The sequence below is a fragment of the Cupriavidus basilensis genome (assembly GCF_008801925.2).
Taxonomy (GTDB): domain Bacteria; phylum Pseudomonadota; class Gammaproteobacteria; order Burkholderiales; family Burkholderiaceae; genus Cupriavidus; species Cupriavidus basilensis.
This window is the reverse complement of sequence record NZ_CP062803.1, coordinates 393,621-451,166: the sequence shown is the minus strand read 5'-3', so window position 1 is coordinate 451,166 and position 57,546 is coordinate 393,621. Positions and strand designations below refer to the sequence as shown.

Annotated in this window: 47 protein-coding genes and 1 pseudogene (2 of these 48 running past the window's edge); 16 read left to right on the top strand and 32 right to left on the bottom strand. The window is 66.5% G+C overall.

What is annotated here, in order from left to right; genetic code table 11:
- Positions 1 to 80, bottom strand: the 5' portion of a protein-coding gene (locus F7R26_RS01980) for a P-II family nitrogen regulator (protein WP_006159494.1). 259 nt of this gene lie to the left of the window's left edge; 80 of the gene's 339 nt are visible here — the first part of the coding sequence; its start codon is at positions 78 to 80; its stop codon lies off the left edge, out of view.
- Between the two features lie 65 nt (positions 81 to 145).
- On the bottom strand, positions 146 to 955 hold the full coding sequence (locus F7R26_RS01975) for a TorF family putative porin (RefSeq protein ID WP_150989651.1): 810 nt from the start codon (positions 953 to 955) through the stop codon (positions 146 to 148).
- A gap of 378 nt (positions 956 to 1,333) precedes the next feature.
- On the opposite strand from F7R26_RS01975, the gene F7R26_RS01970 reads away from it, so the two are divergent.
- Entirely contained in the window at positions 1,334 to 1,597 is a 264-nt protein-coding gene (locus F7R26_RS01970; RefSeq protein ID WP_043343307.1) for an accessory factor UbiK family protein, read from the top strand.
- Positions 1,598 to 1,726: 129 nt separating this feature from the next.
- Positions 1,727 to 3,271 (top strand): YifB family Mg chelatase-like AAA ATPase, encoded by a 1,545-nt coding sequence (locus F7R26_RS01965; RefSeq protein ID WP_150989648.1) that lies wholly within the window; start codon positions 1,727 to 1,729, stop codon positions 3,269 to 3,271.
- Positions 3,272 to 3,562: 291 nt separating this feature from the next.
- On the opposite strand, the gene F7R26_RS01960 is transcribed toward F7R26_RS01965, so the two are convergent.
- Entirely contained in the window at positions 3,563 to 4,213 is a 651-nt protein-coding gene (locus F7R26_RS01960; protein ID WP_150989645.1) for a LysE family transporter, read from the bottom strand.
- A 59-nt stretch (positions 4,214 to 4,272) separates the two neighbouring features.
- Positions 4,273 to 4,881 (bottom strand): hypothetical protein, encoded by a 609-nt coding sequence (locus tag F7R26_RS01955; RefSeq protein ID WP_150989642.1) that lies wholly within the window; start codon positions 4,879 to 4,881, stop codon positions 4,273 to 4,275.
- A 156-nt stretch (positions 4,882 to 5,037) separates the two neighbouring features.
- Here F7R26_RS01955 and F7R26_RS01950 point away from each other — a divergent pair, with 156 nt between their 5' ends.
- From F7R26_RS01950 to F7R26_RS01940, 3 genes are all read left to right on the top strand, one after another.
- Positions 5,038 to 5,487 carry a thioredoxin domain-containing protein gene (locus tag F7R26_RS01950; RefSeq protein WP_241754486.1) on the top strand — a complete coding sequence of 150 codons (450 nt, stop codon included), beginning with the start codon at positions 5,038 to 5,040 and terminating at the stop codon, positions 5,485 to 5,487.
- 123 nt (positions 5,488 to 5,610) lie between these two features.
- Positions 5,611 to 6,165 carry a TlpA disulfide reductase family protein gene (locus F7R26_RS01945; protein WP_150989635.1) on the top strand — a complete coding sequence of 185 codons (555 nt, stop codon included), beginning with the start codon at positions 5,611 to 5,613 and terminating at the stop codon, positions 6,163 to 6,165.
- Between the two features lie 213 nt (positions 6,166 to 6,378).
- A complete protein-coding gene (locus F7R26_RS01940) occupies positions 6,379 to 8,487 on the top strand; it encodes an ATP-dependent helicase (protein ID WP_150989747.1) in 2,109 nt (702 codons plus the stop codon).
- Positions 8,488 to 8,509: 22 nt separating this feature from the next.
- On the opposite strand, the gene cmdF is transcribed toward F7R26_RS01940, so the two are convergent.
- From cmdF to F7R26_RS01920, 4 genes are all read right to left on the bottom strand, one after another.
- Positions 8,510 to 10,144: a tyrosine 2,3-aminomutase gene (gene cmdF, locus F7R26_RS01935; protein ID WP_150989632.1), complete on the bottom strand. Its 1,635-nt coding sequence runs from the start codon at positions 10,142 to 10,144 to the stop codon at positions 8,510 to 8,512.
- A 114-nt stretch (positions 10,145 to 10,258) separates the two neighbouring features.
- Positions 10,259 to 11,575 (bottom strand): sigma-54-dependent transcriptional regulator, encoded by a 1,317-nt coding sequence (locus F7R26_RS01930; RefSeq protein ID WP_043343292.1) that lies wholly within the window; start codon positions 11,573 to 11,575, stop codon positions 10,259 to 10,261.
- Between the two features lie 8 nt (positions 11,576 to 11,583).
- Positions 11,584 to 13,569, bottom strand: a complete 1,986-nt coding sequence (locus F7R26_RS01925) for a sensor histidine kinase (RefSeq protein ID WP_150989629.1) — start codon at positions 13,567 to 13,569, stop codon at positions 11,584 to 11,586.
- A gap of 82 nt (positions 13,570 to 13,651) precedes the next feature.
- Positions 13,652 to 14,953 (bottom strand): dicarboxylate/amino acid:cation symporter, encoded by a 1,302-nt coding sequence (locus F7R26_RS01920; protein WP_277820358.1) that lies wholly within the window; start codon positions 14,951 to 14,953, stop codon positions 13,652 to 13,654.
- A 409-nt stretch (positions 14,954 to 15,362) separates the two neighbouring features.
- Here F7R26_RS01920 and F7R26_RS01915 point away from each other — a divergent pair, with 409 nt between their 5' ends.
- The 5 genes from F7R26_RS01915 (at position 15,363) to F7R26_RS01895 (ending at position 19,378) form a co-directional block, all read left to right on the top strand.
- The gene (locus tag F7R26_RS01915) at positions 15,363 to 15,683 is read left to right on the top strand and encodes a (2Fe-2S) ferredoxin domain-containing protein (protein WP_043343288.1); all 321 of its coding nucleotides are present in this window, start codon (positions 15,363 to 15,365) and stop codon (positions 15,681 to 15,683) included.
- A gap of 92 nt (positions 15,684 to 15,775) precedes the next feature.
- Entirely contained in the window at positions 15,776 to 16,420 is a 645-nt protein-coding gene (locus F7R26_RS01910) for an alpha/beta hydrolase (RefSeq protein ID WP_150989624.1), read from the top strand.
- A gap of 71 nt (positions 16,421 to 16,491) precedes the next feature.
- On the top strand, positions 16,492 to 17,700 hold the full coding sequence (locus tag F7R26_RS01905) for a D-alanyl-D-alanine carboxypeptidase family protein (RefSeq protein WP_150989621.1): 1,209 nt from the start codon (positions 16,492 to 16,494) through the stop codon (positions 17,698 to 17,700).
- Positions 17,701 to 17,713: 13 nt separating this feature from the next.
- Positions 17,714 to 18,019 carry a YbeD family protein gene (locus F7R26_RS01900; protein WP_150989618.1) on the top strand — a complete coding sequence of 102 codons (306 nt, stop codon included), beginning with the start codon at positions 17,714 to 17,716 and terminating at the stop codon, positions 18,017 to 18,019.
- Between the two features lie 165 nt (positions 18,020 to 18,184).
- Positions 18,185 to 19,378 carry a class I SAM-dependent rRNA methyltransferase gene (locus F7R26_RS01895; RefSeq protein WP_150989615.1) on the top strand — a complete coding sequence of 398 codons (1,194 nt, stop codon included), beginning with the start codon at positions 18,185 to 18,187 and terminating at the stop codon, positions 19,376 to 19,378.
- 324 nt (positions 19,379 to 19,702) lie between these two features.
- Here the strand turns inward: F7R26_RS01895 and F7R26_RS01890 are convergent.
- Positions 19,703 to 19,895, bottom strand: a pseudogene (locus F7R26_RS01890) (carboxymuconolactone decarboxylase family protein); the annotation flags it as partial.
- A 216-nt stretch (positions 19,896 to 20,111) separates the two neighbouring features.
- Between F7R26_RS01890 and F7R26_RS01885 the strand changes: the two are divergent.
- Both F7R26_RS01885 and F7R26_RS01880 read left to right on the top strand, forming a co-directional pair.
- Positions 20,112 to 21,089, top strand: a complete 978-nt coding sequence (locus F7R26_RS01885) for an NAD(P)H-dependent flavin oxidoreductase (protein ID WP_150989612.1) — start codon at positions 20,112 to 20,114, stop codon at positions 21,087 to 21,089.
- 5 nt (positions 21,090 to 21,094) lie between these two features.
- Positions 21,095 to 21,574, top strand: coding sequence for a YbaN family protein (locus F7R26_RS01880; RefSeq protein WP_241754402.1), 480 nt, complete (start codon positions 21,095 to 21,097; stop codon positions 21,572 to 21,574).
- Here F7R26_RS01880 and F7R26_RS01875 read toward each other — a convergent pair.
- From F7R26_RS01875 to F7R26_RS01845, 7 genes are all read right to left on the bottom strand, one after another.
- Positions 21,565 to 22,815, bottom strand: coding sequence for a phenylacetate--CoA ligase family protein (locus F7R26_RS01875; protein ID WP_150989607.1), 1,251 nt, complete (start codon positions 22,813 to 22,815; stop codon positions 21,565 to 21,567). The two genes, F7R26_RS01880 and F7R26_RS01875, sit on opposite strands and share 10 nt — an antisense overlap.
- 177 nt (positions 22,816 to 22,992) lie before the next feature.
- Positions 22,993 to 23,808, bottom strand: a complete 816-nt coding sequence (locus tag F7R26_RS01870; protein WP_035875783.1) for an ABC transporter ATP-binding protein — start codon at positions 23,806 to 23,808, stop codon at positions 22,993 to 22,995.
- Between the two features lie 102 nt (positions 23,809 to 23,910).
- Complete coding sequence (locus F7R26_RS01865) at positions 23,911 to 25,245, bottom strand: ABC transporter substrate-binding protein (RefSeq protein WP_150989604.1); 1,335 nt, start codon at positions 25,243 to 25,245, stop codon at positions 23,911 to 23,913.
- An 87-nt stretch (positions 25,246 to 25,332) separates the two neighbouring features.
- Positions 25,333 to 26,409, bottom strand: coding sequence for a branched-chain amino acid ABC transporter permease (locus F7R26_RS01860; protein WP_150989601.1), 1,077 nt, complete (start codon positions 26,407 to 26,409; stop codon positions 25,333 to 25,335).
- 26 nt (positions 26,410 to 26,435) lie between these two features.
- Positions 26,436 to 27,350 carry a branched-chain amino acid ABC transporter permease gene (locus F7R26_RS01855; RefSeq protein ID WP_150989598.1) on the bottom strand — a complete coding sequence of 305 codons (915 nt, stop codon included), beginning with the start codon at positions 27,348 to 27,350 and terminating at the stop codon, positions 26,436 to 26,438.
- A 24-nt stretch (positions 27,351 to 27,374) separates the two neighbouring features.
- The gene (locus tag F7R26_RS01850) at positions 27,375 to 28,286 is read right to left on the bottom strand and encodes an ABC transporter ATP-binding protein (protein ID WP_150989595.1); all 912 of its coding nucleotides are present in this window, start codon (positions 28,284 to 28,286) and stop codon (positions 27,375 to 27,377) included.
- 14 nt (positions 28,287 to 28,300) lie between these two features.
- Positions 28,301 to 30,271 carry an AMP-dependent synthetase/ligase gene (locus tag F7R26_RS01845; protein WP_150989592.1) on the bottom strand — a complete coding sequence of 657 codons (1,971 nt, stop codon included), beginning with the start codon at positions 30,269 to 30,271 and terminating at the stop codon, positions 28,301 to 28,303.
- A 238-nt stretch (positions 30,272 to 30,509) separates the two neighbouring features.
- Here F7R26_RS01845 and F7R26_RS01840 point away from each other — a divergent pair, with 238 nt between their 5' ends.
- A complete protein-coding gene (locus tag F7R26_RS01840; RefSeq protein WP_150989589.1) occupies positions 30,510 to 31,178 on the top strand; it encodes a Crp/Fnr family transcriptional regulator in 669 nt (222 codons plus the stop codon).
- Positions 31,179 to 31,236: 58 nt separating this feature from the next.
- On the opposite strand, the gene F7R26_RS01835 is transcribed toward F7R26_RS01840, so the two are convergent.
- From F7R26_RS01835 to F7R26_RS01815, 5 genes are all read right to left on the bottom strand, one after another.
- A complete protein-coding gene (locus tag F7R26_RS01835) occupies positions 31,237 to 32,781 on the bottom strand; it encodes a methyl-accepting chemotaxis protein (RefSeq protein ID WP_150989586.1) in 1,545 nt (514 codons plus the stop codon).
- A gap of 446 nt (positions 32,782 to 33,227) precedes the next feature.
- Complete coding sequence (locus F7R26_RS01830; protein ID WP_150989583.1) at positions 33,228 to 34,082, bottom strand: 3-hydroxybutyryl-CoA dehydrogenase; 855 nt, start codon at positions 34,080 to 34,082, stop codon at positions 33,228 to 33,230.
- A gap of 72 nt (positions 34,083 to 34,154) precedes the next feature.
- Complete coding sequence (locus F7R26_RS01825; RefSeq protein ID WP_150989580.1) at positions 34,155 to 34,577, bottom strand: HIT family protein; 423 nt, start codon at positions 34,575 to 34,577, stop codon at positions 34,155 to 34,157.
- A 123-nt stretch (positions 34,578 to 34,700) separates the two neighbouring features.
- Positions 34,701 to 37,997 (bottom strand): fused isobutyryl-CoA mutase/GTPase IcmF, encoded by a 3,297-nt coding sequence (gene icmF / locus F7R26_RS01820; protein ID WP_150989577.1) that lies wholly within the window; start codon positions 37,995 to 37,997, stop codon positions 34,701 to 34,703.
- 363 nt (positions 37,998 to 38,360) lie between these two features.
- Complete coding sequence (locus F7R26_RS01815; RefSeq protein WP_150989574.1) at positions 38,361 to 38,699, bottom strand: DUF2917 domain-containing protein; 339 nt, start codon at positions 38,697 to 38,699, stop codon at positions 38,361 to 38,363.
- Positions 38,700 to 38,898: 199 nt separating this feature from the next.
- On the opposite strand from F7R26_RS01815, the gene F7R26_RS01810 reads away from it, so the two are divergent.
- Positions 38,899 to 40,305 (top strand): aminotransferase-like domain-containing protein, encoded by a 1,407-nt coding sequence (locus tag F7R26_RS01810; RefSeq protein ID WP_150989571.1) that lies wholly within the window; start codon positions 38,899 to 38,901, stop codon positions 40,303 to 40,305.
- A gap of 12 nt (positions 40,306 to 40,317) precedes the next feature.
- On the opposite strand, the gene F7R26_RS01805 is transcribed toward F7R26_RS01810, so the two are convergent.
- The gene (locus F7R26_RS01805; protein ID WP_150989568.1) at positions 40,318 to 41,712 is read right to left on the bottom strand and encodes an amino acid permease; all 1,395 of its coding nucleotides are present in this window, start codon (positions 41,710 to 41,712) and stop codon (positions 40,318 to 40,320) included.
- A gap of 261 nt (positions 41,713 to 41,973) precedes the next feature.
- On the opposite strand from F7R26_RS01805, the gene F7R26_RS01800 reads away from it, so the two are divergent.
- On the top strand, positions 41,974 to 43,119 hold the full coding sequence (locus tag F7R26_RS01800; protein ID WP_193692081.1) for an IS481 family transposase: 1,146 nt from the start codon (positions 41,974 to 41,976) through the stop codon (positions 43,117 to 43,119).
- Between the two features lie 712 nt (positions 43,120 to 43,831).
- On the opposite strand, the gene F7R26_RS01795 is transcribed toward F7R26_RS01800, so the two are convergent.
- Positions 43,832 to 45,349: a CoA-acylating methylmalonate-semialdehyde dehydrogenase gene (locus F7R26_RS01795; protein WP_150992070.1), complete on the bottom strand. Its 1,518-nt coding sequence runs from the start codon at positions 45,347 to 45,349 to the stop codon at positions 43,832 to 43,834.
- A 55-nt stretch (positions 45,350 to 45,404) separates the two neighbouring features.
- The gene (aptA, locus tag F7R26_RS01790; protein ID WP_150992068.1) at positions 45,405 to 46,736 is read right to left on the bottom strand and encodes an omega-aminotransferase AptA; all 1,332 of its coding nucleotides are present in this window, start codon (positions 46,734 to 46,736) and stop codon (positions 45,405 to 45,407) included.
- 355 nt (positions 46,737 to 47,091) lie between these two features.
- On the opposite strand from aptA, the gene F7R26_RS01785 reads away from it, so the two are divergent.
- The gene (locus F7R26_RS01785; RefSeq protein WP_150992078.1) at positions 47,092 to 48,597 is read left to right on the top strand and encodes an aminotransferase-like domain-containing protein; all 1,506 of its coding nucleotides are present in this window, start codon (positions 47,092 to 47,094) and stop codon (positions 48,595 to 48,597) included.
- A gap of 39 nt (positions 48,598 to 48,636) precedes the next feature.
- Here F7R26_RS01785 and F7R26_RS01780 read toward each other — a convergent pair whose 3' ends face one another.
- The 8 genes from F7R26_RS01780 to leuC all read right to left on the bottom strand — a co-directional run.
- Positions 48,637 to 49,215, bottom strand: a complete 579-nt coding sequence (locus tag F7R26_RS01780; RefSeq protein ID WP_150992066.1) for an acyloxyacyl hydrolase — start codon at positions 49,213 to 49,215, stop codon at positions 48,637 to 48,639.
- 355 nt (positions 49,216 to 49,570) lie between these two features.
- Entirely contained in the window at positions 49,571 to 51,361 is a 1,791-nt protein-coding gene (locus F7R26_RS01775) for a sensor domain-containing protein (RefSeq protein WP_150992064.1), read from the bottom strand.
- A 229-nt stretch (positions 51,362 to 51,590) separates the two neighbouring features.
- Positions 51,591 to 52,781, bottom strand: a complete 1,191-nt coding sequence (locus tag F7R26_RS01770) for a M24 family metallopeptidase (RefSeq protein WP_150992062.1) — start codon at positions 52,779 to 52,781, stop codon at positions 51,591 to 51,593.
- A gap of 77 nt (positions 52,782 to 52,858) precedes the next feature.
- Positions 52,859 to 53,827: a Bug family tripartite tricarboxylate transporter substrate binding protein gene (locus tag F7R26_RS01765; RefSeq protein ID WP_150992060.1), complete on the bottom strand. Its 969-nt coding sequence runs from the start codon at positions 53,825 to 53,827 to the stop codon at positions 52,859 to 52,861.
- A gap of 131 nt (positions 53,828 to 53,958) precedes the next feature.
- On the bottom strand, positions 53,959 to 54,621 hold the full coding sequence (locus tag F7R26_RS01760; protein WP_150992058.1) for a TetR family transcriptional regulator: 663 nt from the start codon (positions 54,619 to 54,621) through the stop codon (positions 53,959 to 53,961).
- Between the two features lie 88 nt (positions 54,622 to 54,709).
- On the bottom strand, positions 54,710 to 55,594 hold the full coding sequence (locus tag F7R26_RS01755; protein WP_150992056.1) for an alpha/beta fold hydrolase: 885 nt from the start codon (positions 55,592 to 55,594) through the stop codon (positions 54,710 to 54,712).
- 13 nt (positions 55,595 to 55,607) lie between these two features.
- Complete coding sequence (leuD, locus tag F7R26_RS01750) at positions 55,608 to 56,267, bottom strand: 3-isopropylmalate dehydratase small subunit (protein WP_241754401.1); 660 nt, start codon at positions 56,265 to 56,267, stop codon at positions 55,608 to 55,610.
- Positions 56,260 to 57,546, bottom strand: the 3' portion of a protein-coding gene (gene leuC / locus F7R26_RS01745; protein WP_150992054.1) for a 3-isopropylmalate dehydratase large subunit. The gene runs 132 nt beyond the window's last position; 1,287 of the gene's 1,419 nt are visible here — the last part of the coding sequence; its start codon lies beyond the right edge, outside the window — the gene reads right to left on this strand; the stop codon is at positions 56,260 to 56,262. The genes leuD and leuC overlap by 8 nt, the downstream gene beginning before the upstream one ends.

Sequence of the window (57,546 nt, the reverse complement as noted above, 5' to 3'; positions counted from 1 at the left end):
CCGGACACGCCCACGTCCGAGAGCGCTTCGCGCACCTCGTCGAGCTTGAACGGCTTGATGACGGCGATGATCAGTTTCATCCGATTTCTCCTCTGAGCGGGACGGCCCGGCCTCGCGTCCGGCGCCCGCTCGACCTGATGCGTGTTTAGAAAGTCTTGGTGATCGAAGCCCAGGCGGTAGCCTTGCCGACGTAGCGGCCCGGTACATTGGTATAGGCCGATTTGTGCGCATTGGTGTCGATATAAGCGATCGCCAGCGCGAAGCCCTTGCCCAGGTCCTTGGTCAGCCCGAGCTTCCAGTCGGTGTAGGAGGCGCTGTTCACGTGCTTCACGTTCTGGTAGCCGACGTGGGCATTGAGCGTCAGGTCCCAGAAGTTCAGCGGCACATTGGCCGACAGGTCGGCGTAGTAGCTGTACTTGCTGTCAGCGAAGCCGAACAGGTTGGTCAGCGCCTGCGAGTACTTGAAGAACACCGGGCCAGCGCCGGCGCCGACATACAGCTCCGTGGTGTACGGGCGGGTGAAGCCGTTCGGGTAGTCGCCCGGGTAGTAGTACTGCAGCACGCCTGCGTCATAGTTCCACTCCAGGCCGGCCAGCGTCACCGTGTTCTTGAAGCCGCCATAGAAGTCCATCTCGATCGGTGCCGAGACTTTCGGATTGCTGTCGCCGAGCCAGCTGATGCTCGAGTTCCAGTTACCCACGTAGAAGCCGCTCGAATGCGAGTAGTCGAACCCGCCCTGGATGGCCGGGCGGCGGTTGGTCTGCATCAAGCCGCGATAGCGATACTCACTGGCCAGGGTCACGTTGGCGGTGAAGGTGTGCGGCGAGGCCTCGGCGGCGGCAGTGGCGTCGGTAGGTGCACCGCCCTCCTGCGCATTGCTCTGGGCGAAGGCGGCGGGGGCGAGCCCGCAAAGCACAACTGCACTGGCGCTGACTGCAAGGGCCAACTTCTTCATGGGTTTGTTCTCCTTTTCCTCTGGCTCGGTACTCGTGTGTTTGAAAGTAGTTTGTAAAACGAGGCTCCTGTCTCCATTACTGCAACTGCCGTGCCAGGATGGAACCGTGGCAAGAGAAAGTCATTTTGTGCGCAAAGAGACATCAAAATGGACGAGGCCGACTGTCTCCCAGCGAACTTACTGACGTTAAAAGGTGTTACCAGCCCGCGCTGGCGCTTTCCCGGGGACGCTTGAAGCGTGATAATCGGCCCATGCCGGCGGCAAGTGCCGTGCACGCACCGCGTTTGCCCGCACCCTGTTTCGGTGCACCGCGATGCAGCATGCCGAATGCCGCCCACCCAGTTATACGCACCAGGACGGTGCAAAAGGAGAACCAGTATGAAACCCACCGATCTCTTCAACGATTTCCAGGCCAAGATCAGCGAAGCCCTGCGCAATTCGCCGGCCAAGGACATCGAAAAAAACGTTCGCAGCATGATGACGCAGGGGTTTTCCAAGCTCGACCTGGTCACCCGCGAGGAATTCGACGTCCAGTCGCAGGTGCTGGCGCGCACCCGCGCGCGCCTGGAGGAACTGGAAGCCCGCGTGCAGGCGCTAGAAAGCCGCTCGGCAGGCGGCTCCGACACGCCTGTTTCGGGCTGAAACCCTTGCCGCGTCCCGAGCTTGCCCCAGGCGTCCGATGACCCCGGGCGCAGCCCTCGACCGCCAGAATGGCCGCCGTGTTCCGGCGGCCATTTTCGTTAACACTTCCTTGATGCTTTTCGGAGTGAGATGAGCCTCGCCCTCCTGCGTAGCCGGGCGCTGACCGGACTCGAGGCACCGCTGGTGTCGGTCGAGGTGCACCTGGCCAACGGCCTGCCCGCCTTCAATATCGTCGGGTTGGCCGATACCGAAGTGCGCGAGAGCCGCGAGCGGGTACGCGCGGCGATCCTCAACAGCCAGCTCGAGTTTCCCAGCCGGCGCATCACGGTGAATCTGGCGCCGGCCGACCTGCCCAAGGAGTCCGGGCGCTTCGACCTGCCGATCGCGCTTGGCATCCTGGCCGCAAGCGGGCAAGTCCCGCTGGATGGCCTGGATGCCAGCGAATTCGCCGGCGAGCTGTCGCTGTCTGGCGAATTGCGCCCCGTGCGCGGAGCACTGGCCATGGCCATGGGCCTGGGGCGCGACAACGCGGCACGGCAAGCCGCCGGCGAAGGCCCGCCGCGCAGCTTCGTGGTGGCGGCGGAAAACGCGCCCGAGGCGGCCCTGATCGACGGCGTCACAGTCTATGCGGCGCGCTCCCTGCTGGAAGTCTGTGCTCACCTTGGCCCCCTGCCCGCGGACCGCCTGGCGCGCGCGCAGCCGCTGGTGGAGATCGCGGAAGGCGACCCGGCCGGCCCGGACATGCGTGACGTGCGGGGCCAGGCGCAAGCGCGCCGCGCCATGGAGATCGCGGCGGCGGGCCAGCATTCGGCACTGCTCGTCGGTCCGCCCGGCACCGGCAAGTCCATGCTGGCGCAACGCTTTGCCGGCCTGTTGCCACCCATGACCCTGGACGAAGCGCTGGAATCCGCCGCGGTGCAGAGCCTGACCGCCGCCGGCTTCCATCCCGCCCGCTGGCGTGAGCGGCCCTACCGCTCGCCGCACCACACCGCGTCGGCGGCTGCGCTGGTGGGCGGTGGCAGCAATCCCCGGCCAGGCGAGATCTCGCTGGCCCACCAAGGTGTGCTGTTCCTGGACGAGTTGCCTGAATTTGACCGCAAGGTGCTGGAAGTGCTGCGCGAACCCCTGGAATCCGGCCGCGTCACCATCTCGCGCGCCATGCGGCAAGCCGACTTCCCGGCGCGCTTCCAGTTCATCGCCGCGATGAACCCCTGCCCATGCGGTTATCAGGGGCACCCTTCCCGTCCTTGCCGTTGCACGCCGGACCAGGTGCTGCGCTACCAGTCCAGGCTATCGGGACCGTTGCTCGACCGGATCGACCTGCAGGTGGAAGTGCCGGCGCAGGATCATCAGGAGATGTTCGACGGCCCGCCCGGAGAGCCCAGCGCCGACGTGCGCCAGCGCGTGCTGGCCGCCCGGGCCGTTCAGCAGGCCCGGCAGGGCAAGCCCAATGCCGCGCTGTCCGGTCGCGAGATCGACGAGCACTGCCCGCTTACGCCAGAGGCGCAGGCATTGCTGCGCGGCGCCATGGCCAAGCTGGCCTGGTCGGCGCGCGCCTATTTCCGCGTATTGAAGATCGCCCGCACCATTGCCGACCTGGCGGGCGCCGAGCCATTGCAGCCGAGCCATGTGGGCGAGGCTATCCAGTACCGGCGCGCCTTGCGCACACCGTAGCCATTCACGCCCGGCGCGGCGGCACGGCCACAGGAGGCTCCGACGGCGGCGGAGGCTCCTCGATCGGCGGAAGGTCGGGCGGCACGCCCGGCGGCAGTGGATCTTCGACCGGCGGCACGGTGTGGACCGGCCGCGCACGCAGTGGAGCCTGCTGGGGGGAAGAGCTTCGCATTGCTTGCCTCCGCTTGGATCGTCTTCGTCTTACCTTATTGAAGCAAACGCACTCTTGGGAAGCCAGCGATAGATAGACAAATGGACGGATCGGGCCGGGGCGGAGCCGGCCCCGAGTCCTCAAGCCGGATGGCGCCTGACGAAGAACAATGCCGCGCCCACGGCCACCAGCACGCTGCCGAAGATCCGGTTCTGCCAGCGCACCGCGCGCGCATTGCGGAACAGGCCGCGCATGCGCGAGGCCAGCAGCGCGTAGCCGTGCATCACCACCAGGTCCACGCCGCACATGGTCGCGGCCAGGATGGCAAGCTGGGGCCCGAGCGCATGGGCGGGATCGATGAACTGCGGCAACACCGCCACCATGAAGATAATGCCCTTGGGGTTGGTCACATTGGTCAGCAAGCCTGTGGCAAAGCGCCGGCGCGGGCTCAGCGCGGCGACGCGCGGCGCTTGCGCACCCGGCACGGCATCGTCATGGCCGCCATCCACCCGCGCGCGCCATTGCTGCACGCCGATGTAGATCAGGTAGAGCGCACCGATCGTCTTGACCACGGCAAAGGCATGCTCGGAGGCCACCAGCAGCGCGCCCAGGCCACCGCCGGCCACCAGCAGGATGATGACCAGCCCGGTCTGCAAGCCGAAGATCGTGGTGGTGGTCTTGCGCAGGCCGTAAGACAGGCCATGGCTCATCGACAGCACCGCGCCGGAACCCGGCGATACGGCAATCACCCAACAGGCCGCGAAATAGGCCAGCCAAACATCCCAACGCATTGCGTTACTCCTTGAAAATAAACTGTCTTGAATCTGCCTGGAAGCCTGGAGTGCCCAGGTCAGAACGGATGGAAGCCCGTCAGGAACTGGTCTATCTGTTCCGCCTGGCGCTGGTCGCGCGCGGCCTCTCCCGCCTCCAGCACGACCGCCTGGTAGACGTGCACGCCCGACGCCACCAGCCGTGCCGTCAGCCTGCGTGGCGACTGGTCCTGCGGCGATACCGCGGCCACCTGCACCTCCACGCCCTCCAGCGCCACGGCCGGCGATGCGGCCGACATCACCGTCACCTTGCGGGTCTTGACCGCTTCGGCGGGATGCGGCCCGAGGTTGCCGAGCAAGCCCTTTTGCATGGAATCCAGCGCCGCCTGCCGCAACCCGGCGTCATCGGCGGGCAAGGTCACCACGCCCACGGCGAACAAGGTCTCGTCGACCCGGGCCGCGTCCATCGTCATGGGCAGCTTGCGCCCGGCAATCGCCACCTCGCGCGCGGCGCCGGATGGCTTGCCGGGATAGAGCGCCGCGTAGGCGCCTTCGTTGGACTGGATGGTGCGCCAGTCATAGCGGGGCGAACAGGCGATCAGCCCGGCGCCGAGCGCGCCCAGGACGATGGCTTTGGCAAGCAGGGACTGCGGCAGGCGGAAAAACCGTGGAAACCAGGCGTGGGGCATCAGCGCGACGAATGCGGAAATAAGCCGCTATTATCGTAGAACCCGCGTGCCAGCGCTCATCCACATTGCCCGTCAATGCAAACCCAGCCATCGATCCAGCCAATGCAGCCATCCCCCCGGGGTGTCTTTGGCACCGCACGCCGTACCGGCGCGGCGATGCTCGGCGCCATGCTGGTCGCGGCGAGCACGAGCGCCCTGGCCGCTGCGGCCCACCTGCCCCCTGTCAACGATCTCGCCGCCCAGGCTTCTGCTGCAGCCAGCCGGGGCGAGCCCCTGGTGGTACTGGTGACACTGCCCGGCTGCGTGTACTGCGAAACAGTGCGCCGCAACTATCTCGGCCCGCAAGCCGCGGCGGGCGAAATCGAGGCGCGCGAGCTCGACATGACCGCCGACACGCCGCTGCGCAACGCCGACGGCAGCATGACCACCGCACGGGAATGGGCGCGCAGCCGCAATGTGGCGGTAGCGCCTACGGTGCTGTTCCTCGACGCGCGCGGCCGCTCCCTGGCCACGCCGCTGCGCGGCATGCAGCCCGATTTCTATGGCGCCTACCTTGAACAGGCGCTGGACCAGGCCCGCTCGGCCTTGGCCAGCAAGGCGCATTGAAGCGCATGATGAAGCACGCGGCTGCGGCCAATCGTCGCATCCGCGGCAGCTCGATGCATGCAGCCGGCAGCGCCACGGCAGCGGCAGTAGAATAGTGGCTTGTCTGACCTGTCGGCGAGCATCATGACGACCTCCGCTTCCTCCACCGCACCCACCCCGGCAAGCACCGCCACGCGCAAGCTGTGGCCTGTGATCGCCGCCGTGCTGCTGGTTGCCGTGCTGGGCTGGTTTGGCTATCGCGCCATCGCGCCCGCCAATGCGGCGCCGCCCGCCACGTTCACGCTGCTGTCCGGCGAAAAAATCAGCACCGCCGATCTCAAGGGCAAGGTCTACCTGGTCAACTTCTGGGCCACCAGCTGCGTCACCTGCGTCAAGGAAATGCCGGACATGGTCCGCACCTATGACAAGTTCAAGGACAAGGGCCTGGAGTTCGTCGCCGTGGCAATGAGCTATGACCCGCCCATGTACGTGATGAACTATGCGCAAACGCGCAAGCTGCCGTTCAAGGTGGCGATGGATTCCGACGGCGCGGCCGCCAAGGCATTCGGCGAAGTGCAGCTGACCCCGACCACCTTCGTGATCGACAAGGACGGCCATATCCTCAAGCGCTATGTGGGCGAGCCCGAGTGGGACGCACTGCACAAGCTGCTCGATGGCGCGCTCGCCAAGGCGGCCTGAGCCACTGCCTGGCCCACCGCCTCCGCCCGCAAAGGTGCCTTCCATGGCACCTTTTTTATTGCCGGGCGCCGTCGCGCAATGCCCGGCTTGCGCAGCCCGGCTGTATGGATATACAGTTGCCAGCAGCATTCCCCGCCCATGCTGGCCAGCGCACTTGCGCCCGGCATCCCCTAAGGCCCCCGCTCCGTGTTACTCGATCCCGATTCCAGCGCCGTGCTTTGCGACGCACCCGCCGCCAAGCAGCCCGATACTGTGGATGCCGCCGCCCCCGACACGCCGGCCTACCTGTCCACCCTGAACCCGGAACAGCGCGCGGCCGTGACGCACGAGCCCGCCGCGCCGCTGCTGATCATCGCCGGTGCCGGCTCGGGCAAGACCAACACGCTGGCGCACCGCGTTGCCCATCTGGTGCTGGGCGGCGCAGACCCGCGCCGCATCCTGCTGCTGACGTTCTCGCGCCGCGCGGCGTCGGAGATGGGGCGGCGGGTCGAGCGCATCGTCGACCAGGCGCTGGGCATGCAAGCCTGCGGGGCGGGGCGCGCGGCACTCACATGGTCCGGCACCTTCCACGCCATCGGCGCGCGCCTGCTGCGCGAGTACGCGGAAACGCTTGGCCTGTCGCCCAGCTTCACCATCTGCGACCGCGGCGACGCCGCCGACCTGATGAACGTGGTGCGGCACGACCTGGGCCTGTCGGCCCAGGCTTCGCGGTTCCCGCGCAAGGAAACCTGCCTGTCGATCTACTCGCGCGTGGTCAACACCCAGGCGCCGCTTGAAGACGTGCTCAAGCAATGGTTCCCGCGCTATGCCATGTGGACGGATGCGCTGCGCGGACTATTTGCCGGCTATGTGCAAGCCAAGCAAAAGCAGCAGGTGCTCGACTACGACGACCTGCTGCTCTACTGGGCGCAGGCACTGGCCGAGCCCGCGCTGGCGCAGGACATGGGCGCGCGCTTCGATCACGTGCTGGTGGACGAATACCAGGACACCAATGCGCTGCAGGCTGCCATCCTGCTCGCGCTCAAGCCCGACGGGCGCGGCCTGACGGTGGTGGGCGACGATGCCCAGTCGATCTACGCCTTCCGTGGCGCCACGGTGCGCAATATCCTCGATTTCCCCGCGCAGTTCACGCCGGCCGCGGACATGGTCACGCTGTCGCAGAACTACCGCTCCACCCAGCCCATCCTGGCCGCCGCCAACGCGGTGATCGGGCTGGCGGCCGAGCGCTATACCAAGGACCTGTGGTCGGAGCGCGGCTCGGCCGAGAAGCCGGAGATCGTGGTGGTCAACGACGAGGCGGACCAGGCCCGCTATGTGGTCGAGCAGATCCTCTCTCGGCGCGAGGCCGGGCTGGCGCTGCTGTCGCAGGCGGTGCTGTTCCGCGCCGCCGACCACAGCGCGCAGCTGGAGATCGAGCTGGTCCGGCGCAATATCCCGTTCGTGAAGTTCGGCGGCTTGAAGTTCCTGGAATCCACGCACGTGAAGGATGTGCTGGCGGTGGTGCGCTGGCTGGAAAATCCGCGCGACCGCATGGCAGGCTTCCGCAGCCTGCAGCTATTGCCGGGCGTGGGGCCCAAGACTGCCGCTCGCGTGCTCGATGCGGTGGAAATTGCCACCGAGCCGCTATTTGCCCTGGAGTCCTTTGAGGCGCCGCCGGCCGCCGCCGAGGCCTGGCCCGACCTGCTGGCGCTGGCGCGCAGCCTGATGGCCCCGGCCGCGCCGTGGCCCTCCGCCTTCGAGCAGGTGGTGGCGTGGTACCAGCCGCACCTTGAGCGCCTGCACGACGACGCGCCCGCGCGCGCCGCCGACCTGCAGCAACTGGAGCGTATCGCCGCCACCTACGCGTCGCGCGAGCGCTTCCTGACGGAACTCACGCTCGACCCGCCGGACGCATCGAGCGACGAATCCGGCGTGCCGCTGCGCGACGAGGATTACCTGATCCTGTCCACCATCCACTCGGCCAAGGGCCAGGAATGGAAGGCCGTCTATGTGCTCAATGCCGTCGATGGCTGCATGCCTTCGGACCTGGCCACCGGCACCACCGAGGAAATCGAGGAAGAGCGCCGGCTGCTATACGTCGCCATGACCCGCGCCCGCGACCACCTCGACATCGTGGTGCCGCAGCGGTTCTATGTGCACCAGCAGACCGCTTATGGCGACCGCCATGTCTACGCCTCGCGCACGCGCTTTCTGCCTAACCGCGTGATGCCGCTGTTCCACAGCCGGTCCTGGCCGCCGCCCCCGCCGGTAGCGGACGCGCCGGCCAAGGCGCCGCTGCCCAGGCTCGACCTGGCCGGGCGCATGCGCGATATGTGGAAATGAGGCTGCGCGGCCAAGGCGCGTGTCAGTTGACCGCCGCGCCAGCCGCGCGCACCACCTCCACCAGCGCGCCGGCGCGCAGTTGCGCGGCAATGGCTTCGATGTCGTCGGTCATGTAGCGATCCATCGCCAGGAATGGCACGCGTTCGCGCACAAAGGCGAAGACCGCGCGGCCCGCCGGCGACAGGCTTTGCACCGCGCCGGCCAGCTCGGCGGCCTGGCAGGCTGCGAGCAGTTCCACGGCAAGGATGTACTGGTTGTTGTCGATGATGCGGCGTGCATTGCGCGCGCCGATCAGGCCCATGCTCACCACGTCCTGGTTGTCGCCGTTGGACGGCACGCTCTGGATGCTGGCCGGGCTGCAGATGGTGCGGTTCTCGGCGATCAGCGCCGTGGCCGGATACTGTGCGCCGGCAAACCCGCAGCTCAGGCCCTCGTTGGCGGCCGCCAGGAAAGCCGGCAAGCCGTTATTCAGGTGCGGGCTGAGCAGGCGGTTGAGGCGGCGCTCCGACACTACGCCAAGCTGCGTGGCCGCGATGGCCAGGAAGTCCATGGCGAACGCGACTTGCTGGCCGTGGAAATTGCCGCCGTGGAACAGCTCGCCGTCGTCAAAGAACAGCGGATTGTCGTTGGACGAATTCAGTTCGCGCTCGACCACGGTGGCGCAGTGGCCCAGCGTGTCGCGCACCGCGCCCAGCACCTGCGGAATGCAGCGCAGCGTGTAGGCCTTCTGGATAAACACGCCGGTGCCGGTGTTTTTCTCGTCGCCGGCGCGGGTCTTCATTTCCCCCGCCAGCTGGCCATGCCCCGAGAGGCGCGTGGAACCCGCCAGCAGCGCGCGCAGGTTGGCCGCCGATTGCACCTGGCCCGGATGCGGCTTGGCAATGTCGTGGCCGTGGGTCATGAAGGCGTCGGCCGAGGCGTTGAGCCCTTCCAGCGCCAGCGCCGCGATGATCTCGGCCTGCGTCACCTGGGCGCGCATGGTTTCCAGCAGCAGGCACGCCATGCCGGTCATGGCCGAGGTGCCGTTGATCAGGGCCAGCCCTTCCTTGTGGGACAGCTTGATCGGCTCGATGCCATGCTCGCGCAATACCTGCGCGGTGGGCGCGGTGGTGCCGTCGGCCAGCAGCACCTTGCCTTCGCCGATCAGTGTGATGGCAATATGCGACAGCGGCGCGAGGTCGCCGCTGGCGCCGAGCGAGCCCACCTGCGGCACGGCGGGCGTGATGCCCGCCTCGACATAACGCAGCAATTGCTCGATCACCAGCGGGCGTACCGCCGAATAGCCCCGCGCCAGCGCATTGGCGCGCGCAACCATCATCGCGCGCACCTCTTCGCGCCCGAACAGCGGGCCCACACCAGCGCAGTGGCTGCGCAACAGGTTTTCCTGCAGGGCGCCGGCATGCTCGATATCCACCCAGTTATGCACCAGCTCGCCAAAGCCGGTGGACACGCCGTAGATGGGGATATTGGACGAGGCTAGTTCCTCGAAACGCGCACGCGCATCCGCCACATGAGCACGCGTAGCCTGGTCGAGGCTGGCCGGGCGACGGCCTTGCGCCACCTGCGCCAGCGCGGCGGCGGTGAGTTGCCGGCCATCGACCTCGACGGCCGTGCCGCCCAGGCGGCTGGATGCGTGCTGGCTGGATACCTCGTTCATTGCGTGTTCCGGGTGAGCTGTTCGGGCCCGCGAGTGTATCAAGAGATGTTGACACGAAGCGCGCAGCGGCCGGTTCGCCCGGAAACGCAGGAAACGCAGAAAACGCCGGAAGCGCTACAGCCCGTAGCGCTTGATCTTGTCGTACAGCGTGGCCTTGCCCACCTGCAGCAGATCCGCCGCCTGGCTGACCGCGCCGCCGGTACGCGCCAGCGTATCGGCGATGACGGCTCGCTCGTAGTGCTCCATGCGCTCCTTGAGCGGCGTAGAGTCGTCAAGCGCATCGGCGCGCGTGCCGCCCTCGGGCACGCCCAGCACCAGGCGGTCGGCGGCGTTGCGCAGCTCGCGCACGTTGCCGGGCCACGCGCGCTGCATCAGCGCCTGGCGCTGCAGCTCGGAGAGGATGGGCACAGGGCGCTGGTAGCGCACCGCCGCCACCAGCATGAAATGCTCGAACAGCGCAACGATGTCCTCGCGCCGCTCACGCAGCGGGGGCAACGGGATGGTGACCACGTTGAGCCGGTAATACAAATCCTCGCGGAACGTGCCTTGCGCCACCAGCGTCTCCATATCGCCCTTGGCCGCGGCCACGATGCGCACGTCGATGGCAATGGATGCATTGGAGCCGAGCCGCTCCAGCGTGCCCTCCTGCAGCACGCGCAGCAGCTTGACCTGCAGCGCCAGCGGCATGCTCTCGATCTCGTCGAGGAACAGCGTGCCGCCCGAGGCGTGCTCGAGCTTGCCCACGCGGCGCTTGCCGGCGCCGGTAAACGCGCCGGCCTCGTGGCCGAACATCTCGCTCTCGAAGATGGCCTCGGGCACCGCGCCGCAGTTCAGCGCGACGAAGGGCGCCTGGTGGCGCGGCGACAAAGCATGCAGGCTGCGCGCCACCAACTCCTTGCCGGTGCCGGTCTCGCCGTTGATCATCACGGGGACATCCGTGGCGGCCACGTTGGCCACCAGCGTGCGCACCTGCTCGATGGCCGGCGAGCGCCCGATGATGCGCGTGCCCGCGGCCGGGCCGGCCAGCTCGCGCCGCAACGCGCGGTTCTCCAGCTCCAGCGCGCGCCGCTCCAGCGCACGGCGCACGGTTTCGGTCAGGCGGTCGGCGCCAAAGGGCTTCTCGATAAAGTCGTAGGCGCCTTCGCGCATGGCCTGTACCGCCATGGTGATATCGCCGTGGCCGGTGACCAGGATCACCGGCACGCCCGGCGCCGCATTGCGGCAGTGCTGCAGCAGGTCCAGCCCGCTGGCGCCGGTGAGGCGCACGTCCGTCACCAGCACGCCGGGGAACTCCGGCGACAGGTGCGGCATGGCGGCCTCGGCCGAGGGCAGCGCCAGCACGGAGAAGCCAGCCAGCTCCAGGCTCTGCGCGGTGGCCTGGCGTACCAGGGGTTCGTCTTCGACGAACAGGACACGCAATCCGTCTTGCATGGCAATGCTCACTCAGTATGGGTGGGAGAGATGGAAGTGGCGGCGTCGCGGGGCGCGGCGCCTTCGGGCGCGGGCGCGCGCCGCAGCATCACCACGAATTCCGCGCCGCCGCCGGGCCGGTCGGCCGCGCTCAGCTGCCCGCCGAACTCGCGCACGATGGACGACGAAATGGCCAGTCCCAGGCCAAGTCCCTGGCCGATCTCCTTGGTGGTGAAGAAGGGTTCGAACAGTCGTGGCAAGGCATCGGTCGCGATGCCGGTGCCATTGTCGCGCACCGCGATGCTGACCGTGCCGCCATGCTCGCTCACCGCCACTTCCACGCAAGGCGCGTGCGGCGCCGCGGTTGCCAGCGCATCGAGCGCATTGCCGATCAGGTTGAGCAGCACCTGCTCGAGCTTGAGCTCGTCGGCCCACACCGCCGGCCCGGGCGGCTGGGACAAGCCCTCCACCTTCAGCGCGACATGGGCCAGGCGCGGGGCCATCAGCGCCAGCACGTGGTCCAGCGCGGCGCGCACATGCACCGCGTGCCGGCGCTGGCGCGCCTTGCCGGCGAACAGCTTGAGCTGCCCGGTGATCTTGCCCATGCGCGTGGTGAGGTCGGCGATGGCAACGAGGTTGCCCGCGGCCGCATCGAGCTGCCCGCGCTCGAGCAGCACGCGGGTGTTGTCGGAAAAGGTGCGCAGGGCCGCCAGCGGCTGGTTCAGTTCATGCGTGATCCCGGCTGCCATCTGGCCCAGCGCCGCCAGCTTGCTGGCCTGCACCAGTTCATCCTGCGCCGCGCGCAGCTCGCTCTCGGCGCGGGTACGCTCGGCCACCTCGGCTTCCAGCTGCTCGTTGATGGCCATCAGGTCGGCGGTGCGCGCCTCCACCCGGCGCTCCAGCTCGTCGTAGGCGGCTTCGAGCAGGCGCCGGCCATATTCGATATCGCGGGCGCGCTGCCGGCGCTGACGCCAGTTGAACAGCAGCAGGCACATGCAGGCATAGGCCAGCGCCGCCCCGACGGTGGCATTGCGCGCGCTGGCCAGCACCGGGTCCAGCGCGGCCATCACCTGCATGGTCCAGCCGGCCGGGCCCACCTTGCGGCTGATCTCGAGGTAGCGCTCGGCGTTGCCGCCGGTACCGATGCGCACCAGCCGCGCGCCCTCGCCCAGCACGGTCCGGCCGAGCCATTGCGTAACCGGGGATTGCAGCGCCTCCAGCGGCAGCGGCCGGACCTCCTGGTCATGGTACTGGCGCGTGCGGTCCAGCTCGGTCTGCAGCTCGCTTGGCAGCGGCTGCAAGGTGCGGTACTGCCAGGCCGGCACCGAGGAAAGGAAGATCACGCCATGCTCGTCGCTCACCATCACCGGCTCGGCGCCGCCGGCGCCGGCGCGCTGGAACCACTCCAGGTTGAGCTTGACCACGGTCACGCCCACCACGCGCCCCGCCACCTTCACGGGCTGCGCAATGTAGTAGCCGGGCTCATCGCTGGTGATGCCGATGGCGTAGAAGCGCCCGATCTCCCCGCGCGATGCGCTCTGGAAGTAAGGACGGAAGCGATAGTCGGTGCCGACAAAGCTGCCCGGCTCGTCATGGTTGCTGGCGGCCAGCGCGAGGCCGCTGGCGGCAATGACATAGGTGGCCGAAGCCCGCGCGCGGCGGTTGACTTCGGCAAGGTAGCGGTTGGCCGCCGCCACGCGCACGGGATCGCCCGGCGCGGCCAGCAGGTCATGGACAAAGGGATGGAGCGAAACCAGCGCGGGCAGGAACTCGTAGCGGTCGAGCGTGCTTTCCAGCGTGGCCGCGTAACGATCGGCGCGGGTGGCCGTGGCTTGCTGCAGCCCGTCGATGCCGCGCTGCACCGATACCAGCCAGGTCAGCGAGCACAGGATGACCAGGCCGACGGCGAGCGCGGCGGCAAAGCCCCGCCAGGTTCCGCCGCCATCGCCTGGCGCATGCACCAGGCGGGCAGAAGCGGGATCATGCACGGCGAGGAAATCGTCGGAATGTGGCATCGGCGCATGCGAAGGGACACGCGCCGATGATACCCGCTGGCGGGCGGCGCCGGCTGGCGCCGCCGCTCCGGAGGCCGGGACCTCAGCGGACGCCGGGGCCGGCTTCGGCAAGTTCGGCCGTTTCATCGCCGCCACGGCGCAGCGCGCGGTCAAGCTGCGCGCGGTCAAGTTCATGCTCCCATGCCGACATGACCACCGTCGCCACGCCATTGCCGATGATATTGGTCAGCGCGCGGCATTCGCTCATGAAGCGGTCGATGCCCAGGATCAGCACCATGCCCGCCACCGGAATATCCGGCACCACCGCCAGCGTGGCGGCCAGCGTGATGAAGCCGGAGCCGGTCACGCCGCTGGCGCCCTTGGAGGTGATCATCGCCACGCCCAGGACGGTGAGCTGCTGCAGCAGCGTGAGCTCGATGCCGGTGGCCTGGGCGATGAAGAGCACCGCCATGGTCATGTAGATGTTGGTGCCATCCAGGTTGAAGGAGTAACCCGTGGGCACCACCAGCCCCACCACCGATTTGGAGCAGCCGAGGTTTTCCAGCTTTTCCATCAGGTGCGGCAGCGCGGCTTCCGACGAGCTGGTGCCCAGCACGATCAGCAGTTCTTCCTTGATGTAGGCGATGAAGCGGAAGATGTTGAAGCCCGTCAGCCGCGCCACCGTGCCCAGCACCACCACCACGAAGACGATCGCGGTGAAGTAGAACGTGCCGATCAGCTTGAGCAGCGGCACCAGCGAGCCCAGGCCGTACTTGCCGATGGTGAAGGCCATCGCGCCGAACGCGCCGAGCGGGGCCACCTTGGTGATCACATGCACGATGTGGAAGAACACCTTGGAGACCTGCTCGACGAAGTCGAACACGATCTTCGAGCGGTCACCCATGGCCGCCAGTGCCGAGCCGAAGAACAGGGAAATCAGCAGGATCTGCAGGATGTCGCCATTGGCGAACGCGCTGACCATCGTGTCCGGGATGATGTGCATGAAGAACTCGACCGTGCTCTGGCCATGCGCCTGCGTCACGTACTGCGAGATCGCCTTGGTGTCGAGCGTGGCCGGATCGATGTTGAATCCCACGCCCGGCTTGAGCAGGTGCGCGGACAGCAGGCCGATCAGCAGCGCGAAGGTGGAGATCACCTCGAAGTACAGCAGCGCCTTGCCGCCGACCCGGCCCACCTTCTTCATGTCGCGCATGCCGGCGATGCCGGACACCACGGTACAGAAGATGATCGGGCCAATGATCATCTTGATCAGCTTGATGAAGCCATCGCCCAGCGGCTTCATGGCTACGCCCGTAGCGGGCCAGAAATGCCCGAGCACGATGCCCACCGCGATGGCGAACAGCACCTGCACGTACAGGATCTTGTAAAAGGGTTTCCTCATGATGTCGTCCTCGGTATTTGACCGTGCCCGCCGCCGCACAGCGGCAGGTTCGCGCGCCCTGCAAATGGAGCGCGTCTGCCTTAAGCATCGCAACCGTCGTGCCAGGCCGGCCGGCGTCGCCAAGTGACTGATTTCAAAAGGAAGCTGAAAAAGCGGACAACGCCTCACTCCGATTTTCCGGAATTCCGGAATCCAGCCGTCCGGAGATCCGGACGACCCGGCCGGCGTGGGTGCGCGCTACGCCACCCGTGGCGCGGGCGCGGTACGCGCGGCATCGAAGCGGGTCGCCAAAGCGTCGAACCGACCCCCATGACGCCGTATAATTCAGCCCTTCCACCTATTCCTGGCGGCCGGCGCGCGCCCCGGGCACACTTTGCCGCCTGCGTTGCCGCCGCCGATACGCCCACCACGCATGAGCAGCCACTACCAGCACCACGTTTTCTTCTGCCTCAACCAGCGCGAGGACGGCGGCGCCTGCTGCGGCGCGCATAACGCGCAGGCCATGCAGGAATACGCCAAGAAGCGCTGCAAGGCGCTTGGCATCTCCGGCGGCGAAGGCCGCGTGCGCATCAACAAGGCTGGCTGCCTGAACCGCTGTGAACTCGGGCCAGTGCTGGTGGTCTATCCCGAGGCCGTCTGGTACACCTTCGTCGACGAGCAGGACATCGACGAGATCATCGAGAGCCATCTGGTGGGCGGCAAGCCGGTCGAACGCCTGATGGTCGATCACTGATTGACCTGGGCCCCGGCTGAAAAGCTGAAACGCTGAATCACTGAAACCCGGGCGCCACGGCGCCTGAGCCAGCCACCCTGCTTCCTGTTTCCATGAACGCGCATACCCAGGTACTTACCGTCACCGGCCCCGTCGGCGCCATCGACGTTTCAGTCGACCTGCCCCAGGCCGGCGCCCCGCGCGGGCTCGCGCTGGTGGCCCACCCGCACCCGCTGTTCGGCGGCACCAAGGACAACAAGGTAGCGCAGACGCTGGCACGCAGTTTCGTGCAGCTTGGCTACGCCACCGTGCGCCCGAACTTCCGTGGCGTCGGCGGCACCGCCGGCAGCCATGACAACGGCGTGGGCGAGCAGGACGACCTGCTGGCTGTCATCGACTGGATGCGCACCCAGTCCGCGTGGTCGCCGGATGCCGCCACGCTGCCGTTGGCGCTGGCCGGCTTCTCGTTCGGCAGCTTCGTCGCCAGCCACGTCGCCAGGCGCCTGGCCGAGGCAGGCACGCCGGTGCAGCGCCTGGCCATGGTGGGCACCGCCGCCAGCCGCTGGGAAGTCGCCAACGTGCCGGCCGACACCATCGTCATCCACGGCGAGCAGGACGATACCGTGCCGCTGGCGAGCGTGTTCGACTGGGCCCGCCCGCAGGAACTGCCGGTGATCGTGATCCCCGGCGCCGACCACTTCTTTCACCGCAAGCTGCACCTGATCAAGCAGCTCGTCGTCAATGCGTGGGACCGGTGACGGGGGCGGCGCGCCGCCCCGCCATGTCACCGGATGCACTCCACGCCCTTTTTTTTGTCGGAAACTGAAACATGTTGAATAGAGCCACGCCGCTTTTCGCGTCCGCCAACACTTCCGCCCTGGTCACGGCAGCCATCGTCGGCGCCGCCGTGGTGCTTGCCCCGGCTCCCGTGCGCGCCCAGGGCGTGCCGATGCCGCAGGTGGCGGCCAAGTCCTGGATGCTGTTTGACGTCACCAGCGGCCAGGCCCTGGCTTCGCAGAACGCCGATGTGCGCATCGAGCCGGCTTCGCTGACCAAGCTGATGACCGCCTACCTGGCTTTCTCGGCACTCAAGGAAAAGCGCCTCACGCTGGACCAGACCGTGGTGCCGACCACGATCGTGCAGAAGGTCAAGAGCGACGAATCCCGCATGTTCCTGGAAGCCAACAAGCCGGTCAGCGTGCAGGACCTGCTGCTGGGCCTGATCGTGCAATCGGGCAATGACGCGGCGCTGGCGCTGGCCGAAGCCGTGGGCGGCTCGGAAGAGGGCTTCGTGGCGATGATGAATCGCGAGGCCCAGCGCATGGGCATGAAGAACACCCACTTCAGCAACACCGACGGCATCCCCGATCCGAACCACTACACCACGGCCATGGACCTGGCCACGCTGACCACGCGGATCATCAAGGACTTCCCCGAGTACTACAGCATGTACTCGCAGAAGGAATTCACCTACAACAAGATCCGCCAGCCCAACCGCAACCGCCTGCTCTATATCGACCCCACCGTGGACGGCCTCAAGACCGGCCACACCAAGTCGGCCGGCTATTGCCTGATCTCCTCGGCCAAGCGCCCGCTGGCCAATGTGCCTAACGGCTCGCGCCGCCTGGTCTCGATCGTGATCGGCACCACCACCGAAGCGGTCCGCACGCAGGAAAGCCTGAAGATCCTGAACTACGGCTTCCAGTTCTTCGACACGCTGCGCCTGTACGACCGCGGCCAGGTACTGGCCACGCCCGACATCTACAAGGGCAAGGCATCCACCGTCAAGATCGGCGTCAAGGACGAGACCTACATCACCGTGCCCAAGGGCACGGGCGGGCGCATCAAGCCGGTGCTGGAGCGCCAGGAACTGCTGGTGGCACCGCTCACCGCCGGCCAGCAGGTCGGCACGGTCAAGCTGATGGACGGCGCCACCAAGGTGGCCGAGTTCCCGGTGGTGGCGCTGGAAGACGTGCCCGAGGCCGGCTTCTTCGGCCGCCTGTGGGATACCATCCGCTTGTGGTTCAAGCGCAAGTAAGGAGGGCATTGAAATGAGCGCCGACAATTCCGACCAGGGCAAGCCGGGCGACATCCCGCCGGCCGAGTCGCTGATCGAGTACCCCAGCCATTTCCCCATCAAGGTGATGGGCGGCATGCAGGATGGCTTTGCCGAATCCATCGTGACGCTGGTGCAAGGCTTCGATCCCGACTTCCACGCCGGCAAGATGGAGATGCGCCCTTCAGCCAAGGGCAACTACCTCGGCCTGACCGTCACGGTATGGGTCACCAGCCGCGAACAGCTCGACGAGCTGTACCGCGCGCTGACGTCGCACCCGATGGTGAAGGTGGTGCTGTAGCCGCTTAAGCGGTGCAGCGGACCGGCGAGCTTGCCGTCATCCTCCCGCCATGCACTGCGTGGCTCCCCTCTCCCGCATGCCGGGAGAGGGAGTAACAACAATCAGGCACTTCGGACCGGGCTGGCCTGCCTGCTCGGCTTCGTCTGGCGCCTAAAAGAACAAATCATGAACACCATCACCCTCAAGCCCGGCAAGGAAAAATCCTTGCTGCGCCGCCACCCCTGGGTCTACGCCACCGGCGTGGATACCGTCGAAGGCCGCTGCGAGCCCGGCAGCACCGTGATCGTGCGCGCCGCCGACGGCCGCTTCCTGGCGCGCGGGGCGTACAGCCCCTCTTCGCAGATTCGCGTGCGGGTGTGGAGCTTCGACGAGAACGAGCCGGTCGATCACGCCATGTTCAAGCGGCGCGTGTCCGCCGCCCTCGCGCATCGCAAGCAGTGGGTGAAAGACAGCGACGCCGTGCGCCTGATCTTCGGTGAATCCGACCGCTTGCCGGGCCTGATCGTCGACTACTACGGCAGCGGCGCCAACGGCCAGCTGGTGTGCCAGTTCAACGCGGCCGGGGTCGAAGCCTGGAAGGACGCGCTGGTGCAGGCGCTGGTCAAGGAAACCGGCTGCCCGAACGTGTACGAGCGCTCCGACGCTGCCGTGCGCGAGCGCGAAGGCTTGCCGCTGGTGACCGGCGTGCTGGCCGGCGCCGCGCCCGACCCCGAGCTCAGCGTGACCGAGCACGGCGTGCGCTACTACGTGGACGTGAAGGAAGGCCACAAGACCGGCTTCTATGTCGACCAGCGCGACAACCGCAAGCTGGTGGGCGATCTGGCCAATGGCCGCGAAGTGCTCAACTGCTTCTGCTACACCGGCGGCTTCTCGCTGGCGGCGCTGCGCGGCGGCGCCACCTCGGTGACCTCGATCGACTCCTCCGGCGAGGCGCTCAAGACCGCCGCGGGCAACGTCGCCCTCAACGGCTTCGACCCCGAGCGCGCGACCTGGCTCGACGCCGACGTATTCAAGTCGCTGCGCCAGTTCCGCGCCGACGGCCGCCAGTTCGACCTGATCGTGCTGGACCCGCCCAAGTTCGCGCCGTCGGCCCAGCACATCGACCGCGCCGCGCGCGCCTACAAGGAGATCAACCTGGTCGGCCTGCAGTTGCTGCGCCCGGGTGGCCTGCTGTTCACCTACTCGTGCTCCGGCGCGATCAGCATGGAGCTGTTCCAGAAGATCGTGGCGGGCGCGGCGACCGATGCCCGCGCCGATGCGCGCATCCTGCGGCGCCTCTCGGCCGGCACCGATCACCCGATGCTGGCGGCCTTCCCCGAAGGCGAGTACCTCAAGGGCCTGTTGCTGGAAAAGATCTGAAACGGCTCTGAACCCGGAGCGACATGCCAGGAAGAGACGGCGCCCCGGGGCGCCGTTTTTTCATGGCGCGCCGCGCGCGCGGCCGTCATCCCGTCTTCACGCGAGCGCCTTCAGTCCGTCACAAACGCCGCATATAGTCCGCTGTGCGGATGCGGCATTGGCAGGTGCCCTCCCGCCTCTTCCTATCAGTCTTCGTGGTAGTTGCCCCGCGGCGTAGCGGGGTTTTTTTTGTTCACCGTTCCGCTCGAGGACGTCTACGGCGTGCGCGGTGAAGGCAAGGACGACACGCGCGAGCTGCGGGCTGGCGCTATGCCTTTTTGCGCGTTATGCCCTTTCCGGGATCGGATTGCGAAAGCGCACGTTGAGCAGGTTCCACGCGTTGATCGTGACAACGGCAAAGCCAGGCTCGGCGATCTCCTCATCGGAAAAGTGCGCGCGCAAAGCCGCAAACGCCTCATCGCTCGCGCTCGCTGAAGAACGGCGCTTCACGCCAGCCGGCCGTTTTGTAACAGCGCCGGCCACGACATGCATGCCGCCATGTTACTTGCTGCCGGCGCGGGCTCCGGCGCAGACTCGGCTCAAAGACTGTTCCCTCGCCTTGCCTCGGTGTATGGCCCCGGTAGACCGCCCCTTCTAACGCCCGCCTAACGCCCGCCAGCCGAAACTCCCTATAATCGAACGATCGTTCATATCCAGGGCGCCACCGGCGCCCGCTCGTGGTCCAGGAGACGCCATGCCCGCCGCCAAACAATTGCCCCAGGTCCTGCAAAACCTGGCGCTGCCCGTGATTTCCTCGCCGATGTTCATCGTCAGCTACCCCGAGCTGGTGCTGGCGCAGTGCAAAGCCGGCATCGTCGGCTCCTTCCCCGCGCTGAACGCGCGCCCCGCCGAGATGCTGGGCGACTGGCTCACGCAGCTGGAAGACGATCTCGCCGCCTTCCGCGCCGCCAACCCGGGCAAGCCGGTCGGGCCGATCGCCGTCAACCAGATCGTCCACACCTCCAATGTGCGCCTGGAGCACGACATCAAGGTGTGCGTGGACCACAAGGTACCCATCTTCATCACCTCGCTGCGCGCGCCGCCCAAGGAGATGATCGACGCCGTGCACAGCTATGGCGGCATCGTGCTGCACGATGTGATCAGCATCCGCCACGCCGAGAAGGCGATCGAGGCCGGCGTGGACGGGCTGATCCTGGTGGCGGCCGGCGCCGGCGGCCATGCCGGCACGCTGTCGCCGTTCGCGCTGGTGGGCGAAGTGCGCAAGATCTTCGACGGCGTGATCGCGCTGTCGGGCTCGATTGCCACCGGCGAATCCGTGCTGGCCGCGCAGGCCATGGGCGCGGACTTCGCTTACGTCGGCACCCGCTTCATTGCCTCGCAGGAAGCCCATGCCAGCGAGTCCTACAAGCAGTCGATCACCACCTCCGCTGCGGCCGACATCATCTACACCAACCTGTTTACCGGCGTGCACGGCAACTATATCCGCGAGAGCATCGAGGCCTCGGGGCTGGATCCCGCCAACCTGCCGCAGGCGGACAAGACCAAGATGGATTTTTCCAGCGGCGCCTCCAAGGCCAAGGCATGGAAGGACGTCTGGGGCGCCGGCCAGGGCGTGGGCCAGATCCACGACATCCCTACCACGGGCGAAATCGTGGCGCGCATGAAGGCCGAGTACAACGACGCGCGCGCCCGCCTGGGGCTCGCGGTCTGAGCGCGTTGCCAGCCGCTACGCCCATCCGTCCCGCACCACCCGCCCAGCCCGCCGCGCGCAGCCGCAGGCAACGCGCGCTGCGCGCGCTGTGGGTGGCGCTCGGTGTGCTCAGCCTGCTGCTGGGCATCGTCGGCATCTTCCTGCCGGTGCTGCCGACCACGCCCTTCGTCTTGCTGGCCGCCGCGTGTTTCGCGCGCGGCTCGGAGCGCTTCCATGCGCGGCTGATTGCGCATCCGCGCTTCGGCCCGCTGGTGCGTGACTGGCAGGCCCACCGCAGCATTCCACTGCGCGCCAAGCGGTTGGCCATCGGCATGATGTGGCTGTCGATGGGCACCACCGCATGGCTGATGCGCGAGCGGGCGCTGGCTTCGCTAACGCTGGTCGCCATCGCCGCGGCCGTCAGCGCGTGGCTGCTGTGGCTGCCGACGCGGCCCGCCGGCGGCCATGCGGCCGCGCCCCCCGGGCGCGACCGCGCTCAGTCGTAACGCCGCGCGTCCTCGATCACCTTGCCGTCCTGCGGCAGCGAGCCTGCTGCCACGAAGCGTACCTCGCCGCGCAGGCGCATCACCTCGCGCAGCGATTCGCCGATGGCCTGTGCCAGTGCCGCATCGTCACGCGCGGCATCGCAGTGCAGCGTCATCACGTCGGCACCCACGCTGCCCGTCACCACCAGGCGCGCGGCACGCACCTCGGGATGGCGCCGCACCACCTCGCCCACCTGCCCGGGATGCACGAACATGCCCTTGACCTTGGTGGTCTGGTCGGCGCGGCCCAGCCAGCCCTTGAGCCGCTGGTTGGTGCGCCCGCACGGGCTGGCGCGCTCGTCCGAGCCGGCCACGAACGCCGACAGGTCCCCCGTGCCGAAACGGATCAGCGGATAGTCGCCATTGCCCAGCACCGTGACCACCACCTCGCCGGTCTCGCCGTCAGGCATGGGCTGCGTGCCGCCCGGCTCGACGATCTCCACCAGCACGTTCTCGTCCACCACCCAGCCATCGCCGCCCTGCGTCTCGTAGGCGATCAGGCCCACGTCGGCGCTGCCGTACATCTGCTGCACGCGGATGCCGCGCTCGGTGAACCAGGCGCGCAGCGATGGCGGCAATGCCTCGCCAGACACCAGCGCCTTCGTCAGGCCCTTGCAGGACAAGCCGAGCTCATCGCCCTTTTCCAGCAGCAGCTTGAGAAAGGATGGCGTGCCCGCGTAGGCCGCCGGCTGCAGGCTCGCCATCGCCTGCACCTGCGATTCGGTCTGTCCCACGCCCGCCGGGAACACACAGCAGCCCAGCCGATGGGCGCCGGATTCCATCATCATGCCGGCCGGCGTGAAGTGGTAGGAGAAGGTGTTGTAGACGAGATCGCCCGAACGGAAGCCTGCCGCGAACATCGCGCGCGCGATCCGCCACCAGTCGGCGCCATGCCCGTCGGGCTCGTGGATCGGGCCGGGCGACTGGAAGATGTGGCGCAGGCCGCCGAGCGGCGTCGCATTCAGCCCGCCCAGCGGCGGCATGGTCTTCTGCCGCGCCGTCAGCTCGGACTTGCGCGTCACCGGCAGCGCCGCCAGCGCGGCGCGCGAGTCCAGCGCGCGCGGGTCCACGTCGCGCAGCACCTCCGCAAAATAAGGCGCATGCGCCTTGGCATGCGCGACCTGGCGCGACAAGGCGTCCAGCAAGGCCAGCGAGCGGACGGCGGGGGCGCGCGTTTCAAGCGAATCGAAGTATTCAGGCATGGTGCGTAGTTCGCGTAGGTAAGCGCGTAGGTAAGCGCGTAGGTAGTCGCGTGATGAACCGTACTGTTTAAAGCCGCACGCGCCTCGGGAAGAACGAAGAAGCCGTTGCGAGCGACCCGAGACGGATTGGCGGAGCGCAGTCGTGCACGGTTCGCGCAGCAGGCTTGTTCGCGCTGCTCAGGCGAGCCAGCGCTTGCGCCGGCGATAGCTCTTTACGTCGCGGAAGGAGCTTCTCCCGCCGCCCTCGCCATCGTTCGCGGCGACGCCCAGGTAGAACTCCTTCACATCCTCATTCGTGCGCAACGCCTCGGCCGCGCCATCCATCACCACGCGGCCGTTCTCCAGGATGTAGCCGTAGTCCGCGTAGCGCAGCGCCACCATGGTGTTCTGCTCGGCCAGCAGGAAGCTGACCTTCTCGCGCTGGTTCAGGTCGCGCACGATCTCGAAGATCTCCTCCACGATCTGCGGCGCCAGCCCCATCGATGGCTCATCGAGCAGGATCATGCTGGGCTTGGCCATCATGGCCCGGCCGATCGCGCACATCTGTTGCTCGCCGCCCGAGGTGTAGCCCGCCTGCGACTTGCGGCGCGTCTTCAGGCGCGGGAAGTAGTCGTAGATGCGCTCCAGCGCATCGCGTGTTTCGCTGCGCGACAAGCCGCGCGTATAGGCGCCGGTCAGCAGGTTTTCCTCCAGCGTCAGGTGGGCGAAGCAATGCCGCCCCTCCATCACCTGGATCACCCCGCGCTTGACCAGCTCGTTGGGCGTGAGCCGGTCGACCCGGTTGCCGCGGTACTCGATCGAGCCCTTGGTGACATCGCCGCGCTCGGCATGCAGCAGGTTGGAGATGGCCTTGAGCGTGGTGGTCTTGCCCGCGCCGTTGGCGCCCAGCAGCGCCACGATCCGCCCCTCGGGCACGTCGAGGGAAACACCCTTGAGCACCAGGATGACGTGGTCGTAGATGACTTCGATATTGTTGACGGACAACAGGCTCATGGTGCGGCTCGGTTGGTGGTTCCTGGCTGGCTTCATCTGCGCTCGCCCGCATGCGGGCGAGCGGAGTCGACAACAATCAACAAACGCCTTGCAGCGCCCGGATCAAGACTTCATGCAGGCAGGCGAGATGCCCTTCTCCTTCGCGAACTGCGCGGCACTCGCCTTGAACAGCGGATGGATCAGGTTCTTGTTGCCTTCGATCCAGTCCGACACCACGACCCACTTGGTGCCGTCCCACTGCTGGATCTTCACCTTGCCCGAGCCTTCGTGGTTGTCGCAGCTGGTCTTGATCTCCGGCAGCAAGCCCGTGGCGCCCAGTTGCTGCAGGCGCGCATTGTTCACGTTCAGGTTCTCGAATGCCCAGCGCATGTCTTCGCCGCTCATGACCTTGCCCTTGCCATACTTGGCCTGCGCCACGCGGATCGCTTCCACCGTCACCACGGCTGCGGACACGCCACGGTTGTAGAGCACCGAGCCAACCTTGTTGCGGTCCTGCATATTGCCCTTGCCCGCGCCGTAGACCACCTTGTCGATATCGGCGATCAGCGGCACGCCCTTGCCCGCCACGTTCCAGGTTGCGCTCATATAACCCTTGGCGGCATCGCCGGCGGGCACGGTGTCTTCTTCCGAACCTGCCCACCACGAGCCAATCATCTTGTCGCGCGCGAAGCCCACCTTTTGCGCCGCCTTGAGCGCGGTCTGGTTCATCACGCCCCAGCCCCAGAAGATCACGTAGTCAGGATTCTCCTGGCGGATCTTCAGCCACTGCGCGCCCTGCTCGTTGCCGGGGTGCGCCACCGGGATCTCGACCAGGTTGAACTTGCCGAGCTTGGCTTCGGCTTCCAGCGCCACGATCGGCTCCTTGCCATAGGCGGAGTCGTGATACAGGTAGACAATCTTCTTGCCGGCCAGCGAGCCGCCGTTCTTGCCCGCCAGGAACTTGACGATGGCCGAGACCTGCATCTGGTAGGTGGTGACCAGCGGGAAAGCATAGGGGAAGACCGAACCGTCGACCGCATCGGTGCGGCCATAGCCCATCATCACCAGCGGCACCTTGTCGCCCGCGGTCTTGTCCACCAGCGCGTAGGAGATGCCGGTCGACATGGTGTGGTACGCGGTGCCTTTGCTGACTGGGCTCTTGCCCTTGAGCCGCTCATAGCACTCCACGCCCTTGGCGTTGTTGTACTCCGTCTCGCATTCTTCCCACGACAGCTTGACGCCGTTCACGCCCCCGTCCTTGAGGTTGACGTAGTTCAGGTAGTCGACGAAGCCGCCATAGAAGGACTGTCCGTTGGCACCATAAGGGCCGACGCGATAGCTGGGCAGCGCAACGAACTGCTCGCCGCTTTGCGCCTGCACCGCCAGCGGCGCCAGTAGCGCGGCCGACGCACCCATCGCCAGGGCGATGCGCTGCAGATTGCGAATCAGGATGGTCATGACAGTCTCCTTCACCTTGGCAGGTGTGTTTGTTATGGAATACCCGTTTGTCTTGTTCCGAACCAAAAAACGTCAATGCGGTGAGACTCAATGGGGGAATGGCCAGAGCCGCAGCTTCTCCTTCGCGATCTGCCACAGCCGTGCCAGGCCATGCGGCTCCACCACCAGGAAGAAGATGATCAGCCCGCCGAACACCATCAACTGGATATGCGACACGGCGGCGTTGGTAAAGGGCAAGTGCAGCAGCGCGGCCAGCGGCGGCAGCGCGATGTCCAGGAAGATCGGCAGCAGCAGGATGAAGGCCGCGCCCAGGAACGAGCCAAGGATGCTGCCCACGCCGCCGATGATGATCATGAACAGCACGCGGAAGGAAAGGTCGAGCGAGAAGCCGTCCGGCTCGACCGAGCCCAGGTAGCAGAACGCATAGAGCGCGCCCGCCACGCCGCAGTAGAACGAGCTGACGGCAAAGGCCAGCAGCTTGGTGCGCATCAGTGGAATGCCGATCACTTCCGCCGCCACGTCCATGTCGCGCACCGACATCCAGGCGCGCCCGGTGGAGGAGCGCACCAGGTTCTTGGCCACCATGGCCAGCACCGTCACCAGCATCAGCACGAAGAGGTATTTCTTCACCGGCGTGTCGATGGCGATGCCGAACAGGTTCAACTGCTGCGCAGTGATCACGCCCGATGAGCTGTTGTTGGAGAACCAGGGAAACTTGGTCAGCGCCCACACCACGAAGAACTGCGCTGCCAGCGTCGCCACCGCAAGGTAGAAGCCCTTGATGCGCAGCGACGGCAAGCCAAACGCCACACCTACCATCGCCGCCGACAGTCCGGCGAGGATAAAGGTCAGCAGCACCGGCAGGCCCTCGATGCGCAACTGGAAGTTGTAGGCCGCGTAAGCGCCCACCGCCATGAAGGCCGCGGTGCCAAGCGAGAGCTGCCCCGCGTAGCCCGTGAGGATATTGAGCCCGAGCGCGGCCAGCGCGAAGATCAGGAACGGGATCAGGATGGCCGAGAACCAGTACTCCGAACCCAGCAGCGGGATCGCCACGAAGGCCACCGCCATCAGCACCGCAAAGCCGATGCGGTCCTGGCGGATGGGGAAGATCTGGCTGTCGGCAACGTAGGTGGTCTTGAACTGGCCGGATTCACGGTAGAACATGTTTTCTCTCCTGAGGCGCGGGCCGGTCAGACACGATCGATGTGTTTCTCACCGAACAGCCCCTCGGGCCGCACCAGCAGGAACAACAGCGCAAACACATAGGGGAACCAGCCTTCGATGCCACCGAAGTTGCCGCCGAACGCGGACTGGAACACGGGCGGGATATAGATCTCGGCCAGCTTCTCCGATGCCCCGATGATCAGCCCGCCGACGATGGCGCCGGGCACCGAGGTAAAGCCGCCCAGGATCAGCACCGGCAACGCCTTCAACGCGGTCAGCGTCAGCGCGAACTGCACGCCGTTGCGCGAGCCCCACAGCATGCCCGCCACCAGCGCCACGAAGCCCGCCACGCCCCAGACGATGGCCCAGATATGCTGCAGCGGAATCCCCAGCGACAGCGCGGCCTGGTGATCGTCCGCCACCGCGCGCAAGGCACGGCCCACCTTGGTGTACTGGAAGAACAGCGCCAGCGTGCCCACCAGGACGGCGGCGATACCCGCCGCCGCCAGATCGAACTTGGACACCACGATATTGAAGCGCGTCAGGATGGCTTCGATGGGCTCGTCGACGATGCCGAGGTTGATCGGGCGCACTTCATTGCCGAACAACAGCGGCCCCAGCCCCTCGAGGAAGAAGGACAGCCCGATGGTGGCCATGAACAGCGTGATGGGTGGCTGGTTCACCAGCTTGCGCAGCACCAGCCGTTCGGTGCTGATGCCGACCACCACCATCACGCCAAACGCGCCGATCACGGCCGCCCACATCGGCAGGCCCTTGTCCATCAGCCCCACCACCGCCAGCGCGGCAAAGTACACCATCGCGCCCTGCGCGAAGTTGAACACGCCCGATGCCTTGTAGATCAGCACGAACCCCAGCGCCACCAGCGAGTACATCAACCCCGACAATAAGCCGCCGATCAGGATTTCAAAGAAGAACGTCATGATTGTCCTTGTCTTGCAGCTGCATCAGTGGCCCGCGCCCAGATAGGCGCGAATCACATCCGGGTTGGCCTTCACCGCTTCCGGCGTGCCATCGCCGATCTTCTTGCCGTAGTCCAGCACCACCACGCGGTCGGAGATGTCCATCACCACGCCCATGTCGTGCTCGATCAGCACGATGGTGGTGCCGAACTGATGGTTCACGTCCAGGATGAAGCGGCACATGTCCTGCTTCTCTTCCACGTTCATGCCGGCCATCGGCTCGTCGAGCAGCAGCATCGAAGGCTCGGCCGCCAGCGCGCGCGCCAGCTCCACGCGCTTTTGCAGTCCGTAGGGCAAGCGTCCCACCGGTGTCTTGCGGATCGCCTGGATCTCGAGGAAATCGATCACCTCCTCGACCTTGCGCCGGTGCTGCATTTCCTCGTTGCGCGCCGGGCCCCACCACAGCGCATTGGCCAGCAGGCCGCTGCGGAACCTGGTGTTGCGCCCGGTCATGATATTGTCGAGCACGGTCATGCCCTTGAACAGCGCGATATTCTGGAAGGTGCGCGCAATGCCCTGGCGCGCCGCGGCGGTGGGATGCATCTTGCGCCGCTCCTCGCCGCGAAACACGATGCGCCCTTGCTGCGGGTGGTAGACCCCGTTGATCACGTTGAGCATCGAGCTCTTGCCCGCGCCGTTGGGGCCGATGATGGCGCGGATCTCATGCTCGCGCACGTCAAACGAGATATCGGTCAACGCCTTCACGCCGCCGAAGGCCAACGAAATATTCTGCAGGTCGAGTATCACGTCGCCGGCCTTGCGCACCTGCGCATGCTCCATCTGAACCCCGCCGAGCGCTTGTGCTGTTGCTGTTGCCCCTGCCCCCGCGGATGCGCCGCTCCACGCCGGCTGGCCATCGCCGCCGCGCCCCACCCCTTGCCATGCCATTTGCGTCATCCTCTCGCCCCTGCTCATGCTGCGCGCTTCGCACCGGCGGTGGCCGGGGGGAAGCGCTTGACATCGACCAGCTTCAACGTGGCCGAGACGCTGCCTTCACGCCCGTCCTCGAACTTCACGCGCGTCTCGATGAACTGCTCCGGCTTGCCGGCGTACAGGGCATCGATCAGCGACGCGTATTTCTCGGCGATATAGCCACGGCGCACCTTGCGCGTGCGGGTGAGCTCATCGTCGTCCGGATCGAGTTCCTTGTGCAGGATCAGGAAGCGCGAAACCTGCGAGCCAGCCAGCATGGCATCGGCGGCGAGATCGGCATTCACCTGCTCCACGCACTCGCCGATCATGGCGATCACCTCTGGCTGCGCCGCCAGGTCGATGTAGCCCGCATAGGCCAGGTGGCGCCGCTCGGCCCAGTTGCCCACGGCATCGAAATCGATGTTGATGAACGCGCAGACGCTGTCGCGGCCGGTGCCGAACGCCACCGCTTCCTTGATATAGGGAAAGAACTTGAGCTTGTTCTCGATGTACTTGGGCGCGAACATGGCGCCGTCGGACAGCTTGCCCACGTCCTTCGCGCGATCGATGATCTTGAGGTGGCCATCGGCGTCGATCACGCCGGCGTCGCCGGTCATGAAATAGCCTTGATCGTTGATCGCCTCGCGGGTGGCATCGTCGCGCTTGTAGTAGGCCTTCAACAAACCCACGCCACGCACCAGCACTTCGCCGTTCTCGGCAATGCGGATCTCCATGCCCGGCGCGGCGGGCCCGACCGAATCGAACTTGACCTTGCCGTCCGGCTGCAGGCAGACATAGGCGCAGGTTTCGGTCTGGCCGTAGAACTGCTTGAGGTTGACGCCGATGGAGCGATAAAAGCGAAACAGGTCCGGGCCAATCGCCTCGCCCGCCGTGTAGCCCACGCGGATGCGGCTCATGCCGAGCACATTGCGCAGCGGCCCGAAGATCAGCGCCTCGCCGGCCGCGTAGCGCAGGCGGTCGGCCAGCGGCACCGGATTGCCGTCGAGGATGTCGGTGCCGCAGCGGCGCGCCACGCCCATGGCCCAGTGAAAGAGCTTGCGCTTGATCCAGCCCGCATCTTCCATGCGGATCATCACCTGCGTGAGCAGGTTTTCATAGATGCGCGGTGGCGCGAAGTAATAGGTGGGGCCGATCTCGCGCAGGTCGGTCATCACCGTCTCGCGCGATTCCGGGCAGTTCACGGTGAAGCCCGCCACCATGGCCTGCGCGTACGAGAACAGGTTGTCGCCCACCCATGCCATCGGCAGGTAGGACAGCACATCGTCCCTTGCGCTCAGGCCATCGAACGCGCAGCCATTGCGCGCCGCGCCGATCAGGCCGCGATGCGAGTGGCACACACCCTTGGGCTTGCCGGTGGTGCCGGAGGTGTAGAGGATGATGGCGGTATCGTCAGGATCGCCCGCGGCAACGGCGGCATCGAAGTAGCCTGGATTGGCACGATCGAACTCGCGGCCGATTTCCTGCAGGCGCTGGTAAGACATCAACGCCGGATGATCGTAGTCGCGCAGCCCGCGCGGGTCTTCATAAATGATGTGGCGCACCGTGCGGCCCTGCGCGGCTAGCTGCTCCTCCACCTCCAGCAGCTTGTCCACCTGCTCCTGGTCCTCCACGATGGCAAAGCCGATCTCGGCATCGTTCAGCACATAGATCATCTCGCCGGCGATGGCATCCTGGTAGAGCGGCACCGGCACGCCGCCCATGGCCTGCGCCGCGCTCATGGCCCAGTACAGGCGCGGCCGGTTGTCGCCGACCACCGCCAGGTTCATGCCGCGGGCAAAGCCCAGGGCCGCCAGGCCGCACGCGAGCGCGCGCACCTCCTGCGCAGTCTGCGCCCAGCTATAGGTTTGCCAGATCCCGAGATCCTTCTCACGGTAAGCCGGGCTTTCCGGCCGCTGCTGCGCATGCGCAAGCAACAAGCGCGGGAAGGTCGTCGCCGACGGTTCCTGCATGGATGTCTCCTGTCCCTCCGGCGCGGGGGTCCGCCACCGGTGCCAAGCCTGCTGCCGCTCGTTATACTTGGCCTGTTTTGCCCGGCGGTGTTCGTGCCGCGACGCAACAAGCCCGCCGCGCCTGTCCTGGCGCGCATTCGCGGTTCGTGGTGATCGTAAGATAGCCCATGCCATTTCCCCCGGTTGTCACGCCGATGACAATTCCGGGTTAATCCCTACGGGGGAGGTTCTTCAGGTCATGCTCAACGATTTCGTCGACCGCTGCGTGTGGGCAGCCGACCTCAGCGAAGAACAACGCGACATCGTCCGGCGCGCCATGTGCGTGCGCGAATATAGCCAGGGCGACTATGTCTGCCATAAGGGCGATAAGGCGGAACACTGGCTGGGCGTGCTGGAAGGGATCGTCAAGATCACTACCGTATCGCCTTCCGGCAAGTCGGTCACCTTTACCGGCGTGCCGACGGGGGGCTGGTTTGGCGAAGGTGCCGTGCTCAAGGCCGAGATCCGCAAGTATGACGTGATGGCACTGCGGCGCTCGCGCATTGCGTTCCTGCCGCGCGAGACTTTTCAGTGGTTGCTGGATACCAGCTTGCCGTTCACGCGGTTCCTGCTGACGCAGTTCAATGAGCGGCTGGGACAGTTCATTGCCGCCGTGGAATACGAACGGCTGCTCGATATCGATTCGCGCGTGGCGCGCGCGGTGTCGTCGCTGTTCAATGAGCACCTGTACCCTGGCCTGGGGACCACGCTGGAGATTTCGCAGGAAGAAATCGGGCTGCTGGCGGGCATATCGCGGCAGCGGGCCAACCAGGCGCTGAAGGTGCTGGAACAGCAGGGACTGGTGAAGGTCGACTACGGCGTGATCGAGGTATTGGACCTGGAAGGGCTGCGGCAGTACGGCGAGTAGCGCCGCCACGCGCTTCGTGGCCACCTAGCGGCATGGCCCGATGCGGCGTGGCGCGCGCTCAACGGAATACGCCGACCGCTTCCACCAGCCGGTTGGCCTGCTGTTTCAGGCTCTGTGCGGCGGCCGCGCTCTGCTCCACCAGCGCCGCGTTTTGCTGGGTGATGCGGTCGAGGTCGCCGATGGCATCGCCAACCTGGCTGATGCCCGCGCTCTGCTCGGACGTAGCCAGGCTGATCTCGGCGATCAGGTCGGAGACGCGCCTGACCTGCGCCACGATGTTGTCCATGGTCTGGCCGGCGTCGTTGACCAGTTGCGCCCCTGAGTCGACCTTTTCCACGCTGGCGCCGATCAGCGCCTTGATCTCCTTGGCCGCGCTGGCGCTGCGCTGCGCGAGCCCGCGCACCTCGCCGGCCACCACCGCGAAGCCCCTGCCCTGTTCCCCGGCCCGCGCGGCTTCCACCGCGGCATTCAGCGCAAGGATATTGGTCTGGAAGGCGATGCCGTCGATCACGCTGATGATGTCGCCGATCCGCTTCGAGCTGCTGCTGATTTCCTCCATGGTCGCCACCACCTGCGACATCGCCTTGCCGCCCTTGGCCGCCTCGGTACTGGCGGAGCCGGACAACTCGTTTGCCTGGGCCGCGGTCTCGGCATTGCTCTTGACCGTGGCCGTCATCTGCGTCATCGACGACGCCGTATCCTGTACGTTGGATGCCGCCTGCTCGGTACGCACGCTCAGGTCGCTGTTGCCCTGCGCGATCTCGCTGCTTGCGCCTTGCACGTTCAGCACCTGCTCGCTCACGTCGTCGATCAGCCAGCGGAACATCAGGCCAAGCTGGCTGATCGTGCGCAGCGTCATGCCAATCTCGTCCACGCGGTCCATATGCTCGACCTGCTGGCTTTCGCCGGACGCCACGCGCAGGGCCTGCGCCATGACCCGCTCCAGCGGCCGCGAGATCTGCGCCTCCAGCCAGCCGGAGACCAGCAGCAGCATGGCGGCGACGATGCCACCCAGGCCGGCCAGCGGCATCCCGCTCATGCCGAGCACCGCGGCACCAATGACCGAGGCCGGCAGCAAGGTTGCCAGGGCACCGCGCATGCGCCAGCGCACCGGCATGGTCTTGAAGGCCGACGCCCAACGCTTCCAGCCGCCCTGAATGATCAGGCCCTTGTGAAAACGCCGTTGGCCCGCACTACCCTCGCGGAAGTCCTGGTAGAGCCGCCCGGCGGCGTCAACCTCCTCGCGCGAGGGCTTGGTGCGCACCGACATGTATCCCACCGGCTTGCCGTTGCGCACTAGCGGCATGGCATTGGCGCGTACCCAGTAATGGTCGCCGTCCTTGCGCCGGTTCTTCACCAGCGCTGTCCAGGGCTCGCCGCGCTTGAGCGTGGCCCACATATCGGCGAACGCCTCGGCCGGCATATCCGGGTGCCGCACGATATTGTGGGGCTGGCCCTGGATTTCCTCGCGTGTGAAACCGCTGACATCGACAAAGGCCGCGTTGGCATAGGCAATGCGGCTTTCGGTGTCGGTGGTCGACATCAGCGTCGCATTCTCAGGCAGTTCGTATTCGCGCTGCGAGACGGGTTGGTTGTTGCGCATAAAGATTCCCCATCGGTTTTCCAAAGCACGCGTTGCGCACGGACAGTGCCACGACCGCGGCGGCGCGTAGTGCATATCAGCGTTTACGGGAATGTCTATACAAAGCTTTAGCGATCAGGCATGAATCAAGCCATTCATCTGGCCTTACTTGATCGAAATTGATTTCACTCAGCATTTATCGGCTTTTTCGTTACCACAAGCTTGACAATATTTTTTAATACGATCGTTCTATTAAATTGAAGTTGGTATCGATTCTTATTTAAAAAATTCAGGCAGACAACAAATACCCAGGGGCCGAAAGAGGCATATTCCCTCGATCCCGACAGTGCTGGAGAGGCCGGCAGGCCGGGGCGTTCCACAGCCGAAAAAAAAGCTGGCGACGGATCGCTCCGTTGCCAGCTTTCTTGGCTCCCCCCGCCTATGAGGAAGGGGGACTTCCTTCTATATCACTTGCTGTAGACGTACACACCGCGGCCCGTCTTGCGGCCGAGATAACCCGCCGCCACCATTTCGCGCATCAGCATGGCCGGGCGGTATTTCGGGTCGGCAAATTCGGTGTACAGCACCTCCATCACCGCCAGCATCGTGTCCAGGCCGATCATGTCTGCCAGCGCCAGCGGGCCGATCGGGTGGTTGCAACCCAGCTTCATGCCTTCGTCGATTTCTTCCGGCGACGCCAGGCCTTCGCCCAGTACGCAGAACGCCTCGTTGATCATCGGGCAGAGAATCCGGTTGACCACGAAGCCCGGGTTGTTCTTCACGGTGATCGGGTATTTGCCGAGGTTCTTCGACAGTTCTTCCACCAGCGCGTGCGTGGCATCGCTGGTCTGCAGGCCGCGGATCAGCTCCACCAGGGCCATCATCGGCACCGGGTTAAAGAAGTGCATGCCGATGAAGTTGCCCGGGCGGCTGGTGACGGCGGCCAGCTTGGTGATCGAGATCGACGAGGTGTTGGACGCGACGATCACGTTGTCGCCGACGATGCTGTCGATCTGCTTGAGGATCTTGACCTTGAGGTCGAAGTTCTCGGTAGCGGCTTCGATCACGATGTCGGCGGCCTTGAGCGCGTCATAGGACGTGGAGCCCTTGATGCGCGCGAGTGCGGCATCCTTGTCGGCTTCGCTGATCTTGTCCTTCTTGATCAGGCGATCCAGGCTGCTGCCCACGGTGGCGATGCCCTTGTTCACCGCTGCGTCGCTGATGTCCACCATCACCACGTCCAGGCCCACCACGGCGCACGCTTGCGCGATGCCGTTGCCCATGGTGCCGGCGCCTACGATGCCCACTGTCCTGATTCCCATCTTGTCTTCCTTGTTGCTGGTTGCTTGATTCTGGCGTGGCGCGCCGCAGTCACGGCGCACCGATGTCTCTGGTCAGGCTTCGCCCAGCGCGGCAATGATGCGCTCGGCGTGCTGGCTGAGGATTTCCGGATCCTGCATGTCGCTGCCGTGGCCGCGCAGGGTGCGCTCGGCGTAGCGCGGCACGATGTGGAAATGCACGTGCGGCACGGTCTGGCCCGCGGCGGCGCCGTTGAACTGGCCGATCGAGATGCCGTCCGGCGAGAAGGCGGCGCGCACCGCCCGGGCGACGCGCTTGGTGGTGCGGATGGCGGCTTCGGCGCCAGCGTCGGACAGGTCGAACAACTCGGCGGCGGGTTCCTTGGTCACGACCAGCACGTGGCCATCGGACTGCGGCATGATGTCCATGAAGGCCATGGTGTCGGCGTCCTCATACACCTTGTTGCAAGGCAATTCGCCACGCAGGATGCGGGCGAAGATATTGTTGGGATCGTACACGGTACTCCTGATTGGTCTTGGTCTTGATCTTCGCTGGCGCTCGCTGCCCGCAAGGCGACGCGGCTGGCGCGAGCGTCAAGTTTAACGCAGGGGCCTCGCACGAGACAGCCCCTGGCGGACGGATCACATATTGCGGCGGTACTGGCCTCCTACCTCAAACAATGCATGCGTGATCTGCCCGAGCGAGCACACGCGCACCGCATCCATCAGCACCGCAAACACATTGTCGTTGTCGATCACAGCCTGGCGCAGCCGCTGCAGCATGGCCGGCGCCGCATCCGCATGACGGGCGTGGAAGTCCGCCAGCCGCGCAAGCTGTCCCTGCTTCTCCGCTTCGCTGGAACGCGCCAGTTCGAGCGATGGCGGCGTAGCATCGCCATTGGGATTGCGGAACGTATTGACGCCGATGATGGGCAGCGTGCCGTCGTGCTTGCGCTGCTCGTAGTACAGCGACTCGTCCTGGATCTTGCCTCGCTGGTAGCCCGTCTCCATCGCGCCGAGCACACCGCCGCGCTCGGCGATGCGCTCGAACTCCTGCATCACCGCGTCTTCCACCAGGTCGGTCAGCTCGTCGATCAGGAAGCTGCCCTGGTTGGGGTTCTCGCATCTGGCCACGCCCCACTCGCGGTTGATGATGAGCTGGATCGCCAGCGCGCGGCGCACCGACTCGCCGGTGGGCGTGGTGATGGCTTCGTCGTACGCGTTGGTGTGCAGCGAATTGCAATTGTCGTAGATGGCGATCAGCGCCTGCAGCGTGGTGCGGATGTCGTTGAAGTCGATCTCCTGCGCGTGCAGCGAGCGCCCGGAAGTCTGGATGTGGTACTTGAGCTTCTGGCTGCGTTCATTGGCGCCGTACTTGTCGCGCAGCGTCACCGCCCAGATGCGGCGCGCCACCCGGCCCAGCACGCTGTATTCCGGGTCCATGCCGTTGGAGAAGAAGAACGACAGGTTGGGAGCGAAGTCATCGATATGCATGCCGCGCGCCAGGTACGCCTCCACATAGGTGAAGCCATTGGACAGCGTGAACGCCAGTTGCGAGATCGGGTTCGCGCCCGCCTCCGCGATGTGATAGCCGGAAATCGACACCGAGTAGAAGTTGCGCACCTGGTGATGGACAAAGTACGCCTGAATATCGCCCATCACCTTGAGCGAGAACTCGGTCGAGAAGATGCAGGTGTTCTGGCCCTGGTCTTCCTTGAGGATGTCGGCCTGCACCGTGCCGCGCACGTTCTGCAGCACCCACGCGCGGATCTTGGCTTCCTCGTCGGCGGTGGGCTCGCGGCTGTTGTCGGCCCGGAACTTGTCAAGCTGCTGGTCGATGGCGGTGTTCATGAACATCGCCAGGATGGTGGGCGCGGGCCCGTTGATGGTCATCGACACCGAGGTCGACGGGCTGGTGAGATCGAAGCCGTCGTACAGCACCTTCATGTCGTCAAGCGTGGCGATCGACACGCCCGAGTTGCCGACCTTGCCGTAGATGTCCGGGCGGGTGTGCGGGTCCTCGCCGTACAGCGTGACCGAATCGAAGGCAGTGGACAGGCGCTTGGCATCCAGGCCCTCGGAGACCAGCTTGAAGCGGCGGTTGGTGCGAAAGGCATCGCCCTCGCCGGCGAACATGCGGGTGGGGTCTTCATTCTCGCGCTTGAAGGCGAACACGCCGGCGGTGTAGGGGAAGCTGCCGGGCACGTTCTCGCGCAGCAGCCACCTGAGCACTTCGCCATCGTCCTCGAAGCGCGGCAGCACCACCTTGCGCACCGTGGTGCCGGACAAGGTGGTGGTGGTGAGCGTGGTGCGGATTTCCTTGTCGCGGATCTTCACCACGTACTCGTCGCCGCTGTAGGCCTTGCGCATCTCCGGCCACATCGCCAGCAGCTTGCGCTCCTGCGCGCCGAGCGCGGCGTCGCGTTCGGTGGCGAGAGCCTGTAGCGCTTCGCCCTGGTCCTCCTGCCCGGAGGCCGCCAGCAGCATGCGGCGCGCCTCGCGCAGTTGCTGGCGCTCGCGCGCCAGCCGGCTCTGCGCATCCACGCGGCGATGATAGGCACGCACCGTGTCGGCGATCTCGGCCAGATAGCGGTTGCGCGCCGGCGGGACGATCACGTTCTGGCCAGTGGAGACGCGTCCGCTCAACTGCGGCAGCACGCCGGCCGGCGCACGCATGCCGCGCGCGCACAGCGCTTCACGCAGGCCCTGGTAGAGCATGGTCACGCCGTCGTCGTTGAAGCGCGACGCCTGGGTGCCGTACACCGGCATCTCCTCGGGCCTGGCATGCCATTGCTCGCGGTTGCGCTGCACCTGCTTGGCCACGTCGCGCCACGCGTCCTGCGCGCCCTTGCGATCGAACTTGTTGATGGCCACAAAATCCGCGAAGTCCAGCATGTCGATCTTCTCGAGCTGGCTGGCGGCGCCAAACTCGGGCGTCATCACGTAGAGCGACAGGTCCACGTGCGCAACGATGGCCGCGTCTCCCTGCCCGATGCCCGAGGTTTCGACGATGATCAGGTCGAAGCCGGCCACCTTGCAGGCCGCCAGCACATCGGGCAGCGCCCGCGAGATCTCCGAGCCGGCCTCGCGCGTGGCCATCGAGCGCATGAAGATGCGCGGATGGTTGATCGCGTTCATGCGGATGCGGTCGCCCAGCAGCGCGCCGCCGGACTTGCGGCGCGACGGATCGATCGAGATCACCGCAATGGACAGCGCATCGCGCTGGTCCAGCCGGATGCGGCGGATCAGCTCATCGGTCAGCGAGGATTTGCCCGCGCCGCCGGTGCCGGTGATGCCGAGCACGGGCGTCTTCACCTTGGCCGCCTCGGCGCGCAGGGTGTCGGCCAGCGCGGGATCCGCCTTGCCGTTTTCCAGTGCCGTGATCAGCTGCGCGAGCGCGCGGCGGTCGCCGCCTCTCATCGCATCGAGCGTGGTGGGGGCATAGCGCGCCAGGTCGATATCGCAGCGCTGCACCATGTCGGCGATCATGCCCGCCAGGCCCAGGCGCTGGCCGTCCTCCGGGCTGAAGATCCGCGCCACGCCGTAGGCTTGCAACTCGCGGATCTCGTCCGCCACGATCACGCCGCCGCCGCCGCCGAACAACTGGATGTGCTCGCCGCCGCGCTGGCGCAGCAGGTCCACCATGTACTTGAAATACTCGACGTGGCCGCCCTGGTAACTGGAGATGGCGATGCCCTGCACGTCTTCCTGCAAGGCTGCGCTGACCACCTCTTCCACTGAGCGGTTATGCCCGAGATGGATCACCTCGCAGCCCGAGGACTGCAGGATGCGCCGCATGATGTTGATGGAAGCGTCGTGGCCGTCGAACAGCGAGGCCGCGGTGACAAAGCGCACCTTGTTGACGGGCCCTTTCGGTCCCTGCGCCTGATGGGGAGCGCCAGGTTGAGCGCCCTTCTGCACATCGGAAAGATCGGTCATTGTCTCCACCATGTTCGGTGTTCTGGCTGGTCGCATGACGTCCACGGCTGCCGCTCTGGAGGCGGCTCGGATCTGACACGCGAGCGGTCTGGCTGGTGCCGGCGCAACGGCTTGATTATATGACGTTTACGTTAACGGCAATCAATCCACGGCAGCGCTTATTGGCGCGCGGCGCGGCCAGCCATGAACATCCTCGCATAGTTGACGCGACGATGTGGAGGGAGGGAGCGCGGCATCGGGGGAGTTCGATGCCGGCAAACCGCATTCTGGAGAGCGCACGACCAGACACTTGGCCAGGCTTCTACCAATACAGATGGGAGCGGGATGGCCGGACACGCTGCGCGCGGCCCGGCCGATAGCCTCTCAGAGGCCCGGTTCCGGGCACTGGCCGGCGCCGGAGGCACGGCGCTCGCCAAAGCGGTGCTTCAGCGCACTCGCCAGCCCGCCCAGCCAGCGCCACGACGACGGGGCCGGCGTCTCGGCCAGCGTGAAGCGCGCGCCCTCGCTTTCGCCGGACAACCACACCCGGGCGCCGGCAGGCAGCGCAAAAACGGCCCCCGGCAGCAGCCAGATGTCCGCATGGTGCCCTTCCACCGTGAGCCAAAGGCGGCCTTCGACTGCCTTCACGCGCTGGCCTTCGCGGGCGCGCCAGCTCACCGGCCGGCCCAATTCATCGAATTCGAAGATCCTTAGTTCGCGCATTTCATCACTCCTGTTCTGCTGTTCCGCTGTTCTGCATGGCGGCCATGTCTCTCGTGCCCACCGGCCCGGCCAGTGCCGGCACTTCCGCCGCATGCCTTCCATTATTCACAGCGCAAACTACAATCCCATGAACAGTTGCGAACAGTTTGACATGAACTGTTCAGTAGTTTTTCCTGACACTTTCCCCTGCACCCTGCCGATGAAGCTGACCCTCGTTCCCGCCACCGGCGTGCCCCTGACCGACCAGATCGTCAACGAGGTCAAGACCTGGATCAGCGCGCGCGAGGTGCGCCCCGGCGCGCGCCTGCCGTCGATCCGGCAGCTCGCGGCGGAGCATGGCATCAGCCGTTTTCCGGTGATCGAGGCCTATGACCGGCTGGTGTCGCAGGGCTTGCTCGATTCCCGCCACGGGTCGGGCTTCTTCGTCGCGGACAGCCCGCTGCTGGCGCGCGGCGCCAATGGCTGGTCGGACCCGCGCCTGGCGGAAGATTTGTCGGGCCATATCCTGGAGCAGTTCAACCATCCCAGCGCCACGCTCAAGCTGGCGGGCGGCTTTGTGCCCGAGAGCTGGCGCGACGTGGAAGGGCTGACCCAGGCCATCCGCCAGGTCTCGCGCAACGACATCAACAGCGTGATCCACTACGCCACGCCGATGGGCAGCCCGGAGCTGCGCCAGCATGTGCTGACGCGCGTGCGGCAGCTCGGCATCGCGGCGGAGCTGCCGCAGGTGCTGATCACCACGGGCGCCAGCCAGGCGCTGGACCTGGTGGTGCGGCGCCTGCTCAAGCCGGGCGATACGGTGTTCGTGGAGGATCCTGGCTACTACAACCTGTTCGGCCTGCTGCGCCTGCACGGGGTGCGGCTGGTGGGGGTGCCGCAAACCCGCAACGGCCCCGACCCGGACGCCGCCGAAGCGCTGCTGCGCGAGCACAAGCCCAAGCTGTTCTTCACCAACAGCGTGCTGCAGAACCCGACCGGCTCGACCCTCTCGCCGCCGGTCGCGTTCCGCCTGCTGGAGCTGGCGCGCCGGCACGGCTTCCGTTTTGTCGAGGACGATATCTTCTCGGACTTCCAGACCAACTACACCGACCGGCTGGCCACGCTGGACCAGCTCGAACACGTGATCTACATCGGCGGCTTTTCCAAGACGGTGTCGGCCTCGCTGCGGGTCGGCTACCTGGTGGCCGACAAGGCGCTGGTGAAGGACCTGGTGGATGTGAAGGTGCTAACCAGCGTAGCGGGCTCGCATTTCGCGGAGAGCGTGACGGCGGCGCTGCTGGAGCGCGGTGCCTACCGCAAATACATGGAGCGGCTGCGGCTGCGCGTGCGCCAGGCCACCGCGCGCGCGGTGCAGCACCTGGGCGACGCCGGCTGGGAAGTGTACTGCGAGCCGGCGGGCGGCAATTTCCTGTGGGCTCGCACGCGCGGGATCGAGGATTCGCGCGAGCTGGTGACCCTGGCCGAGCAGCATGGGGTGACACTGGCGCCCGGCAATTACTTCCGGCCGGGCGGCGAGGGCTCGGCCTGGATCCGCATCAACTCCGCCTTTGTCGAGGAGCCGCGCGCGCTGGCCTTCCTGCGGGAAGCCGGCGCGCGCGAACGGTAAGCGCAGGCGGCGTCAGGCGCCGCCGTGCAGCACCGCATTGCGGCGCGCGTAGAGGAAGTAGATCGCAAGGCCAATCGCCAGCCACGCCAGGAACGCCACCCACGTCAGCGCCTGCAGGTGGGCCATCAGGAACAGGCAAAAGCCCACCGACAGCAGCGGCACCACTGGCACACCCGGGCAGCGGAAAGCGCGCGGCAGATCCGGCCGCGTCTTGCGCAGCACCAGTACTGCCACCGAGATCAGCGTGAAGGCGGACAGCGTGCCGATATTGATCAGCTCCGCCAGCACATTGAGCGGCACGAAAGCCGCAATGAAGGCAAACACGATGCCCACCGTCCACGTAGCGAAGAACGGCGTGGCATGCACCGGGTGCACCGTCGACAGCCGCTGGGGCAGCAGCCCGTCGCGCGACATGGCAAAGATGATGCGGGTCTGGCCGAAGGTCATCACCAGGATCACCGTGGTCATGCCCAGGATGGCGCCGAGATCGACGAATCCCGCCACCCAGTTCTCGCCCGCGTACTGCAGCGCCAGCGATACCGGATGATCGATGCCCGCGAACTTGGCGAAAGGCACGATGCCGGTCATGATGGCCGCCACCGTCACGTACAGCACGGTGCAGACCGCCAGCGAGCCGATGATGCCGATCGGCAGGTCGCGGCGCGGGTTGCGCACTTCCTCGGCGGCCGATGTCACCGCGTCGAAACCGATAAAAGCGAAGAACACCAGCGCGGCCGCATTGAAGACGCCGTCCAGCCCAAACGGCGCGAACGGATGCCAGTTGGCCGGCTTGACGTGCCACACGCCCACCCCGATAAAGAGCAGCACCACCGCAATCTTGATGGCCACCATCACGTTGTTCAAGCGCGCCGACTCGCGCACGCCGTAGGACACGACCCAGGTGATCAGCAGCATGATCACGGCAGCCGGCAGGTTGAACAGTGTCTGCGCGCCCGGCACGGCACCCGGTGCGGCGGTGAGCACGACCGGCAGGTGAATGCCGAAGCCCGCCATCAGCGACTGGAAGTAGCCCGACCAGCCCACCGACACCGCCGAGGTCGCAAGACCATACTCAAGCAGCAGATCCCAGCCGATCATCCACGCCACGATCTCGCCGAGCGTGGCGTAGCTATAGGTGTAGATGGAGCCGGAGACAGGGATCGCGGAGGCGAACTCGGCGTAGCAGAGCGCGGCAAACCCGCAGGCGAGCGCGGCGATCACGAAGGAGACGGTCAGCGCCGGACCAGCCGTGAGCGCGCCGGTGCCCGTCAGCACGAAGATGCCGGTGCCGATGATGGCGCCGATGCCCATCAGGATCAGGTCGACGGGACCGAGCACTTTTTTCAGGCCATCATCGCGTGCGGCGGCCAGCATGGCCTCGATGTTCTTGGTGCGGAACAGACTCATCGGCGGGTACTCCTGGCGCGCTGGGCGGCTTTGAAAAGCGGCGTATTTTAGCGTGATGGGGTGGGCGGGTTCGTCACTTTTGGGTTGATTGGTGTTTCTTTTAGCGGCGATGGCTCTTGCACCCAAGGGCCGTACGACATCCCCCTGCGGGGGCTGCCGGTCACTCTTCTTTGCGTCGGTGTATAGACCGGGGACATAGGTGACGGGTGTGCGAGGACATGGTTGACACTTTCGGGCAATGAATCTGCCCGGAATCCGACCATGCCTTGGAGCACGCGCGACACCATGAGCCTTCGTCAAGAATTCATCCTTCTGGCCCAGCAAGAGGGCAGCAATCGCCGCGAGTTATGCCGGCGTTTCAGCATCAGTCCCCAGACCGCCTACAAATGGCTCGCGCGCTATGCCGAGCAAGGCGAGGCCGGTCTGGTCGACCGCTCTCGGCGGCCCAGTCGCAGCCCGGAACAGACCCACGCCGACCTTGAACAGGCCGTGATCGCGCTTCGCCAGCAGCATCCTGCCTGGGGCGGGCGCAAGATCAGCCGCCGCTTGCAGGACCTGGGGCATACCGAGGCGCCGGCTCCCAGCACTGTCACCTCGATCCTGCATCGCCACGGGCTAATTACCCCGGAGGCCTCCGCCAAATCGGTGGCATGGCAGCGTTTCGAGCATCCCGAGCCCAACCATCTCTGGCAAATGGACTACAAAGGCTGGTTTGCCACCCGAGACGGCGTGCCGTGTTACCCGCTGACAGTGCTGGACGACCATTCCCGCTTCAATATCCTGCTCACGGCCTGCACCAGAACCCAGACTGCAGTGGTGCAGCGCCATCTGCGCGAGGCTTTCCGTCGTTATGGGCTGCCGCTGCGCATCAACGCCGACAACGGTGCGCCCTGGGGCAGCCCTTCCCAACCCGGCCAGCTCACGGCCCTGGCGATCTGGTTGATTCGCCTGGGCGTACGCCTGAGCCATAGCCGCCCCGCGCACCCACAAACCAATGGCAAGGATGAGCGGTTCCACCGCACCTTTAAGGCCGAGGTGCTCACCGGCAACGACTTTGCTTCCTGCCGTTATGCGCAGCGCGCATTCGATCGCTGGCGCGATGTCTACAACCAGCAGCGACCTCACGAAGCCCTTGGCCTGGCGACGCCCGTCACGCGGTATCGGCCCAGCCCGAGGCCATATCCGGAGCAGTTGCCGCCCATCGAATACGGCCCTGACGACACCGTAGTGCAGGTCAAATGGCACGGCGAGCTCTGTTTCCAGGGACGTCGCTTCAAGGTTTCGAATGCCCTAGCCAAGCTGCACGTGGCGCTGCGGCCTGACGCCAGACACAGCGGCAAATACGCCCTTTACTTCGCACATCATCGCTTCGGAAGCATCGACCTAAACGACCCGAATGCCGCTTAAAATGTGTCAACCATGTCCTCGCACATGTGTCACCCATGTCCCCGGTCTATACACGTCGGCAAAGAAGACTAACGAGAAGAAAGCCGACCCTGCCGGGGGCAGAGCAATCGCGGGTGCGAAGGGTACTGGTTTCGTCGTGCGGCCGCAGTTCTGCTGGCATCTGCCGGTACCGGTTTGTAGGGCATCGCAATGGCATGACACATGGGTTTCGTTGTGGGCCCCCTGACCTCGTGTGTGGTGACCATTCCCACATCTGCCGTTACCGGCACGAAGCACCACGGCACATCGCCCGTCAATGGTTTCGTGGTGGGGCGGGCGCGGTGGTGAAGGTCTCGGGCCAATCAAGGCGGTGCCACCGCGCCCACGACGGAACCGGTGCACCTGCAACTTCGTGGCCGGCCACGCCGCGAGCGACAGACGGCTTGAAGCAAGCGATGTCTGCTACCGGGGGCCTCACCACGAATCCCGGAAGCTGGCAGCGTCGTGGTCAGTCAAGCCGGTGCCGGCAGAAGCCCGCCGGCACTCCGGGCCGTACGACGCAACCACCGAGGCAAAAACAGCCTGATTGCTCTGCCCCCGGCAGGGTCGGCTTTCTTCTCGTTAGTCTTCTTTGCCGACGCAAAGAAGAGTGACCGGCAGCCCCCGCAGGGGGATGTCGTATGGCTATTGGGTGCAAAGGCCAACGCCGCTCAAAGAAACACCAACCACCCCCTCACTTGGCCACCGGCATCGTAAACTCCGCCCCCTTCCCAATACTGTCCGGCCAACGCTGCATGATGCTCTTGTACCGCGTATAAAAGCGGATGCCTTCCTCCCCATAAGCATGGTGATCACCAAACAGCGAGCGCTTCCACCCGCCGAACGAGTGCCATGCCATCGGCACCGGGATCGGCACATTGATGCCCACCATGCCCACCTGGATCTGGCGCGAAAACGCGCGTGCCACGCCGCCGTCGCTGGTGTAGCAGGACACGCCGTTGCCGTACTCGTGGCCGTTGATCAGGTCCACCGCTTCGGCCAGGTCATGCACGCGCACCACCGACAGCACCGGGCCGAAAATCTCTTCCTTGTAGATGGTCATGTCCGGCGTGACGTTATCGAACAGCGTGCCGCCCACGTAGAAGCCGTTCTCGTGCCCGTCGACCTTGTGGCCGCGGCCGTCGGTCACCAGCTTGGCGCCCTCTTCCACGCCCTTGGCGATATAGCCTTCCACCTTGGCCTTGTGCGCGGCGGTCACCAGCGGGCCCATCTCGGCATCGTCTTCCATGCCGTTGCGGATCTTCAGCGACCGCGCGCGTTCGGCCAGGCGCGGCACCAGCTTGTCGGCGACATCGCCCACCGCCACGGCCACAGAGATGGCCATGCAGCGCTCGCCGGCCGAGCCATAGGCAGCGCCGATCAGCGCGTCCACGGCCTGGTCGAGGTCGGCGTCGGGCATCACCACCAGGTGGTTCTTGGCGCCGCCCAGGGCCTGCACGCGCTTGCCGCGCCTGGTGCCTTCGGTGTAGATGTACTCGGCGATCGGCGTGGAGCCGACGAAGGACAGGGCCTGCACGTCCTTGTGCGCCAGCAGCGCGTCGACGGCTTCCTTGCCGCCTTGCACCACATTGAACACGCCATCCGGCAGGCCGGCCTGCTTGAGCAGGTCGGCAATCAGCAGCGAGGGCGAGGGGTCGCGCTCGGACGGCTTGAGCACGAAGGTATTGCCGCAGGCCAGCGCCACCGGGAACATCCACATCGGCACCATCACCGGGAAGTTGAACGGCGTGATGCCGGCCACCACGCCCAGCGGCTGGCGCAGGTTCCAGTTGTCGATGCCGCCGCCAATGTTGTCGGTGAAGTCAGTCTTGAGCAGGTTGGGAATGCCGCAGGCAAACTCGACGATCTCCACGCCGCGGGTGACTTCGCCCTTGGCATCGGAGAACACCTTGCCGTGCTCGCGCGTGATCAGCGCGGCGAGGTCGTCATGGTGGCGGTCGAGCAGTTCCTTGAACTTGAACAGGATGCGCGCCCGCTTGAGCGGCGCGGTCTCGGACCAGGCCGGGAACGCGGCGTGGGCCGCGGCCACAGCGGCGTCCACGTCCTGCGCCGAGCCGAGCGCCACGCGCCCGGCCACGGCGCCCGTGGCCGGGTTGAAGACGTCGGCGAACCGGTCCGACGAGGCGGCGCGCACGGTCCCGCCAATGTAGTGCGCAATGTCGGCGATCTGCCGGTTCTCTGCGATGTTCACGTCAGTGTTCCTTGTCTTGTCCCTGCGGCCACGGCTTTCACGGCATTCGCTGCAATCACTGCAGTTCTTGCAGCACCTTCTTCACGGTGTCGAACATCTCTTCGATCTGCGCCTCGGTGATGATCAGCGGCGGCGAGAATGCGAGGATGTCGCCGGTGAAGCGCACCAGCACGCCGCGCTCCAGGCATTTCAGGAAGGCCTCATAGCCACGCGCGCCGGGCTGGCCGGGACGCGGCTCCAGCTCGATGCCGGCGACCATGCCGAGGTTGCGGATGTCCTTCACGTGGGGCGCGCCGCGCACGGCATGCACTGCGGCCTCGAACTTCGGCGCCAGCTCGGCGGCACGGCCGAACAGGTTCTCGTTCTTGTAGATATCCAGCGTGGCGATGGCCGCGGCCATGGCCAGCGGGTGGCCGGAATAGGTATAGCCGTGCAGGAACTCGATGGCACCCGGCGCCGCGGCGTTGACCACGGTGTCGTGCACTTCGCGCCGCACCGCCACCGCGCCCATCGGCACGGCCGCGTTGTTGATGGCCTTGGCCATGGTGATCAGGTCCGGCGTGACCTTGAAGCGCTCGGCGGCGGTGGCCGCGCCCAGGCGGCCAAAGGCGGTGATGACCTCGTCGAAGATCAGCAGGATGCCGTGCTTGCTGGTGATCGCGCGCAGCTTTTCCAGGTACCCCACCGGCGGCACCAGCACGCCGGCCGAGCCGGCCAGCGGCTCGACGATGACGGCGGCCACGTTGGACGGGTCGTGCAGCGCCAGGATGCGTTCCAGGTCGTCGGCCAGGTGCGCGCCCCAGGTCGGCTGGCCCTTGGAGTAAGCGGCCTCTGCAATATTCAGCGTGGCCGGCAGGTGGTCCGTGCCGGGCATCAGGTTGGCCGAGAAGGCCTTGCGGTTGGGGCCGATGCCGCCCACCGCCATGCCGCCGAAGCCAACGCCGTGGTAGCCGCGCTCGCGCCCGATCACGCGGGTGCGCTGGCCTTCGCCACGGGCGCGGTGATACGCCAGCGCGATCTTCAGCGCGGTATCGACCGATTCCGAGCCCGAGTTGGTGAAGAAGATGCGGTCCAGCCCGGCCGGCATGATGGCTGCCACCTTGGTGGCGGCCTCGAAGGTGAGCGGGTGGCTCATCTGGAACGGCGGCGCGTAGTCCAGGGTCTGCACCTGGCGGGCGACCGCGTCCGCGATCTCCTGGCGGCAATGGCCGGCAGCGACGCACCACAGGCCGGCGCAACCGTCGAGGATCTGGCGGCCGTCATGCGAGGTGTAGTACATGCCGCTGGCGGAGTCGAGCAGGCGCGGGGCCGCCTTGTACTGGCGGTTGGCGGTAAACGGCATCCACAGGGCATCAAGATCGGGGATCACAGTCTTGGCGGCATCCATACATCCTCCTCAGGAGCAATTGGCATTGGCTTGGGCGGCGAATGGCGCCGCCCGGGTTGTCAGGTGATTCTGGTGAATGCGGCCACTGTAGCGGCCCGGCCCGGCTTAAAGAATATACGGTCGGCAGAACCTCGCCTTACCGTACAGTTAAGAGTGAGGCAACTGTACAGGTCAAGAGATGCCCGAGCCGGGAGATCGCATCCGCGGATCCAGCCACTTCGCTCGCCACGGCGGCCAAAGCCCCACCAGCAGCCGGATTCACGTTGCAGCGCCGCAAAGCCCCGCGCGGCCATCCGGCTTCCCACCGAACCGGTACGGCCATTAAACTGTACAGGTTCATCCTGACATGTCACGCATGCTTAACCTCGAACTTGTCCGCAGCCGGCGCAGCGGCGACACCCTCACCGAGCAGATCGTGGCGGGCATCGCCAGCCTGGTGGACCGGCGCGTGCTGCGCGCCGGCGTGGCGCTGCCATCGGTGCGGCGCTTTGCCCAGCAGCATGGGGTCAGCACCTTCACCGTGGCCGAGGCCTACGGCCGCCTGACCGCGCTGGGTTACCTGAGCGCGCGGGTGGGCTCGGGCTACACGGTGGCACACCGCCACGCCCCCGCCGGCCAGGCGCCGGCCGCACGCTGGGAGGCGCCGGGGCTCAACGCCGCGTGGCTGCTGTCGGATGTGTTCGCCGATCACTCGGTGCCGATCAAGGCAGGTGCGGGCTGGCTGCCCGGCGACTGGCTCAACGAGGAAGGGCTGCACCAGGCCATGCGCGCTGCGGCGCGGGTGCCCGCCGCGCAGGTCTCGGGCTACGGCCACCCGTACGGCTTCGCCGCGCTGCGCGAGCATATCGCCGCCGGGCTCAGCCAGTACGGCATGCCCGTGCAGGCCCAGCAAGTGGTGCTGACCCAGGGCGCCACCCAGGCGTTGGACCTGGTGGTCCGCACGCTGTTGCGCCCAGGCGACACCGTGCTGGTGGAAGACCCCTGCTACTGCAATCTGCTGCAGATCCTGCGCCTTGCCGGCTTGCAGGTGGTTGGCGTGCGCCGCACCGCCAGCGGGCTCGACACCGACGCGCTCGACCACGCCATCCGCACCCACGCGCCACGCGCGCTGTTCGTCAACACGGTGCTGCAGAACCCCACCGGCGGCACGCTCACGAGCATGAACGCGCACCGCGTGCTGCAACTGGCCGAGCAGTACCGGCTGCTGGTGGTAGAGGACGATATCTACCGCGAACTGGCGCCGCCCGGCTCACCCATGCTGGCGGCCATGGACGGCCTTTCGCACGTGATCTACGTCAACGGGTTTTCCAAGACCATCACGCCGTCGCTGCGGGTCGGCTACCTCGCGGCCAGCCCGGAGTTGGCCAAGACGCTGGCCCGCACCAAGATGGCCGTGGGGCTGACGTCATCGGAAGTCACCGAGCGGCTGGTGTACTCGGTGCTGACCAGCGGCCACTATGGCCGTCATGTGGCGGCGCTGGCCGAACGGCTGCGCGCCCAGCAGGACCGGATCACGGAGAAGATGGAAGCCCACGGGCTGGAGGTGATGCTGCGCCCGGAAGGCGGGATGTTCGCCTGGGCAAGGATGCGGCCGGAAGACGGCGGCGACCAGGCCGCGCTGTCGGGCAACCGCCTGGCGACGCTGGCGCTGGAGCACGGCATCTGGCTGGCGCCGGGGTCTTATTTTGAACCGGAAGAAGGCGACTCGCCGTGGATACGGTTCAACGTGGCAACCAGCGATGAACCTGCGCTGTGGCGGTTTTTTGACGCGCTGCGCAGCAGGCAGGCGCAAGGCGCGGAAACGGAATCCATCTCCCGCAGCCTGCGCGGCCCGCGCGCGGGCTTGGTCAGGCTGGCCTGAGCGTCATGGCCTCAGGCCAGGCCAGTCACGTTTGCAGGATCAGAAGCGATAACGCATGTAACCCGTGTAAAAACCGCTGCCCGGATTAGGCTGCTTGATACCGGCGTTGGAGACGTGCTGGTAGCGGAAGCCGGCTTCGTATGCGGTCTTGGGGCCAAAGGCCATGCCCACGCCGATCATGTCGGAGAACTGGAACAGGCTGCCGGAGCGGTGCTCGTCGGAGGTGGCTTTGTGGCTCATCATGCGCACACCAACCGAGGCCTCCATGAAGGGCACCACGGCGCCGCCGCGCTTCTCCAGGCGAAAGATCGGCGAAAAGCCGAACTCGGTCGCATTCTGGGCATTGGTGCCGCTGCGGGCATTCCATTCGGCCAGTTCGGCCTCCCACTGCAGCTTGACCTGCCAGCCTTGCGGGTTGCCCCAGGCGAAGCCGGAATCCCAGTTGATGCCCAATTCGTACTTGTCGATATTGTGGCCAGGATCGCGGCCAAAGGCCACGTGCACCCCGGGATCGGCATGCGCGGCAGCGCATGCGCCGAGAGCAGCCATGGCGCCAAGCGCCTTGACACGTGTTGCAAGCCGGCGGGCAAGGCCAGCGTTCTTCTTATCGATAGTCATGTGCATGGTGGGTGGTAATTACCGCGAAGAATGGCAAGTCCTAGCGAAAACCTTGCCACCTCCCAGCGGCAAAGCCGACCACCCGTACTCAGGACCAGAGGCGTTCCACTACCCAGCCCGCGGTCACGCAGATCGCGAGCCAGGCGCTCATGCACCCGGCAATAAAACGGTAAGTCATGGTCAATTTCCGCAACAATCGCTTAGGGACAAGCGAATCATTACGGAATTATACATCCGTTCATGAATGTATGTTGAGGCCGGAGAAATCGGGCTAGGGCTCAACGTATCGGTGAGCGATTATGCACCTCCGGGACGGCACATGCTTGCGGCACGGCGGGGGTGTTGCCGCGCCGCGTCAATCCCCCCGCGCCACGGCGCTTTTGCCTATGATCGCGGCGAAATCCGTTGCCGGCATCGGCCGGCCGAGCAGGTAGCCCTGCGCCGCGTCGCAGCCCTCCTCGGCCAGCAAGCGCTGCTGGACGTGGGTCTCCACACCTTCCGCCAGGGTTCTCATGCCCAGCGAGCGGGCCAGCGCGATGACCCCACGAATGACCGCCAGCGCCTCGGGCGTAGTGCCGAGGACCGCAACGAACGATTTGTCGATCTTGAGTGTCGCAACCGGCAGGCGCGTCAGGTAGGCCAGGCTCGAGTAACCGGAGCCGAAATCGTCCAGCGAGGCGCTGATGCCGCAGCGCCCGAGCTCGCCGAGTGCCGCCGCGGCACTGTCGAGGTCGGTCATCAGGGTGTCCTCGGTAACTTCCACATCCAGCAGCCCGCATGGCACCTCATGCTCGCGCGCAAGGTCCGCCAGCATGCCAGCCAGCCCCGGCATGACCAGCTGCCGCGCCGACAGGTTGAGCGAGATCCTGGGCACCGTCAGGCCGGCACGCCGCCAGGCCGCTATCTGGCGGCACACGGCGCGCATGACCCACAGCCCCACCGCCGGCTCCAGCGGCGACTCCAGCAGCACATCGAGAAAGGCGGCGGGAGACAACAGGCCGCGCGTTGGGTGCTGCCAGCGCAGCAACGCCTCTGCGCCCGCCAGCCTGCCATCCGGCAGCGACCATTGCGGCTGGAAGTGCAGCACCAGCTGGTCGTCGGCCATCGCGGCATGCAGGTCGGCGCGCAGCTGCAGGCGCTGCCGCAAGCCTTGGGCAAGGTCCAGGTGGAAGACGCGGAACTGGAAACGCCCCGCGGCCTTGGCCGCATACATGGCGGCATCGGCGTGGTTCAACAGGGTGTCGGCGGTGTCGCCGGCCTCGGGCCACTGTGCAATCCCCACGCTGGCACCCAGCAGCAGCGTGTGGCCGTCCACCTGGAATGGCTGCGACACGCCGGCCAGGATGGCGCCGGCAAAGCGCTCTGCCTGTCCCGGCCGCGTGTCGCGCAAGATGAACACGAACTCGTCGCCACCGACGCGCGCGACAAACGCCGAAGGCGCCAGCAGCGCGCGAAAGCGTTCGGCGACCTTGCACAGCAACGTGTCGCCCACGGCATGGCCAAAGGCGTCGTTGACTTCCTTGAAGCGGTCAAGATCGACGAACAGCACCACGACCCCGGCCGCTTGCGGCACTTGCGGCGCTTGCGCCTCCGTGTCGGCCGGCAGCACGGTTACCTGCGCTTGTGCAGCCTGCTCTGCCACCTGCGCCACCGCGCGCGCCAGCACCTGCGTGCAGCGCCGGCGGTTCGGCAGGCCGGTCAGGTAGTCATGGTCGGCATGGTATTCCAGCTGGGCCGACTGCTGCCGTTCGCGGCTGACGTCGCGAAAGAGCACGGTAAGGCCGTTGGCATCGGGAAAGGCACGCGCTTCGAACCAGCATGCCAGCGGGGCATAGTAGGCGGTGCAGGTGCATGATGCGCCGCTGGCGGCTGCCTCGTGAAACGTCCGGTAATACGCCGAGCCAATCAGGTCCGGACAGCACTCCCAGATGCCGCGCCCGTCGAGATCCGCACGGCTGCGCTTGAGCCAGCGCGCCATGGTCTGGTTGACGTAGGCGAATCGCCACTCGCGGTCGAGCGACATGACACCATCCGCGACGCGATCGAGCATCGCGGCAAGATGCGTGGGCAACGCCCCGGCGGGCGGCGTGGTCGCGGGATTGGCATGACAGGGCAAAAGTGGCGCGCGCTGGGGAGAGTCGTCCATGTCGAGGGGGAGGGTCGTCCGAGCACCGCATGCATCACGGTTGACAAGGCGGCAGATGGCAGGCGTCGGCCGCATTTTATCCTCGAACGCCCCGCGCCGGTATGCCGGCACGTGCCTTCGGCCCGAGGATTGCGCGCCGGCGCCCGCCACGATGCCCCCCGGTCACATGCGGCTTCCCCCCGCTACCCCCCCTCCCGCTACCCCCCACTATCCTCGCTTGTCGCCGGCGTCACGCCACGGTTGCGTACTCCAGTGTCTTTGGCGTCTTCACGATGACCTCCGGGCGCTCGCCCACCACGACCGTATCGTCGAGCCGGAAGCCGCCCAGCCCATAGACATAGATGCCCGGCTCGGCCGAGTAGACCTCGCCGGCCAGCAGCGCGCGCGTGTTGAAGGCCATGTCTTCCGGATACTCGTGCAGCATCAGCCCGACCGCGTGGCCGGTGCGGTGGAAGATGTACTCGCCCAGCCCCGCGCGCTCGATCACGGCCTGCGCGGCGGCGTCCATTTCGCAGACACGCCGGCCGGTCACCGCGGCCGCCACAGCGGCGTCGGTGGCCTCGGCGGCAACCTGGTAGCAGCGTGCCTGGCGCTCGTCCGGTTTGCCGCAGAACCACGTGCGCTCGTTCTCCACGTAGTAGCCATTCAGGCGCGGCAGGATCAGGTTGACGATGGTATCGCCGGCCGCGATGCGCGCGCCGCACGCGGCGCCGTCGCCATGCGGCGAGGCCGAGGCCGGCCCCGTCAGGGTCCAGCATTTGAGGATATCGAAATCCTCGCCGGGAAAGCGGCGCGCGGCCTCCTCCACCATCAGCGCGGACATGGCATGGTCCAGCTCCTGCACCAGCCGCCCCGGCCGAATGTTCTCGCGGTAGCGGTCCTGTACCCAGTCGGTCAGGCTCCCGAGCTCGCGCATCACCTGCAGTTCTTCCGCATGCTTGACCCAGCGCATGGCGCGCATCTCCGCCATGGCCGGGCGCAGCGCGAGCTCCGGCAGGTAGCGCTGCGCCGCCGCGAGAATCGGGTGGGCCACGTCCACGGCAATGCGCGAGCCGCCCAGCCCATGCGACGCCAGCAGCGACGCCACCACCTCGGGCAATTGCGGCGCCAGCGCCAGCCGCTGCGATACGCGCGGATGCTCGGCGTAGTACGTCACGTCGCGCAGCCAGACCTTGTCCTTTTCCGTGCACAGGCGCATGTGGTTGGTGGACAGCTCGTTCATCACGGCGAAGGGTTCGCCGTTGCGTGGCACGAACACGAAAACGGGGCGCTCCCACGGCCAGACATCCAGCTGGAAATTGGTGGCGAACTGGAAGAAGTCCGGCGTGCTGAACACCAGCGCGTCAACGCGGATGCGGTCCATCAGCGCGTGCATCATCGCCAGGCGATAGTCGCGCACGGCGGTCGTGATCTGGGGCATATCTAGTCTCCTTGGTTCCTTGCTTCCTTGCTTCCTTGCTAATGGGTCCGGGCGGGCACGGGCAGATCCGGCCAGGATCAGAGGGCAATGCCGAGCTTGCGGATCATGGGCCCCCAGGCCTGCGCGTCGCGCTGCATATGGCGCTCCACCTCGGCCGGCGGCCCCTTGATCGGATCGAGGAACTGGTTGGCCAGCTTGTCCTTGAATGCCGGCTCGTCCATGGCTGCGTTGATGTCGGCGTTGATCTTCTGCACCAGCGCCGCCGGCGTGCCGGTCTTTGCGACGATGGCGTACCAGCCCGGCACCGCCACGTCATAGCCAAGCTCCTTGAAAGTCGGCACATCGGGCAGCGCGGCCAGGCGCCGCTCGCCGGTCACGGCCAGCGCCACCAGCTTCTTGCCCGCGATATAGGGCTGCACGCCCGCCACCACATTCATCATGGCCGGCGTCTCGCCCGACATCAGGCTGGTCGAGCCGCCGGCGCCGTTGAAGGGCACATGCTGCAGCTTGACGCCGGCGCGTTCGGCCACCAGTTCCATGGCCAGGTGCGTGGAGTTGCCGATGCCGCCGGAGGCGTAGCTGATGCCGCCCGGCCGGGCCTTGGCGAGCCGCACGAATTCGGCAAAGCTGGTCGCATGCATCGCCGGCGCCACCACCAGCACGAACGGCGAGTTGGCCAGCATCGCCACGCCGGTCAGGTCGCGTTGCGGCACATAGGGCAACGTGGGGTAAAGGAAGGGATTGAAGGCCAGGTTGGACACGCCCGCGAAGAACAGGGTGTAGCCATCGGCCGGCTGCTGCAGCACGTAGTTGATGGCCAGCACGCCGTTGGCGCCGGGCTTGTTTTCCACAACAACGCTGCGCCCCCAGCGCTTGCCCAGCGCTTCGGCCAGCGCGCGCGCGAGCACGTCGTTGCCCGTGCCGCCCGCCTGCGGCACGACCAGCCTGACCGGGCGCTGCGGCCAGTCCTGCGCCCAGCCGGCTGCGCCGCATGCCATGCCCGCAACCGCGAGCGCGGCGCTTAGTATCAGTGTGCGTCTGTTCACTTCGATCTCCTCTCGCATCCCTTAAGCGGCACCCTCGCATCGAGGTGCATCTGGTTTACTGTACCATGTGGTACATGAAGAGGAAAAAAATTTTTCGGGACGGCGGCGCCGAAGCCGGCGCCGCGTAGGGATCAGGCTTCGGGTGTGGATTTCGCGCCCGGAGCCGCAGGCGCATTCAGCATGCGCGCGAAGTATTTCAGCGCGGCAGTGGTGCCTTTGCGATCGCCCGTGGTAACGAGATCCAGCAACAGGCCGCGCACGGTGGCGACCTCGATGCGAGCCCGCAGCTTTGCTTCGCTTGTGCTCAATCCAAGCTGCTTGTGAAAGCGCTCGGTCAGCGCGCCGGTCCAGCTGCCAATCACATCGTCGAGGAACACCTGGAAGCGTTCGCGATCGCGAATGGCGCGGCCGTAGATCTCGAACAGCAACTGGATGATGGGCAGGTAGTTGTCCGCAGAGTAACGTGCCCAGGCTACCTCCAGCGCCCGTGCGGGATCGGACTCGCTGGCGGCCAGGCTGGCGCGCGCATCCAGCTCGGCATGGCGGATGCGGCGCAGCACCGCCTCCCAGAACTGGTCCGCCGAGCCGAAGTAGTAGATCAGCATGCGGTGGCTGGTGCCGAGCGCCTCGGCGATATGGCGCAGCGACAAGTCGCCGATGCCGTGCTCCAGCACGTGCTTGACGGCGCCGTCGAGCAGCTGGATGGCCTGGTCGCTGGCGGCGCGGCCTTGCGCGAGTGTTTCGAGCCTATCGAGCGTCTCGGTGGCAGCGGCGGGATTCTTGCGGGGCGGCATGGACTGGGGAAAGCGTTCGGTTGGACACAGGGGCGAAGACAGCGAGTGTAAGCCAGCCCGGCTCGCCGCGCATTCGCCCGTTGCGTCCTTAGCCCGCGCCCAGCAGGAAGGGCAGCGTCTCGTCCAGCAGCAGTTCCGGCACCTCCTCGGCCATGTAGTGCCCGCACGGCAGGCTCTTGCCGCTCACGTTGCGCGCCACCTTGCGCCACTCTTCCAGCGGCGCGAAGCAGCGGCCTACCGCGCCCTGCTCGCCCCACAGCGCCAGCATCTCGCACTCGACCTTGCGCCCGGCGGCGAGGTCGGCACGGTCGTGCTCCAGATCGATCGACGCGCTGGCCCGATAGTCCTCGCACAGCCCGTGCGCCGCGCCCGGCAGGCTAAGGCAACGCAGGTACTCCGCCATGGCCGCCTCGGTAAAGGGCGCCAGGCCGGCACTGCGGCTGCCCATGGTGCTGCGCAGGTAGAGCGCCGGATCGGCCTCGATCAGCGTCTCGGGAAACGGCGCGGGCCGGATCAGGAAGAACCAGTGGTAGTAGGCCAGCGCGAACTGCAGGCTGGTCTGCTCGTACATCGCCAGCGTGGGCGCAATATCCAGCGTGACCAGCCGCCGCACGGCATCCGGATGATCCACCGCCATGCGGTGCGCCACGCGCCCGCCGCGGTCATGCGCCATCACCAGGAAGCGCTCGAAGCCCAGCGCGCGCATCGCCGTGACCTGGTCCTGCGCCATGCAGCGCTTGCTGTAGTTGGCGTGGTCCGGCAGGCCGGCGGGCTTGCTGCTATCGCCGTAGCCGCGCAGGTCGGTGGCAACCACCGTGAAATGCCGCGCCAGCGTGGCGGCCACCTTATGCCAGATCACATGCGTTTGCGGATGGCCATGCAGCAGCAGCAAGGCCGGGCCCTGGCCGCCGACGACTGCGTGGATCTCGACGTCGCCGCATGGAATGCGATGTTGGGTGAACCCTTCGAACACGTTCCGTCCTCCTTCAGGCGGACAGCCGCGCCATGGTCTTGGCGGCGACGTCCTGCAGCCAGGGCTGCGACTGGTGATGGCGCCGCGCGAACGCGGCGATTTGCGACGACTGTGCCAGCGTTGCGCCGATCATGTCCAGCCCCTGGCGGAACATGGTGCGGTGGCGCTCGGCCAGCGTGAAGGCAAAGCGCAGCGCGCCGGCGCTCACCGACATCGCCGCGAGGTCGATCTCGATCCGCGCGGGTGTGCTGCCCGACACGGCGGCCATCAGCGCGTCCACTTCGGCCTGCGGCAACATCACCAGCAGCAGCCGGTTGTTGATCGCGTTCGAGTAGAAGATCTCGCCAAAGCTGGGCGCGATCACCGCGCGAATGCCGTATTGCTGCAGCCCCCAGACGGCGTGCTCGCGGCTCGAGCCGCAGCCAAAGTTCGGGCCGGCCACCAGCACGCCCGCGCCCTGGTACCGCGGCTGGTTGAGCGCGAACTCCGGGCGCGGCACGCCTTGCGCGTCGAAGCGCATATCGTAGAACAGGCCACGGTCCAGCCCAGCCTTGTCGATGATGCGCAGGAACTGCTTGGGCATGATCTGGTCGGTGTCGAGGTTGCCGATGGGCAGCGGCGCGCCAAGCGCGGCGATCAGGTCGGAATCGTAGTCGGGCATGGCATCAGGCATTGGTTTGCTCCAGGCGGCGCACATCGGTGATGCAGCCGGTCAGCGCCGCCGCGGCGGCCATGGCGGGACTCATCAGGTGGGTGCGCCCGGCGCGCCCCTGGCGTCCCTCGAAATTGCGGTTGGTGGTGGACGCGCAGCGCTCGCCGGGTGCGAGTACGTCGTCGTTCATGGCCAGGCACATCGAGCAGCCCGGCTTGCGCCATTCGAAGCCGGCGTCCAGCAGCACCTGCGCAATGCCTTCGTCCTCGGCCTGCTGGCGCACCGCGCCGGAGCCCGGCACCACCATCGCGCGCACGCCTTCGGCCACCTTGCGCCCGCGCACGATGGCGGCCACGGCGCGCAGGTCTTCAATGCGGCCATTGGTGCAGGATCCGATGAACACGCGCTGCACCGGCAGGCCTTCGAGCGTGGCGCCCGCCTGCAGGCCGATATAGTCCAGCGCCTTGGCGGCAGCGCTGCGCGCCGTGTCGTCGATGGCATCCTCCACCGCCGGCACGCACGCATCGATGGGGATCGCCTGGTCGGGGCTGGTGCCCCAGCTCACATACGGCGCCACGTTGCTGGCGTCGAACACCAGTTCGCTGTCGAAGCTGGCATCCGCATCGGAATGCAGCGCCCGCCAGCAGGCCAGCGCGCGCTCGCGCAGCGTGGCATCGATATCCGTGGCGCGGGCCAGCACGTATTCGATGGCCGCCGCATCCGGCGCGATCAGCGCGCCGCGCGCGCCGGCTTCCACCGTCATGTTGCACAAGGTCATGCGCGCCTCGATCGACAATGCGGCAATGGCGCTGCCGGTGAACTCCACCACATAGCCACGCGCGCCCTGCGCGCTGATGCGGCTGATGATATGCAGGATCAGGTCCTTCGCGGTAGCGCCAAGCGGCAGCACGCCGTCCACGCGGATACGCATGTCCATCGCCACGCGGTACACCAGCGTCTGCGTGGCCAGCACGTGCTCCACCTCGGACGTGCCGATGCCAAAGCCGAGCGCGCCCAGCGCGCCGTAGGTGGTGGTGTGGCTGTCGCCGCACAGCACCACCATGCCCGGGCGGATCATGCCGTGCTCGGGCGCGATCACGTGCTCGATGCCCTGCAGCGCGTCATCGGTATCGAACAGCGGGATGCCGTGCTGGTCGCAGTTGCGCTTGAGGTTGCGCGCCTGCAGCGCCGAGGCGGGATCCTGGATGCGGCGCGGGCTCTCCGCGTGGGTGGGGATGATGTGGTCCACCACCGCCACCTGCTGGCCCGGCGACGGCACGCCCCGGCCCTGCGCGGCCAG

Bases quoted from the DNA above. Each gene is read 5' to 3' on its own strand.
- F7R26_RS01950 (WP_241754486.1), top strand. From the start codon at position 5,038: ATGCTCGGCGCCATGCTGGTCGCGGCGAGCACGAGCGCCCTGGCCGCT.
- F7R26_RS01780 (WP_150992066.1), bottom strand. From the start codon at position 49,215: ATGACTATCGATAAGAAGAACGCTGGCCTTGCCCGCCGGCTTGCAACA.
- F7R26_RS01805 (WP_150989568.1), bottom strand. From the start codon at position 41,712: ATGAGTCTGTTCCGCACCAAGAACATCGAGGCCATGCTGGCCGCCGCA.
- F7R26_RS01905 (WP_150989621.1), top strand. From the start codon at position 16,492: ATGTTGAATAGAGCCACGCCGCTTTTCGCGTCCGCCAACACTTCCGCC.
- F7R26_RS01945 (WP_150989635.1), top strand. From the start codon at position 5,611: ATGACGACCTCCGCTTCCTCCACCGCACCCACCCCGGCAAGCACCGCC.
- F7R26_RS01860 (WP_150989601.1), bottom strand. From the start codon at position 26,409: ATGTTCTACCGTGAATCCGGCCAGTTCAAGACCACCTACGTTGCCGAC.
- F7R26_RS01955 (WP_150989642.1), bottom strand. From the start codon at position 4,881: ATGCCCCACGCCTGGTTTCCACGGTTTTTCCGCCTGCCGCAGTCCCTG.
- F7R26_RS01800 (WP_193692081.1), top strand. From the start codon at position 41,974: ATGCCTTGGAGCACGCGCGACACCATGAGCCTTCGTCAAGAATTCATC.
- F7R26_RS01915 (WP_043343288.1), top strand. From the start codon at position 15,363: ATGAGCAGCCACTACCAGCACCACGTTTTCTTCTGCCTCAACCAGCGC.
- F7R26_RS01760 (WP_150992058.1), bottom strand. From the start codon at position 54,621: ATGCCGCCCCGCAAGAATCCCGCCGCTGCCACCGAGACGCTCGATAGG.
- F7R26_RS01910 (WP_150989624.1), top strand. From the start codon at position 15,776: ATGAACGCGCATACCCAGGTACTTACCGTCACCGGCCCCGTCGGCGCC.
- F7R26_RS01865 (WP_150989604.1), bottom strand. From the start codon at position 25,245: ATGACCATCCTGATTCGCAATCTGCAGCGCATCGCCCTGGCGATGGGT.
- F7R26_RS01815 (WP_150989574.1), bottom strand. From the start codon at position 38,699: ATGCGCGAACTAAGGATCTTCGAATTCGATGAATTGGGCCGGCCGGTG.
- aptA (WP_150992068.1), bottom strand. From the start codon at position 46,736: ATGGATGCCGCCAAGACTGTGATCCCCGATCTTGATGCCCTGTGGATG.
- F7R26_RS01970 (WP_043343307.1), top strand. From the start codon at position 1,334: ATGAAACCCACCGATCTCTTCAACGATTTCCAGGCCAAGATCAGCGAA.
- F7R26_RS01975 (WP_150989651.1), bottom strand. From the start codon at position 955: ATGAAGAAGTTGGCCCTTGCAGTCAGCGCCAGTGCAGTTGTGCTTTGC.
- F7R26_RS01870 (WP_035875783.1), bottom strand. From the start codon at position 23,808: ATGAGCCTGTTGTCCGTCAACAATATCGAAGTCATCTACGACCACGTC.
- F7R26_RS01810 (WP_150989571.1), top strand. From the start codon at position 38,899: ATGAAGCTGACCCTCGTTCCCGCCACCGGCGTGCCCCTGACCGACCAG.
- F7R26_RS01930 (WP_043343292.1), bottom strand. From the start codon at position 11,575: ATGCAAGACGGATTGCGTGTCCTGTTCGTCGAAGACGAACCCCTGGTA.
- F7R26_RS01895 (WP_150989615.1), top strand. From the start codon at position 18,185: ATGAACACCATCACCCTCAAGCCCGGCAAGGAAAAATCCTTGCTGCGC.
- F7R26_RS01885 (WP_150989612.1), top strand. From the start codon at position 20,112: ATGCCCGCCGCCAAACAATTGCCCCAGGTCCTGCAAAACCTGGCGCTG.
- F7R26_RS01925 (WP_150989629.1), bottom strand. From the start codon at position 13,569: ATGCCACATTCCGACGATTTCCTCGCCGTGCATGATCCCGCTTCTGCC.
- F7R26_RS01875 (WP_150989607.1), bottom strand. From the start codon at position 22,815: ATGCCTGAATACTTCGATTCGCTTGAAACGCGCGCCCCCGCCGTCCGC.
- F7R26_RS01965 (WP_150989648.1), top strand. From the start codon at position 1,727: ATGAGCCTCGCCCTCCTGCGTAGCCGGGCGCTGACCGGACTCGAGGCA.
- F7R26_RS01775 (WP_150992064.1), bottom strand. From the start codon at position 51,361: ATGGACGACTCTCCCCAGCGCGCGCCACTTTTGCCCTGTCATGCCAAT.
- F7R26_RS01855 (WP_150989598.1), bottom strand. From the start codon at position 27,350: ATGACGTTCTTCTTTGAAATCCTGATCGGCGGCTTATTGTCGGGGTTG.
- F7R26_RS01850 (WP_150989595.1), bottom strand. From the start codon at position 28,286: ATGACGCAAATGGCATGGCAAGGGGTGGGGCGCGGCGGCGATGGCCAG.
- F7R26_RS01785 (WP_150992078.1), top strand. From the start codon at position 47,092: ATGCTTAACCTCGAACTTGTCCGCAGCCGGCGCAGCGGCGACACCCTC.
- cmdF (WP_150989632.1), bottom strand. From the start codon at position 10,144: ATGAACGAGGTATCCAGCCAGCACGCATCCAGCCGCCTGGGCGGCACG.
- leuD (WP_241754401.1), bottom strand. From the start codon at position 56,267: ATGCCTGATGCCATGCCCGACTACGATTCCGACCTGATCGCCGCGCTT.
- F7R26_RS01845 (WP_150989592.1), bottom strand. From the start codon at position 30,271: ATGCAGGAACCGTCGGCGACGACCTTCCCGCGCTTGTTGCTTGCGCAT.
- F7R26_RS01840 (WP_150989589.1), top strand. From the start codon at position 30,510: ATGCTCAACGATTTCGTCGACCGCTGCGTGTGGGCAGCCGACCTCAGC.
- F7R26_RS01835 (WP_150989586.1), bottom strand. From the start codon at position 32,781: ATGCGCAACAACCAACCCGTCTCGCAGCGCGAATACGAACTGCCTGAG.
- F7R26_RS01830 (WP_150989583.1), bottom strand. From the start codon at position 34,082: ATGGGAATCAGGACAGTGGGCATCGTAGGCGCCGGCACCATGGGCAAC.
- F7R26_RS01900 (WP_150989618.1), top strand. From the start codon at position 17,714: ATGAGCGCCGACAATTCCGACCAGGGCAAGCCGGGCGACATCCCGCCG.
- F7R26_RS01960 (WP_150989645.1), bottom strand. From the start codon at position 4,213: ATGCGTTGGGATGTTTGGCTGGCCTATTTCGCGGCCTGTTGGGTGATT.
- F7R26_RS01770 (WP_150992062.1), bottom strand. From the start codon at position 52,781: ATGCCCCAGATCACGACCGCCGTGCGCGACTATCGCCTGGCGATGATG.
- icmF (WP_150989577.1), bottom strand. From the start codon at position 37,997: ATGACCGATCTTTCCGATGTGCAGAAGGGCGCTCAACCTGGCGCTCCC.